55 protein-coding genes and 1 pseudogene (2 of these 56 cut by a window edge) are annotated in these 56,591 nt (G+C 57.9%); 22 read left to right on the forward strand and 34 right to left on the reverse strand.

Features of this window, described 5'->3' with window-relative positions; all coding sequences use genetic code 11:
* A protein-coding gene (gene recN, locus HZS81_RS06485; RefSeq protein WP_179929753.1) for a DNA repair protein RecN crosses the window boundary here: on the forward strand, nt 1-196 show its final stretch. It extends 1,478 nt beyond the left edge of the window; 196 of the gene's 1,674 nt are visible here — the last part of the coding sequence; its start codon lies beyond the left edge, outside the window; it ends in the stop codon at nt 194-196.
* Nucleotides 197-294: 98 nt separating this feature from the next.
* Here the strand turns inward: recN and ilvN are convergent, their stop codons facing one another.
* Both ilvN and HZS81_RS06495 read right to left on the reverse strand, forming a co-directional pair.
* Complete coding sequence (ilvN, locus tag HZS81_RS06490; protein ID WP_179929754.1) at nt 295-786, reverse strand: acetolactate synthase small subunit; 492 nt, start codon at nt 784-786, stop codon at nt 295-297.
* Entirely contained in the window at nt 786-2,510 is a 1,725-nt protein-coding gene (locus tag HZS81_RS06495; protein ID WP_179929755.1) for an acetolactate synthase 3 large subunit, read from the reverse strand. The genes ilvN and HZS81_RS06495 overlap by 1 nt, the downstream gene beginning before the upstream one ends.
* A 595-nt stretch (nt 2,511-3,105) precedes the next feature.
* On the opposite strand from HZS81_RS06495, the gene HZS81_RS06500 reads away from it, so the two are divergent.
* From HZS81_RS06500 to HZS81_RS06535, 8 genes are all read left to right on the forward strand, one after another.
* Nucleotides 3,106-4,299 (forward strand): E22 family MetX-like putative esterase, encoded by a 1,194-nt coding sequence (locus tag HZS81_RS06500; RefSeq protein ID WP_179929756.1) that lies wholly within the window; start codon nt 3,106-3,108, stop codon nt 4,297-4,299.
* A 232-nt stretch (nt 4,300-4,531) separates the two neighbouring features.
* Complete coding sequence (locus HZS81_RS06505; protein ID WP_179929757.1) at nt 4,532-5,536, forward strand: helix-turn-helix domain-containing protein; 1,005 nt, start codon at nt 4,532-4,534, stop codon at nt 5,534-5,536.
* On the forward strand, nt 5,527-6,690 hold the full coding sequence (locus HZS81_RS06510; protein WP_179929758.1) for an MFS transporter: 1,164 nt from the start codon (nt 5,527-5,529) through the stop codon (nt 6,688-6,690). Before HZS81_RS06505 ends, HZS81_RS06510 begins: the two co-directional genes overlap by 10 nt.
* Before the next feature lie 190 nt (nt 6,691-6,880).
* Nucleotides 6,881-7,159: a GTP-binding protein gene (locus tag HZS81_RS18010; RefSeq protein ID WP_241697407.1), complete on the forward strand. Its 279-nt coding sequence runs from the start codon at nt 6,881-6,883 to the stop codon at nt 7,157-7,159.
* Nucleotides 7,160-7,199: 40 nt separating this feature from the next.
* Nucleotides 7,200-7,565, forward strand: a complete 366-nt coding sequence (locus tag HZS81_RS06520; RefSeq protein WP_179929759.1) for a hypothetical protein — start codon at nt 7,200-7,202, stop codon at nt 7,563-7,565.
* Nucleotides 7,565-7,738: a DUF1289 domain-containing protein gene (locus HZS81_RS06525; protein ID WP_179929760.1), complete on the forward strand. Its 174-nt coding sequence runs from the start codon at nt 7,565-7,567 to the stop codon at nt 7,736-7,738. The genes HZS81_RS06520 and HZS81_RS06525 overlap by 1 nt, the downstream gene beginning before the upstream one ends.
* A gap of 278 nt (nt 7,739-8,016) precedes the next feature.
* Nucleotides 8,017-8,577: a YgjV family protein gene (locus HZS81_RS06530; protein WP_179929761.1), complete on the forward strand. Its 561-nt coding sequence runs from the start codon at nt 8,017-8,019 to the stop codon at nt 8,575-8,577.
* A gap of 49 nt (nt 8,578-8,626) precedes the next feature.
* Entirely contained in the window at nt 8,627-8,893 is a 267-nt protein-coding gene (locus tag HZS81_RS06535; RefSeq protein ID WP_179929762.1) for a DksA/TraR family C4-type zinc finger protein, read from the forward strand.
* A gap of 48 nt (nt 8,894-8,941) precedes the next feature.
* On the opposite strand, the gene HZS81_RS06540 is transcribed toward HZS81_RS06535, so the two are convergent.
* Nucleotides 8,942-9,226 carry a YrhK family protein gene (locus HZS81_RS06540; protein ID WP_179929763.1) on the reverse strand — a complete coding sequence of 95 codons (285 nt, stop codon included), beginning with the start codon at nt 9,224-9,226 and terminating at the stop codon, nt 8,942-8,944.
* A gap of 274 nt (nt 9,227-9,500) precedes the next feature.
* Here HZS81_RS06540 and HZS81_RS06545 point away from each other — a divergent pair, with 274 nt between their 5' ends.
* Complete coding sequence (locus HZS81_RS06545; protein ID WP_241697398.1) at nt 9,501-10,751, forward strand: GGDEF domain-containing protein; 1,251 nt, start codon at nt 9,501-9,503, stop codon at nt 10,749-10,751.
* Here HZS81_RS06545 and HZS81_RS06550 read toward each other — a convergent pair.
* On the reverse strand, nt 10,687-11,163 hold the full coding sequence (locus tag HZS81_RS06550; RefSeq protein ID WP_179929764.1) for a DMT family transporter: 477 nt from the start codon (nt 11,161-11,163) through the stop codon (nt 10,687-10,689). The two genes, HZS81_RS06545 and HZS81_RS06550, sit on opposite strands and share 65 nt — an antisense overlap.
* A gap of 28 nt (nt 11,164-11,191) precedes the next feature.
* Nucleotides 11,192-11,620 carry a DMT family transporter gene (locus tag HZS81_RS06555; RefSeq protein WP_089707979.1) on the reverse strand — a complete coding sequence of 143 codons (429 nt, stop codon included), beginning with the start codon at nt 11,618-11,620 and terminating at the stop codon, nt 11,192-11,194.
* A gap of 89 nt (nt 11,621-11,709) precedes the next feature.
* Here HZS81_RS06555 and HZS81_RS06560 point away from each other — a divergent pair, with 89 nt between their 5' ends.
* Nucleotides 11,710-12,639 carry a LysR family transcriptional regulator gene (locus HZS81_RS06560; RefSeq protein WP_179929765.1) on the forward strand — a complete coding sequence of 310 codons (930 nt, stop codon included), beginning with the start codon at nt 11,710-11,712 and terminating at the stop codon, nt 12,637-12,639.
* Between the two features lie 90 nt (nt 12,640-12,729).
* Here HZS81_RS06560 and recQ read toward each other — a convergent pair whose 3' ends face one another.
* From recQ to HZS81_RS06580, 4 genes and pseudogenes are all read right to left on the reverse strand, one after another.
* Nucleotides 12,730-14,568: a DNA helicase RecQ gene (recQ, locus tag HZS81_RS06565; protein ID WP_179929766.1), complete on the reverse strand. Its 1,839-nt coding sequence runs from the start codon at nt 14,566-14,568 to the stop codon at nt 12,730-12,732.
* Between the two features lie 64 nt (nt 14,569-14,632).
* Nucleotides 14,633-14,953, reverse strand: a pseudogene (locus HZS81_RS06570) (ABC transporter permease subunit); the annotation flags it as partial.
* 271 nt (nt 14,954-15,224) lie between these two features.
* The gene (locus HZS81_RS06575) at nt 15,225-15,518 is read right to left on the reverse strand and encodes an MBL fold metallo-hydrolase (protein WP_241697399.1); all 294 of its coding nucleotides are present in this window, start codon (nt 15,516-15,518) and stop codon (nt 15,225-15,227) included.
* Nucleotides 15,519-15,753: 235 nt separating this feature from the next.
* A complete protein-coding gene (locus HZS81_RS06580) occupies nt 15,754-16,407 on the reverse strand; it encodes a DsbA family oxidoreductase (protein ID WP_179929767.1) in 654 nt (217 codons plus the stop codon).
* 99 nt (nt 16,408-16,506) lie between these two features.
* Here HZS81_RS06580 and vapB point away from each other — a divergent pair, with 99 nt between their 5' ends.
* Nucleotides 16,507-16,737, forward strand: coding sequence for a type II toxin-antitoxin system VapB family antitoxin (vapB, locus tag HZS81_RS06585; protein ID WP_089704030.1), 231 nt, complete (start codon nt 16,507-16,509; stop codon nt 16,735-16,737).
* Complete coding sequence (vapC, locus tag HZS81_RS06590) at nt 16,737-17,135, forward strand: type II toxin-antitoxin system tRNA(fMet)-specific endonuclease VapC (RefSeq protein WP_089704033.1); 399 nt, start codon at nt 16,737-16,739, stop codon at nt 17,133-17,135. The genes vapB and vapC overlap by 1 nt, the downstream gene beginning before the upstream one ends.
* A 105-nt stretch (nt 17,136-17,240) precedes the next feature.
* Here vapC and HZS81_RS06595 read toward each other — a convergent pair whose 3' ends face one another.
* The 9 genes from HZS81_RS06595 to HZS81_RS06635 form a co-directional block, all read right to left on the reverse strand.
* Entirely contained in the window at nt 17,241-18,203 is a 963-nt protein-coding gene (locus tag HZS81_RS06595) for a ribonuclease Z (protein WP_179929768.1), read from the reverse strand.
* A gap of 232 nt (nt 18,204-18,435) precedes the next feature.
* Nucleotides 18,436-19,071, reverse strand: a complete 636-nt coding sequence (locus HZS81_RS06600) for a LysE family translocator (RefSeq protein ID WP_179929769.1) — start codon at nt 19,069-19,071, stop codon at nt 18,436-18,438.
* A 67-nt stretch (nt 19,072-19,138) separates the two neighbouring features.
* Nucleotides 19,139-19,873 (reverse strand): carbon-nitrogen hydrolase family protein, encoded by a 735-nt coding sequence (locus HZS81_RS06605; protein ID WP_179929770.1) that lies wholly within the window; start codon nt 19,871-19,873, stop codon nt 19,139-19,141.
* Nucleotides 19,874-20,215: 342 nt separating this feature from the next.
* Nucleotides 20,216-20,488 (reverse strand): antitoxin, encoded by a 273-nt coding sequence (locus HZS81_RS06610; protein WP_179929771.1) that lies wholly within the window; start codon nt 20,486-20,488, stop codon nt 20,216-20,218.
* Between the two features lie 393 nt (nt 20,489-20,881).
* Nucleotides 20,882-21,205, reverse strand: a complete 324-nt coding sequence (locus HZS81_RS06615) for a VOC family protein (RefSeq protein ID WP_089704053.1) — start codon at nt 21,203-21,205, stop codon at nt 20,882-20,884.
* Between the two features lie 191 nt (nt 21,206-21,396).
* On the reverse strand, nt 21,397-22,278 hold the full coding sequence (locus HZS81_RS06620) for a DUF7281 domain-containing protein (protein ID WP_179929772.1): 882 nt from the start codon (nt 22,276-22,278) through the stop codon (nt 21,397-21,399).
* A 2-nt stretch (nt 22,279-22,280) separates the two neighbouring features.
* Nucleotides 22,281-23,525: a DUF445 domain-containing protein gene (locus HZS81_RS06625; RefSeq protein ID WP_179929773.1), complete on the reverse strand. Its 1,245-nt coding sequence runs from the start codon at nt 23,523-23,525 to the stop codon at nt 22,281-22,283.
* Nucleotides 23,522-24,163, reverse strand: coding sequence for a condensin complex protein MksE (locus HZS81_RS06630; protein ID WP_241697400.1), 642 nt, complete (start codon nt 24,161-24,163; stop codon nt 23,522-23,524). Before HZS81_RS06630 ends, HZS81_RS06625 begins: the two co-directional genes overlap by 4 nt.
* Entirely contained in the window at nt 24,160-27,843 is a 3,684-nt protein-coding gene (locus tag HZS81_RS06635) for an ATP-binding protein (RefSeq protein ID WP_179929774.1), read from the reverse strand. Before HZS81_RS06635 ends, HZS81_RS06630 begins: the two co-directional genes overlap by 4 nt.
* A gap of 283 nt (nt 27,844-28,126) precedes the next feature.
* Between HZS81_RS06635 and HZS81_RS06640 the strand changes: the two genes are divergently transcribed.
* Both HZS81_RS06640 and HZS81_RS06645 read left to right on the forward strand, forming a co-directional pair.
* Nucleotides 28,127-28,501: a type II toxin-antitoxin system RelE/ParE family toxin gene (locus HZS81_RS06640; RefSeq protein ID WP_179929775.1), complete on the forward strand. Its 375-nt coding sequence runs from the start codon at nt 28,127-28,129 to the stop codon at nt 28,499-28,501.
* Nucleotides 28,494-28,799, forward strand: coding sequence for a helix-turn-helix domain-containing protein (locus HZS81_RS06645; RefSeq protein ID WP_179929776.1), 306 nt, complete (start codon nt 28,494-28,496; stop codon nt 28,797-28,799). The genes HZS81_RS06640 and HZS81_RS06645 overlap by 8 nt, the downstream gene beginning before the upstream one ends.
* On the opposite strand, the gene HZS81_RS06650 is transcribed toward HZS81_RS06645, so the two are convergent.
* The 10 genes from HZS81_RS06650 to HZS81_RS06695 form a co-directional block, all read right to left on the reverse strand.
* Nucleotides 28,796-29,833 (reverse strand): histone deacetylase family protein, encoded by a 1,038-nt coding sequence (locus HZS81_RS06650; protein WP_179929777.1) that lies wholly within the window; start codon nt 29,831-29,833, stop codon nt 28,796-28,798. The genes HZS81_RS06645 and HZS81_RS06650 overlap by 4 nt on opposite strands.
* Nucleotides 29,834-29,870: 37 nt before the next feature.
* Nucleotides 29,871-30,827 carry a branched-chain amino acid transaminase gene (locus HZS81_RS06655; protein ID WP_179929778.1) on the reverse strand — a complete coding sequence of 319 codons (957 nt, stop codon included), beginning with the start codon at nt 30,825-30,827 and terminating at the stop codon, nt 29,871-29,873.
* A complete protein-coding gene (locus HZS81_RS06660; protein WP_179929779.1) occupies nt 30,824-31,927 on the reverse strand; it encodes a class II histone deacetylase in 1,104 nt (367 codons plus the stop codon). The genes HZS81_RS06655 and HZS81_RS06660 overlap by 4 nt, the downstream gene beginning before the upstream one ends.
* Nucleotides 31,924-32,964 (reverse strand): histone deacetylase family protein, encoded by a 1,041-nt coding sequence (locus HZS81_RS06665; protein WP_179929780.1) that lies wholly within the window; start codon nt 32,962-32,964, stop codon nt 31,924-31,926. The genes HZS81_RS06660 and HZS81_RS06665 overlap by 4 nt, the downstream gene beginning before the upstream one ends.
* Nucleotides 32,965-32,984: 20 nt before the next feature.
* On the reverse strand, nt 32,985-34,259 hold the full coding sequence (locus tag HZS81_RS06670) for a TRAP transporter large permease (RefSeq protein ID WP_179929781.1): 1,275 nt from the start codon (nt 34,257-34,259) through the stop codon (nt 32,985-32,987).
* Complete coding sequence (locus HZS81_RS06675) at nt 34,256-34,801, reverse strand: TRAP transporter small permease (protein ID WP_089704113.1); 546 nt, start codon at nt 34,799-34,801, stop codon at nt 34,256-34,258. Before HZS81_RS06675 ends, HZS81_RS06670 begins: the two co-directional genes overlap by 4 nt.
* Nucleotides 34,802-34,894: 93 nt before the next feature.
* Nucleotides 34,895-35,968, reverse strand: a complete 1,074-nt coding sequence (gene dctP, locus HZS81_RS06680) for a TRAP transporter substrate-binding protein DctP (RefSeq protein ID WP_179929782.1) — start codon at nt 35,966-35,968, stop codon at nt 34,895-34,897.
* An 84-nt stretch (nt 35,969-36,052) separates the two neighbouring features.
* Complete coding sequence (gene lhpI / locus HZS81_RS06685) at nt 36,053-36,988, reverse strand: bifunctional Delta(1)-pyrroline-2-carboxylate/Delta(1)-piperideine-2-carboxylate reductase (protein ID WP_179929783.1); 936 nt, start codon at nt 36,986-36,988, stop codon at nt 36,053-36,055.
* Between the two features lies 1 nt (nt 36,989).
* Nucleotides 36,990-37,346: a RidA family protein gene (locus tag HZS81_RS06690; protein ID WP_179929784.1), complete on the reverse strand. Its 357-nt coding sequence runs from the start codon at nt 37,344-37,346 to the stop codon at nt 36,990-36,992.
* 125 nt (nt 37,347-37,471) lie between these two features.
* Nucleotides 37,472-38,239: a helix-turn-helix transcriptional regulator gene (locus HZS81_RS06695; protein ID WP_179929785.1), complete on the reverse strand. Its 768-nt coding sequence runs from the start codon at nt 38,237-38,239 to the stop codon at nt 37,472-37,474.
* Nucleotides 38,240-38,428: 189 nt separating this feature from the next.
* On the opposite strand from HZS81_RS06695, the gene HZS81_RS06700 reads away from it, so the two are divergent.
* Nucleotides 38,429-39,778, forward strand: coding sequence for a glycosyltransferase (locus HZS81_RS06700; protein WP_179929786.1), 1,350 nt, complete (start codon nt 38,429-38,431; stop codon nt 39,776-39,778).
* 154 nt (nt 39,779-39,932) lie between these two features.
* On the opposite strand, the gene clpB is transcribed toward HZS81_RS06700, so the two are convergent.
* The 3 genes from clpB to rluD form a co-directional block, all read right to left on the reverse strand.
* On the reverse strand, nt 39,933-42,515 hold the full coding sequence (gene clpB, locus HZS81_RS06705; protein ID WP_179929787.1) for an ATP-dependent chaperone ClpB: 2,583 nt from the start codon (nt 42,513-42,515) through the stop codon (nt 39,933-39,935).
* Between the two features lie 158 nt (nt 42,516-42,673).
* The gene (gene pgeF / locus HZS81_RS06710) at nt 42,674-43,429 is read right to left on the reverse strand and encodes a peptidoglycan editing factor PgeF (RefSeq protein WP_179929788.1); all 756 of its coding nucleotides are present in this window, start codon (nt 43,427-43,429) and stop codon (nt 42,674-42,676) included.
* A gap of 19 nt (nt 43,430-43,448) precedes the next feature.
* Nucleotides 43,449-44,408, reverse strand: coding sequence for a 23S rRNA pseudouridine(1911/1915/1917) synthase RluD (gene rluD, locus HZS81_RS06715; RefSeq protein WP_179929789.1), 960 nt, complete (start codon nt 44,406-44,408; stop codon nt 43,449-43,451).
* 175 nt (nt 44,409-44,583) lie between these two features.
* Here rluD and HZS81_RS06720 point away from each other — a divergent pair, with 175 nt between their 5' ends.
* The 3 genes from HZS81_RS06720 (at nt 44,584) to HZS81_RS06730 (ending at nt 49,512) form a co-directional block, all read left to right on the forward strand.
* Nucleotides 44,584-45,390, forward strand: a complete 807-nt coding sequence (locus HZS81_RS06720; protein ID WP_179929790.1) for an outer membrane protein assembly factor BamD — start codon at nt 44,584-44,586, stop codon at nt 45,388-45,390.
* A gap of 230 nt (nt 45,391-45,620) precedes the next feature.
* Nucleotides 45,621-47,315, forward strand: coding sequence for a methyl-accepting chemotaxis protein (locus HZS81_RS06725; protein WP_179929791.1), 1,695 nt, complete (start codon nt 45,621-45,623; stop codon nt 47,313-47,315).
* A 43-nt stretch (nt 47,316-47,358) separates the two neighbouring features.
* Entirely contained in the window at nt 47,359-49,512 is a 2,154-nt protein-coding gene (locus HZS81_RS06730; protein ID WP_179929792.1) for a putative bifunctional diguanylate cyclase/phosphodiesterase, read from the forward strand.
* Between the two features lie 15 nt (nt 49,513-49,527).
* On the opposite strand, the gene HZS81_RS06735 is transcribed toward HZS81_RS06730, so the two are convergent.
* On the reverse strand, nt 49,528-51,162 hold the full coding sequence (locus tag HZS81_RS06735) for an NAD+ synthase (RefSeq protein WP_179929793.1): 1,635 nt from the start codon (nt 51,160-51,162) through the stop codon (nt 49,528-49,530).
* A 116-nt stretch (nt 51,163-51,278) separates the two neighbouring features.
* Between HZS81_RS06735 and HZS81_RS06740 the strand changes: the two genes are divergently transcribed.
* The gene (locus tag HZS81_RS06740) at nt 51,279-51,581 is read left to right on the forward strand and encodes a PP0621 family protein (RefSeq protein ID WP_179929794.1); all 303 of its coding nucleotides are present in this window, start codon (nt 51,279-51,281) and stop codon (nt 51,579-51,581) included.
* Here HZS81_RS06740 and thiO read toward each other — a convergent pair.
* Nucleotides 51,578-52,669 carry a glycine oxidase ThiO gene (gene thiO / locus HZS81_RS06745; protein ID WP_179929795.1) on the reverse strand — a complete coding sequence of 364 codons (1,092 nt, stop codon included), beginning with the start codon at nt 52,667-52,669 and terminating at the stop codon, nt 51,578-51,580. The two genes, HZS81_RS06740 and thiO, sit on opposite strands and share 4 nt — an antisense overlap.
* A gap of 146 nt (nt 52,670-52,815) precedes the next feature.
* On the opposite strand from thiO, the gene HZS81_RS06750 reads away from it, so the two are divergent.
* A complete protein-coding gene (locus HZS81_RS06750) occupies nt 52,816-53,328 on the forward strand; it encodes a GspH/FimT family pseudopilin (protein ID WP_338401821.1) in 513 nt (170 codons plus the stop codon).
* 23 nt (nt 53,329-53,351) lie between these two features.
* Here HZS81_RS06750 and trxB read toward each other — a convergent pair whose 3' ends face one another.
* Complete coding sequence (gene trxB, locus HZS81_RS06755; RefSeq protein WP_179929796.1) at nt 53,352-54,302, reverse strand: thioredoxin-disulfide reductase; 951 nt, start codon at nt 54,300-54,302, stop codon at nt 53,352-53,354.
* Between the two features lie 280 nt (nt 54,303-54,582).
* Between trxB and acnA the strand changes: the two genes are divergently transcribed.
* Nucleotides 54,583-56,591, forward strand: the 5' portion of a protein-coding gene (gene acnA / locus HZS81_RS06760) for an aconitate hydratase AcnA (RefSeq protein ID WP_179929797.1). Its footprint extends 748 nt past the window's final position; the window shows 2,009 of its 2,757 coding nt (coding positions 1-2,009); its start codon is at nt 54,583-54,585; the stop codon falls past the right edge of the window.

The raw sequence follows: 56,591 nt of genomic DNA on the forward strand, positions 1-56,591 counted from the left end.
AGCAGCCCAGGCTCACCAGCACCTGCATATCGAAAAGCGCGCCAAGCGCAACACCACGCTCACCCATATGGCCCTGCTCGACGAAGGCGGCCGCGTGAGCGAGTTGGCGCGTATGCTCGGCGGGGTTAATCTCTCAGACCAGACGCTGGCCCACGCCCGCGAAATGCTCCACGCCAGCCAACGCCCACCGCACTGATTGCCAGCAAAGCCTGCAAAACAATGCCCGCCCCGTTTCCACGGCGCGGGCATTTTTCTTTTATAGCGCTAAAGCACGCTAACTCGGTCACTCACGCGTTACAGCGACAGCACCTTATCGCCGCGGGCAATGCCCGAAACGCCGGTACGCGCCACTTCAAGAATGCCCAGTGGCGCCATCGCGTTGAGAAACGCATCCAGCTTCGTCGCGTCACCGGTAATCTGCACGGTGTAGAGGCTCGGCGTGACGTCAACGACCTGCGCCCGAAAGATATCCGCCGTGCGCTTGACCTCATCACGCGCAGCACCCAGCGCTTTCACTTTCACCAGCATCAGTTCGCGCTCGATGTGGTTGCCCTCGGTGAGATCCACCAGTTTGACCACGTCAATCAGCTTGTTGAGATGCTTGGTGATCTGCTCAATCACGCGATCATCGCCTACCGTGGTGACGGTCAAACGCGATAGTGACGGGTCTTCCGTGGGTGCTACGTTAAGCGTTTCGATGTTGAAGTTACGCTGCGAAAACAGACCGACCACACGCGACAGAGCACCCGGTTCGTTTTCCATCAGAATCGAGATGATATGACGCATTAGGTACGCTCCGTTTTAGACAGCAGCATGTCACGCATGGAGCCTAACGGCACCTGCATTGGGTAGACGTGCTCAAAAGGGTCAACCTTCACATCGAGGAACACAAGCTCGTGCTTATCGGCGAAGGCTCGCTCCAGTGCCGGCTCCAGCTCGTCAATGGTGTTCACGGTAATCGCGGTAAAACCGTACGCTTCGATCAACATATGGAAGTCGGGCAACGACTCCATATAAGAGTGAGCGTGACGGGATTTGTAGTTCAAATCCTGCCATTGGCGCACCATGCCTAGCGAGGCGTTATTGAGATTGACGATTTTCACCCCCACACCGTACTGCTTACAGGTGGAGAGTTCCTGCATCATCATCTGGAAACTGCCCTCGCCGGTGACGCACACCACGTCGTCGTCAGGGTAGTTCTGCTTGATCCCCATCGCCGCCGGAAAACCAAACCCCATGGTGCCGAGCCCGCCGGAGGTAATCAGGCGGTTAGGCTTGTCGAACTTGTAGTACTGCGCCGCAAACATCTGGTGCTGGCCCACATCGGTGGTGACATATGCCTCGCCACGCGTCACGCGGCATAATGCTTCGACCACTTCCTGCGGTTTTAACACCTCACCCGGCTTGGAAGGCTCGTAGAGTTTGCCTTCGCGATCCGCGCGCCACGTATCGATCTGCTGCCACCAATCAGTGAGGGCCTCGGGGCTAGTGATCGATTTCCCCTGCACCAAGCTGATCATCTCGTTGATTACGCTGGAGGACGGACCGACAATCGGCACATCGGCTCGCACGGTCTTGGAAATCGAACTGGGGTCAACGTCGACGTGAATGATCTTGGCCGTGGGGCAGAACTTCGAGGTGTTATTGGTCACTCGGTCATCAAAGCGCGCCCCGATGGCAATGATCAAATCCGCGTGGTGCATGGCCATGTTTGACTCATAGGAGCCGTGCATACCCAGCCAGCCCAAGCACTGCTGGTCGCTTTGCGGATAGGCGCCAATGCCCATCAGCGTGGTGGTAATCGGGAAGCCCAGCTGCTTGACCAAATCGGTCAACCCTTCACTTGCCTTGCCGGTCACCACCCCGCCGCCGGTGTAAAACACTGGGCGTTTGGCCTTGAGCATCAACTCCACGGCTTTTTTGATCTGCCCAGTATGTCCACGCGTGACCGGGTTGTACGAACGCATCTTGACCTTTTTGGGGTAGACGTATTCGTAACGCTCGGTGGGGGCGGTCATATCTTTGGGGATATCGACCACGACCGGACCGGGGCGACCGGTCGCCGCGAGGTAGAACGCCTTTTTCAGCACCTCGGGGATTTCAGACGGGTGCCGAATCGAGAAGCTATGCTTCACGATTGGACGGGTCACGCCCACGATATCGGTCTCTTGGAAAGCATCATCGCCAATCAGGTGGCTCATGACCTGGCCGCACAGCACCACCAACGGAATCGAATCCATATAGGCGGTGGCAATGCCGGTGACCGCATTGGTCGCGCCGGGGCCGGAGGTAACCAGCACACAGCCGGGCTTGCCCGAGGCGCGAGCAAAGCCATCAGCAGCATGGGTGGCAGCCTGCTCATGACGCACCAAAATGTGCTTCACTTTGTCTTGGCGGAACAGCGCATCATAAATATGCAGCGCGGCACCGCCGGGATAACCATAAATGTACTCAACGCCCTCATCTTGCAAGAAGCGGGCGATCATATCTGCGCCGGAAAGCAGTTCCACAGTGTTTCTCCCCTGGAGGTCTCGAGTGCCATACACAGGCCGGATGCCTGTTTTCTTCGAGTGCGGCGGTATGCCGCTGCCGGTTACGCCGGCACCTGATGCCAAACCCTGGCATTAGACCCGGTTAGGGCCTGCACTCTCTCACGGCAGATCGCCGCGTCGGGGCGTTGGCCAGGTCGGGCGGTTAGCCCAAGCCCGGAAGTCCTTCGGCGGGTAAAGGCATTCGCCCACCCTTCGCGCGGGGATAGGGGATTGCCCGTTGGTTCCGCGCCCGCAAATCAGGAACTGACAAGATTCCATTAGCGCCCTTGGCATGTCAACCTCTCGCCGCCGTTACGTGACGAAATGACAGCCAAACCCATCAAACGGCGGCCTCTTAAGACCCAATAACGCCTGATACGTGGTCAATCAGGCGATGATCGCAGCCACCGACTGCTTGCCGCGCACTCTCCTCTCGTCAGCGCATAGTGATGCAACAAGCCAATGCGTTAAATGAGTTAAATCCGTTTCAAATGCGCTAAAAATAGCTAGGCTGAGAGGGTGGCCATTACAGGTGGCCAACAACAATCACAATGAACGTAATTAAGGAAAGCTAATGGCGCTTATTCAACGACACCCTCTGCTAACGTCCGCTTTTATCTGCATTGGCCTGGTTGCCTCTTCATCGCTAATGGCGTGGGACGGTCTGGTCGAAAAGCAGAACTTCGAGATAGATAACTTCACTACCCAAGGGGGAGAAACCATCCCCGAAGTAAACGTGGGCTGGGAGGCATACGGTGAACTCAACGACGCCCGCGATAACGTCATTTTGATTACCCACTTTTTCTCGGGTACCAGCCATGCGGCAGGCCGCTATGATCCTGACGGCGAGCCAACCGGATACTGGGATGCGATCATAGGCCCCGGTAAGCCACTGGATACCGATGAGTACTACATCATCTCCTCGGACACGCTGGTTAACCTGAATGCCAATGATCCCAACGTGACGACCACCGGGCCTGCTTCCATCAACCCCGAAACGGGCGAACCCTGGGGAATGGACTTTCCTGTCGTGACTATCCGTGACTTTGTCGAGGTGCAGCGCGAATTGTTAGAAAGCCAAGGCATTGAATCGCTGCACGCGGTCATGGGGGCATCGATGGGAGCGCTCCAGGCGATTGAGTGGGCCAGCGCCTACCCTGAACGGGTCGACCGCCTTATCTCCGTGATTGGCGCCGGTGTTGCCGACCCCTGGCTGCTGGCGACATTGAGCGCTTGGGCAGCGCCCATTCGGCTGGATGCCAACTGGAACGAAGGCGACTACTACGACGGCGAACCGCCCACCGATGGACTAAAAGAAGCGCTCAAGCTCGTCACACTCAATGCCAACCATTGGCAGTGGGCCAACGACACCTTTAACCGTGACTGGGCCGATGAAGAGCGCGACCCCGCTCAGGATATCAACGCCAACTACGCCATTGAGCAAACGTTGGATGACATTGCCGCTGCACGTGCGGAAACGTCCGACGCCAACCATTTCCTGTATCTGGTTCGCGCCAACCAAACTTTTATGGCGGGCTATGGCGACTCTCTAGAAACGGGGCTTGAAGCCATCGACGCCCCCACGCTGATGCTCTACAGCGAAAACGACCTCGTCTTCGCCCCTGAAGGCGTACTCCATACCGCTGAACTTATTGAGGAAGGCGGCAGCGAGGTGACGCTTGAAACCCTGGAAGGCAATCGAGGCCACCTCGATGGTGTCGTTTCCATCGACCAGGCTAGCGATACGTTGCAGGAGTTTTTGCAGTAAGAAAGCGAGGCAGCTCAGTGAGCAGATAGCTTACAGAAGGCTTTCACGACTGTATTACACGGCGAGCCACGACACCTTTGTGGCCAGCGTGCGCAGGATGGAAGGCGCGCCCATCAGCCAAACGGGCAGAGCGACCTATGTCCGAATCGGTGGGGTAATCGTCCTTGCCGACATAAGCCGCAGCGCTGACACTCTCTCTAATGCTTCGATGCCCCGTTAGCGGAGAGAGACTGTGACTCGCCATGTTGCCCTATTTGCCTACCCCGACTGCCAACTGCTGGATGTCAGCGGCCCCTGGCAGGTGTTTGCCAGCGCCAATGCGCTAAGCCCCCAGCCGCTCTATCAGTTGACCCTGGTCGCCGATGCCGTCGGCCCGGTAGTCACCAACGGCGGCCTAGCCGTGCATGCTACGCACACCTACCACCAACTTACCCATTTGCTGCCCCTGGATACGCTGTTGGTAACGGGCGGCAGTGGCGTGATGCGGCAGTGTGAAAAAGCCGCCGTTAAACAGGCGCTTTGTGAGGCTGCCCCACGGGTTCGGCGGCTTGGGTCGATCTGTTCCGGGGCGTTTTTGTTAGCCGCTGCGGGGTTGCTGGATGGTTGTCACGCGACGACTCATTGGCGGCATGTGGCTCAATTGGCCGATGAGTACCCCGCGCTAAGCGTCGAGCCCGATGCGTTGTATGTCGAAAGCAACGGTCGCTATACCAGCGCAGGCGTAACGGCGGGAATTGACTTGGCGCTTTCGCTGGTAGAGGCAGATCACGGTGCTGATCTAGCCGGTCGAGTGGCACGTGAGCTGGTGGTGTTTTTGCAACGCCCAGGTGGACAGTCGCAGTTCAGCGAGATACTGCGACACCAACAAGAGGCGGGCCCGCTGCGCCGCTTGCTGGATCAACTCCACGCCGACCCCAGTGGGGATCACGGGCTTGAGAGCATGGCTGACTTGATGGCGGTCTCCCCGCGCCATTTAACCCGGCTGTTTAAGCGTTACTTAAATACGACCCCCGGCGCCTACTTAACCCAGCTGCGCCTTGAACAAGCGCGCCTGACGCTGCTCAACGAGCGCGAAAATGTATCCCTTGAGCGCCTTGCCCAGCGCTGGCGGCTGGGAGGTGCCGAGCAACTGCGCCGCCAGTTTCAGCGCTACTACGGCGTATCACCCTCGGTCTATCGCCAACGCTTTGCGTCTTCCCACACTGGCTCACTTCAGGAGAGCACCCCATGCCGTTAACCGTCACCCTGTTATCGTTCTGTCAGGCGCTGCTGGTCACCGGCAATGTCTTGCTGATTGCCGTCTCGCCGCTAATTGGAGCCTCGTTAGCGCCCAGTGCGTCATGGTCCACCGCGCCGGTCGCTACCCAGTGGCTGGGGCTGATGTGCGCGACGATTCCGGCCTCGCTGATCATGGCCCGGCTGGGTCGCAAGCGCGGCTTTATACTGGGCAACATAGTAGGCTTGGTGGGCGCGCTGGTGGCCGTTCAGGCGCTGATGAGCGAACGCTTTGTGCTGTTTCTGCTCGCTACCTGGTTGATCGGTATCGGCATCGGTTTTGGCCAGCTGTATCGTTTTGCTGCGGTGGAGGCCGCGCCCGCGCCGATGCGCGACCGGGCGATTGGTTGGGTAATGGGCGGCGGTGTGCTGGCTGCCTTTGCCGGGCCGTGGCTTGCCAGAGTCAGCCGTGAGCTGGGCGAGGTACCTTTTTTGGGCAGCTTTGTGGGGTTGGCTGCGCTCTACGCGCTGGCGTTAGTCGTGCTGATGCTGACGCGATTACCGCCGGCCGCGCGCACTCATGGCGACGGCATTGCCTTGCCGCTGGGTAAAATACTCCGCCAGCCTGGGTTTATCGTGGCGGCCAGTGCGGCGATGGTCGGTTACGGCGTGATGAACCTGGCCATGACCGCCACGCCGCTGGCCATGGCGGGGACTGGCCAGCCCTTTAATCATGTGTCCATGACCATCCAATGGCACATGGTGGCGATGTTTTTACCCTCCTTCTTTACCGGCCATTTGGCCACTCGCTTCGGTGCCAAGCGGGTTATCGTGGCAGGTTGCCTGCTGCTGGTGGCGAGTGCCTTGGCTGCTCAAGGGGGCGTCGGCTTGGCAGGTTTCAACGTGGCGCTGATTCTGTTGGGCCTGGGCTGGAACTTCACCTTTCTGCCCGCCACCGGGCTGCTCACCGAGAGCTACCGCCCGGTGGATAAAGCCCGCACCCAGGCCGCCAACGAGTTTTTAGTGTTTGGCACCGCCGCCACGACCGCCCTGCTCGCCGGGCCCTTGGTCACCCATTTGGGCTGGGCGACGCTGAACCTGGTGTTGATTCCCGTGGCGCTGGTGCCGGTGGCGGTGCTGGTTTGGCAGCGTCGGATGCGTCTAGCCAGTGCTTAAACATTCCCCAGTGCACGCACTTTGGTGCGCGCTATCAACTAATGTCTTTCGTTCGACTATCCAGCGACTCTTTTGTTGGTTCCCAGGGGCTTCTGCTCAGATGGTTCTTTAACGTTTTCAGAAATGTTATAACATAGAATAAATATCGAGTAGGTAGGAGCTCATCATAGGACAGGTCCCCGTTACCGTACTGACAGGTTATTTAGGGTCGGGCAAAACGACGCTCCTCAACCGCATTCTTTCTGAGAAACCGCCGTTGCCGGAGATCCCAAGCACGCCATCCTCGCGATCAGTTACGATGACGGTCACATCACCATCGCAGAGCCCCTGCGCGATCGCGACGTCGTCGTTAAACCACCCGGCAATGGGGCCATTAGCACCATGTGCTGGTCGTCGGATGGCAACTGGCTGGCGTTTGGCGCGGAGACAGGTGTTGCCGGGTGTCTCCCGGTCGCGGGCTAGTGCTTAGCCACACCACCTTTCAGTCACACCCTTTATCAGGAAAATTTATGATTGCCAAACGGGAACGCGGCAAGTTGGAGCGACAGCTCGTCGCTTCGCTGACCGACGCCTGCGAGCAGGCCAAAGCGGAAGTGGTTGGGTTTGTGTGGCTCACCCACTGCGTCGACTACCAGCATTTTCCCGAAAGCCTTGTCGTTACCTGGGTATTTGATACCGATGCGCAACTGTCCTCAGCGCTGAAGGGTAACACCAAGCAGCGTCTGCATGATTTGACAGCCAACGCCCTGGTTGATGCGGGCGTAGCGCTCGATAGCGTTACCCAGCATATCGACTTTGATAGCGAGCAGGCGTGCCAGCGCACCCACGGTGGCGACTGGCAGCGCCGCTTGCGCGCACGCGCCGCGAGGCACTGATGGCCAAGAAAATCGACAGCCCGTGTGTATCCACTTGCCAGCTCAAAGGCGGCATGTGCACCAGCTGTGGGCGCAGCATTGATGAGATCCGTCACTGGAAATCCATGAAGCGGCCCGAAAAAGTCTCTACCCTTAAGCGCGCCGAACAGCGGCGCAAGAAGCTCAATAAATAGCGTTTAGGTCCAGACTACCTGGCATAGGGGCCCCGCTCAGCGCACGGCGATACCCATGGATGCCGCGCTTCAAGCTCGGGGCGTTTGTTGGGTCGGCGTCAACGGTCTGTTGGGGAGTGAATCAACCCATCCACGCTACTTTCATCTGTTTTACAATCAGGTGTCTCCATTTTGTTGTTTATTTAAAGATTTAAAAACGTCAAATTTCTGGGACAGGATTAATGCTAACGTAGTGGGCATTAAACAATGCCAAGACTTAATAAACAGGGGAGCGTTCCATGCTGGAGAATGTGGGTTACAGCGCAGTAGCGGGCCAGCTCTGTGGCTTGGTAGCCCTGGCGATATGCGTCGTCGCCTTTGCCAGCAAAAATGACGATCGCCTTCTCGTGTTGCTGATTTCTGCCAATGTGGCCTTTGCGCTGCAGTTTGTGTTTTTCGAGAGCTGGACAGCGGCTGCGTTAACGGTGCTGGTGATAGTGCGGATCGTGCTGGCGCGCCGTTACCTGGGCAGTAAAGCCGTGATGGCGGGTGTCTTGCTGGCCAGCGGTATCGCCGCAGCCGTCACGTGGCAAAGCTGGGTGGATATTCTGCCAGTGGCGGCCATGGTGCTGGGCACCGTTGGCATGTTTCTCATGCGTGGCATTGCCATGCGGGTTTTTCTGGGCCTGGCTGCCTTGGCATGGATGCTGAACAACCTGCTGATCGGCACGATTGGCGGCACGCTCGCCGAAGCCCTGATCGTGATCACCAATATCATTACCATCATTCGGCTGGTGCGTGCCAAGCGCAAATACCCCGAGGTGTTCGAGGACGTCGAGCAAAACGATCCACTTGCCTAGCTGCTATGCTAAGAGATCGTGATTAGCTGAGCGAGCGAGGAACGCGACTATGGCAGGCGGATGGGCAAAAGACGGCGCTGAACAAGAGCAGATTGAAAGCACGCTGGACGATGCAGTTCAGCGTGCCCGCCATCAACTGCCCCGTGGCGAAAGCCTAGCTGAGTGTGAGGAGTGCGGTGAGCCGATTCCCGAAGCGCGCCGTAAGGCGATGCCAGGGGTTCGGCTTTGCGTCGTTTGTCAGAGTGAGTTAGACAAAAAGCAGTCGGCCTACAGTGGCTATAACCGACGCGGCAGTAAAGATAGCCAACTGCGTTGAACTTACGCGAATGGATCCGCATTAGTCGCGAAGGTTAACGCCTTCCCACTAGGCGTCATGGTTGGTATCCGGAAGCCGCTGGAAATAGATATAGCGATGCAGACGAATAGCGGGACGAATCAGCAGCTGTATGCTGCCAATGACGAATAACCACACGCCAGCAGTTTGTATCTCACCGTCGTAAAAGAAACAGACGCTGCCGATGGTAAACCAGATTCCCAACATAAAATCATTGAGTATGCTCAGCACTTCATAGCGTTGATGCACGACTAGTTCACGGTGTCCCAGCGTGAAGATCCAATCGTGTGTTTGTGGGTTCTGTTCGCGCTGCATCGTTTCACTCCGTATCGAATGGCTGAGGTTATAAGGTTGCCAACTAGCTATTTTGTTATTGCGATTAATACCCCTATCGCGGTGTTTGTGCGATTTTTAAATGCTCGGTTAATTAAAAAACGTGGGTGCTTCCGTTTCAATTAGCTAGCAATCTTTATTTTAACTAAACGCTGTTATACCTCACTATCCCGCTAATCAAATGTGGTAGTTGACCTCTTGAGTTGCGGCCCATGATGCCGATGTTCATACGTAATGGAATAGGCGCACGGGGCGCATGATGGTTAATGATACGTTGCTGAAAGCAGTGGAAAGGGAGTTAAAATTTCGTCCTTTGCGATTACGCTTTGTCAACGAGGTGGAGACTCGTTTTGAAGCAGATACGCAACGCCAGCGTAGTCGTCATATGGTAGTGGGGGGACTGATATCGGCGATCATCTACTGTCTTTTTTTGATCAATGATTACAGCTTTCGGCCTGACACTTTTCTCACTGCTGTGTTGTTGCGAGCGGGTGTAATGCTACCCATAGGCCTGCTCATTCTCTGGTGGGTTTATCGAGGCCTCTCCCCTCTGCTTCGTGAAACATTAATGGCAAGCACGGTTGTCATTGCCACGATGATCTCGTGTGTCATTTTTTCGCAATCCACTGCGCCTTACTCATACCTGGATGTTTTCTCCTTCGGGCTCATCCTGTTGGTGGGCAATATTGTTTATTCACTACGCTTTGGCTATGCCTGCGCGTCATCTGCCATTAGCCTTTTAATCGTTCTGGCATTTGTTCTGCCTTATGATCCAATGCCGCCAGAAGCGAAGCGGCTGGCCATGTGTACCCTTATCGCTACGGCGCTGTTTACCCTGGCAGCGAACCACCGTTTTGAGCGTAGCGAGCGAACCGCCTACCTGCATGTACTGAGAGAAAAAATCCGCGCCGGCTATTATTTAAAGGACAATGAAAAGCTGTCTCAACTATCGCAAACCGACGCATTGACGAACCTTGCGAATCGGCGTCAGTTCGATGATATGTTCCTTATTCGTTGGCAAGAAGCCGTTGAGAAAAAAGCTCACGTAGGATTAATAGTGATCGATATCGACCATTTCAAAGCCTATAACGATCATTACGGCCACCTTCAGGGAGACCAATGCTTGCGCAAGGTTGCTATGGCAATGCGGGCCAATAGCCGCGATGCAGATTTAGTAGTGCGCTTTGGTGGCGAAGAGTTTGTGGTGCTAATAGCGAATGCATCGCCTGAGTCGGCAACATCAGCGGCAGAACGCATCCGGTGCAGTGTTCAAGCCTTACAGATTCCCAATCACGGTGTTTCAGCGCAGAGTGTTGTCACGGTCAGTGTGGGGGTTGCCGTGTTATACCCATCAGTCGACCTTACCCCCACCGAGCTGTTATCCCAAGCGGACGAAGCACTTTATGAAGCCAAACGGCAAGGCCGCAACCGTATCTGGATGGCTAACCAGGCTGATTTACCATCCGGCGGTGGCGCTGTTGGTGGCTTAAGTAGATCAGCCCAATAGCGCCTATTAGCAGAACCATGGCGAGATAGCGTGAGCCATCTAATGGACGTACAGTGTTGTCTAGCCAACCGAAGTGATCAATCAATAGACTCATCAACAACTGGCCCGAAATCACTGCCACCGTGGCTGCTGCGGTGCCTACCCGCGGGACAGCAAACACAATCGCCAGCATATACACCACGCCGAACAACGCACCTGTGAGCTGCCACTTGGGTACGCTGAAGAGGGTCGCTTCATGCGCTGGCTCAAAAAAGAACATCAGCAAAAAGGTCAGCACGGCCCCCATAATAAACGTCAGCCAGGCGCTTTCGATAACGCCCGTTTTGGCGCCCAAGCGGCCATTGATAGAGGATTGGGCCGCCAGAACCGCGCCGCCCGCTAGCAAAATCAAAAAGATAAAGGGAAGTAGCATGGTTGAGCTCCTTAAATAGCCTTTTTCGTTACATTAGCCACAGGGCGGCAAGTATCATCGCCAAGGCGCCGACGCGATAACCGTCGACCCTACGTTGCTCGCTCCCTAGCCAACCGAAGTGGTCAATAGCGACGCTGGCCGCTACCTGGCCGCATAAAATGCCCACCATGGTCATGCCCACGCCCACTAGCGGTGTGGCAAGGGTCAAGACAATGACGTAGACCGGGCCCAGGATGCCGCCCGTTAGTAACCAGCGCGGCTGCTTGAATAGCGTTCCTAGCTGGCGGTTAGGGGTAAACACCAGTGCTAGCGAGAGCAGCAGCGCCCCCACCATAAAAATCGACAGAGTGGCCGATAAATGGCCGACCTGCTCGCCGAGTGGCCCCAGCAAGCCGGCTTCGACTGATAACCCCATACCGGCGATAAGCACACCGATCAGGATAAGTGCGTGTTGCATAGGTAACTCCGCTGAGAAAGAGGAGCCAGCACTGTAGTGAGTTCGTGTTGTTGCTACAATGCGTTAAAAGAGCAAAGGACTATTGCATTTTGGACAACTCGATTCGTTTGTTGGCGCTGCGTCTGTTTGCTCGCGTTGCCTCAACCGGCAGCTTCGCCGAAGCAGCGCGCTACTTTGACCTACCGGCATCCTCGGTTTCGCGACATATCGCGGGGCTTGAGCGCACGCTTGGTCAGCGGTTGCTCTACCGCCATACACGGGCGGTACGGCTGACCGATGCCGGTGAGCGGTATTATCAGGATATTCATCACGTTCTTGAGAGTTTGGATGTAGCCACCGAGCAGGTTATTGGCGGGGCAACGCATCCACAGGGGGTGTTGAGAATCAATGCGCCGGTGGCGTTTGGGCGGCGGCACCTCGCGCCTTTATTAGCTCGCTTTCAGGACGCAAACCCCGCCGTTGAGGTAGAGCTGGCGCTGAGCGATGCGTTTATCGACCCGGTACATGAGGGCGCAGACGTGGTGATTCGAGTAGGGGCGCTTGACGATTCCAGCCTGGTGGCTCGCCAATTGGCAACGCAGTGCTTTGTGGCTTGCGCTGCGCCCGAATATCTCTCGCGACACGGAGAGCCCCGTCATCCGGAGGAATTAAAGACGCATAACTGCTTGGTCTATAAAGGGACACGGGGCGTGCAGCCGTGGTATTTCCGTGATTCTGACGATGCCCCAGCAAAGCGTTACCCGGTAAAAGGCAATCTCCACAGCAACAATGCAGAAAGCCTGGTTGAAGCGGCGTTGCAGGGCCAAGGCATTGTGCTATTTCCTACCTGGCTGCTGTTTGATGCCCTGCGCGGCGGTGGCTTGGTACCGATACTTGAGCACTATTACCCCATGGGCGAAGCGACCCGCGAAGGTATCCATGCGATTTATCCTGAAAACCGCCTGCGCTCGCAAAAGGTAGCCACATTTTTGGCTTATTTGGTGGCGCAGATTGGCGATCCGCCATACTGGGATCGTTAACGAACCCCGGCCTAAAAACGACTGTACGAACGAGGGCTGGAAGAGCAGGGCGACGGACGTCACAGCGCTACTGCCCCTGGGCGCGCTGGTTCAGCTGCTTTGCTCGGTTTCCTGATGCGCCAGAATGACGTCCAGAAAGCCCTCTCCGTAATCCGCCAGCTTGCGCGCACCGATGCCCGAGATCGCGCCCAATGCCGCTAGGTTTTGGGGGTTCTGCTCGACCAGTTCGGCCAGAGTTGCGTCGTGGAAGATCACATAGGCAGGCACGCCCTGTGCTTCGGCCAGATCCCTGCGGTGTTGACGCAGGGCTTCCCACAGCGGGCCGTGGCCCTGCGGAGCAGAGGCTCTTTTGCTTCCCCGTCGGGCGGTTTTGGCTTTGCTGGGTTTGTTGCTTGGCTTGCGCAGAGTGAGGGTCTGCTCGCCGCGCAGCACCGGCTTGGCATTGGCAGTGAGCTTGATGCCGCCGTGGCCCTCCATATCCACGCTCAAAAAGCCGCTGGCAATCAGCTGGCGAAAGAGCGCCTTCCATTCGCTGGCCGCGAGGTCTTTACCAATACCGTAGGTGCTGAGACGGTCGTGGCCAAAGCGGGTGATGCGCTCGTTGCTTTTGCCTAACAGCACGTCCACAAGGTAGGTCACGCCGAAGCGCTGTTCGGTGCGGTAGACACAGGAGAGCGCCTTTTGCGCCGCCACGGTCGCCTCCCAGGTCTCGGGTGGGGTCAGGCAGTTGTCGCAGTTGCCGCAGGGGGTGTCCAGATGATCGCCAAAGTAATGGAGAAGCGCCTGGCGGCGGCAACTGATGATTTCGCAGAGCCCCAGCATGGCGTCGAGCTTCTGCTGTTCGATGCGCTTTTGATGGTCAGCGGCGCTGGAGTCCTGCTGCATCTGGCGCAGCGTGATCACGTCCTGAAGCCCGTAGGCCATCCAGGCATTGGCGGGCAGGCCGTCACGCCCGGCGCGGCCGGTCTCCTGGTAGTAGGCTTCGATACTCTTGGGCAGGTTGAGGTGGGCGACAAACCGCACGTCCGGCTTGTCGATGCCCATGCCAAAGGCAATGGTCGCCACGACGACCACGCCATCTTCACGCAGAAAACGGGACTGGTGGTGCTGGCGCTGCTCGGGGGGAAGCCCCGCGTGGTAGGGCAGTGCCGTCAGCCCCTGGCGTTCCAGCCAGGCGGCGGTCTCCTCCACCTTGCGCCGGGAAAGGCAGTAGACGATACCCGCCTCGCCGTCGTGGTGCTCGCGAATAAAGCGCAGCAGCTGTTCCTTGGCGTTACCCTGATTCTCGGCGATATGGTAGCGAATGTTGGGCCGGTCAAAGCCGCTGTTGTAAAGCGCCGCCTCCTGGAGCTGCAGATGCTCCATGATATCGCCCCGGGTGGGCACATCGGCAGTGGCGGTCAGGGCAATACGCGGCACCTGGGGAAAGCGCTGGTGAAGCTGGGAAAGCTGGCGATACTCCGGGCGAAAATCGTGGCCCCACTGGGAGACGCAGTGGGCTTCATCAATGGCGAACAGCGCAATCTGGGTCTGCTCCAGCAGCATTTGCATACGCGCCGTGGCCAGCCGCTCGGGCGCGACATACAAAAGATCCAGCTCCCCCGCTCGCAGGCGGTTCTCCACCTCGACTGCCTCGTGATAATCGAGGCTGGAGTTCAGGTAAGCCGCCCTGACCCCGTTCTGCTCAAGCGCCGCCACCTGATCCTGCATCAGCGCGATCAGCGGCGAGACCACAATCGCGGTGCCTTCGCGCAGTAGTGCCGGGATCTGATAGCACAGCGACTTGCCACCGCCGGTGGGCATCAGCACCAGCGCATCGCCGCCGGCCATCACATGCTCAATGATGGCCTGTTGCGGGCCGCGAAAGCTGTCGTAGCCAAATACCTCCTGCAGCACCTTAAGGGCTGCCGGGTGAGGGTCGCCGTGCATCAATGCTCTCCTTGTCTCTTGCCTGAGGGAGAATTGTCGCACGAAAACCCTGAGGGGCGTCTGCCTAGCGAATCCCTGCCCGTAAAAACGACTGCACGAACTGGCGCTGGAACAGCAGGAAGGCGACCAGTAGGGGGGCGATACTTAACAGCGTGGCGGCGCTGACGGTGGCCCAGTTAACCCCAGTTTCTGGCGCAGAGAAAACGCCTAACCCGACGGTTAAAGGACGGCTTTCTACCGAGTTGGTGACCACTAACGGCCAAATAAAATTGTTCCAGTGGTGGCTGATCGAGACTAGGCCATAAGCCAAATAGGTTGGCTTGGCTAGCGGTACATAAACCTTCCAAAGGATTTCCAGCCAGTTGCAGCCTTCGATGCGGGCGGCACGATCATTGTTATTTTTAGGCTCATATCACCGTATTCTTGAGCGGCAGGATGCTACGTTACGAAAACTAGCTTTCCCAACATAGCCCAAATTCATATGCACGCATGCTTTACTACTTCCATCCTCACACCACCCAAACTATCTCCCCAGCAAACCGCTGCTGTTTTAGCCCAGCAATAGCGTTAGGTAGGCCGCGCAGGGGGTGAGCGGAGGTAGCGTGAGGCGCTTTAAGTAAGCCGTTCGATGACGGGTAGGAGCAATTGAAATTGCGCTATACATTTTCGGCCACTTCAGAAAAATGGCCCGACTTGCTCAGGGTGAATTCGTCAAAATCCCGCGCCAAATAAAGCGAGCTCGAATAGACGCTCTGGGCTTCTTTACGGATGTCCTCAATGGAAGGCGATGCATGGGGGTTAAGCTGATAACGAGGGCTGAAGTGCGTCAGCAACAGGTTAGGTAGCGGCACCGATTCGGCAAACGTGGCGACCTCCTTGGCGTAGCTATGCCCCACGTCACCGGTCTTCTGGGCCATCTCTTTGGTGTAGGTGGCTTTATGCACCAGCACCTGAGCCCTCGCACACGCCTCAAGACAGTAAGTTCATATCGCGACCATGCTCTCTCTTTAACACCCCGAACCTGGGTTGCAGGCATATAGAGTTCCAATAAATACTCTCCCATACTCTCCCGATCTAACGACCACCATCACCGGTTACAAAACCCGCGTGAAGCGGAGATTATGCACCCAGTGCTGGGTGATGAGCCGCTAGTAATATCCTCATTTCAGATCGGCGCCTGCAGAACTAAAGGTTAGCGTTTTCGTCAGCCACCTGACGAAGCGCATCAACAAGCACGTCGGCAGGCTGGGCGCCAGAAATCAGGTAACGTCCATCGAGTATAAAGCCCGGCACGGCGCTAACCCCTGCCTCCATGAACCGCTGTTCTGCCGCTCGAACTTCGTCCGCGTACTGATCAGACCGGGCGATGGCCTCGGCAGCGTCACCATCAAGCCCAACCTCAATGGCCTTCTCTCGCAGGACCTCTGGATCTGAAGGGTTTTTCGCCTCACCGAAGTAGGCATCAAATAATGCCAATTGCAGGGGTGTCTCTCGGTTTTGCGTTGCAGCCCACGCAAGCACGCGGTGGGCATCAAACGTATTGTTCGCTCGACGCTCCTGGGCGCCACTAAAATTCAGCCCAAGCTCTTCGGCCACCGCTATAATCTCGCGCTGGGCCTGCTCCATGCTGGCAGCACCCTTGCCGTACTTGCGGCATAAGTGCTCCAGGATCGGCTCGCCCTCGGGTGGCATATCCCGGTTGAGCTCGAAGGGCTGCCAGAAGAGCTCAACGTCGATCTCGCCATCAAGCATTTCCAGCGCTTGTTCCAAGCGCCGATAGCCGATTGCGCACCACGGGCATGCGACATCAGACACTAGGTCAATTCTCAACTTCTGCATTTTGTATATCCCATTGACATATCCCAAAATTCGATCAAACTCATTAAAGCATGTTACGTGTATATAGCGAGCAACGGCAGTACTGATAAGGAGACAGCCATGGAAAAAGCAGCAGTGTTTAAAAGTAACCGTAGCCAAGCGGTGCGCATGCCTAAATCCCTCGCGCTGCCCGAAGACGTTACACGCGTTGATGTTATTGCCTTGGGTCGCGCGCGCTTAATTACCCCCGCAGGTGAAACCTGGGACAGCTGGTTTGAGGGTCAAAGTGTCACCGCAGACTTTATGAGTGAACGCGAGCAGCCAAACGAACAGGAGCGCGAGGCGTTTTGATGCTTAAGTACATGCTTGACACCAATATCTGTATTTTCACCATCAAACATAAACCTCCCCATGTTCGTGAGACCTTTAACCAGCATAGCGACCAGCTTTGCATCAGCACCGTGACACTCATGGAGCTGGTTTATGGTGCTGAAAAGTCCGCTTCTCCCGAGAAAAACTTAAGTGTTATAGAAGGGTTTGCAGCCCGGCTGGAAGTGCTCGACTACGACCCCGACGCCGCCTATCACAGTGGGCAGCTACGTACTGAACTGGCCAAAGCTGGCACACCAATAGGCCCATACGATCAGATGATTGCCGGGCATGCTCGTTCAAGGGGGCTGATTCTGGTCACCAATAATCTAGGTGAGTTTAGTCGCGTACCAGGGCTTAGAGTAGAAGACTGGATTTAAACCAACCCCACGCACACCATTTCACGACTAAATCATTGCTTTAGCACCCATTGCTTTTCTAGCAGCAACGCTAGTTAGCCGCATCGGTCGCGAAACACAAAAAAACTATTCGCCCGCCACTTCAGAAAAGTGACCCGATTTATCCAGGGTTAATTCGAGAAAATCCCGCGCCAGGTATAGCGAGCCCGAATAGACGCACTGAGCCTCTTTGCGGATGTCCTCAATGGACGGCGACACATGGGGGTTGAGCTGGTAACGCGGGCTAAAGTGCGTCAGCACCAGGTTGGGGAGCGCTACCGATTCGGCAAACGCATCGACCTGACTGGCGTAGCTATGCCCTACATCACCGGCCTTCTCGGCCATTGCTTCAGTGTAGGTGGCTTCATGCACCAGCACCTGCGCCCCCGCACACGCCTCAGACAACAAGTCGGGTTGGTCATTGTCCCCGGCGATCACGACTTTTCTGGGTTTGTGTTTGGAGATCAGGAAGTCACGGCTATTTAACCGCTCGCCCGCAAACTCAATATCAGCGCCTTGCTTCAACTGCCCCCACAACGGCCCTCTGGGAATCCCCTTTTGCGTTAACTTATCCACATCCAGGGAAGACTCGACCTTTCGCTCCGTAAACCCATACGCATAGGACGGCGCCCGGTGTGAAAGCCTGAAGGTGGTAACCGCGATACGCTCAAACTCGACACTTGGGAGTTCATCAGAGCAGACAAACTCCACATCGAAGGATAACGATAGCTGGGTGGCTGCACAGGTGGCGTCCAACCATGCCTTGATGCCCGCAGGTGCCACAATGGTCAGCGGCGCTTCCCGACCGTTCATGGCCGCACTCGCCAGTAGGCCCGGCAGCCCATAGCAGTGGTCGCCGTGCACATGGGTAATCAAGATGGCTTTCAATGCATTCAGCGATAGTTTCGTGTGCAACACCTGATGCTGTGAGCCCTCACCACAATCGATCAGGTACCAGCCCTTCCCCTTACTCTCACGCAACGCGACCCCGGCGACGTTTCTTTGCTTGGTGGGCACACCGGCAGAGGTACCGAGGAAGAGTAAGTTCATAGTTTGATCGTTATCTCTTGTGCATCCACTCTAGAAACAAGGGGCCTGGCTGTAGCAAGCTGAGGGGGCTGATGATGAAAGGCTCAAGGTAACTCTCCCGAATGAATTCACCAGGATGCGGCGGAGTATGCATCGTCATTAATTTAAAAACCTCAGCGAAGCGAAAGATTTGGCACCTAGTGCATAGCTTGCTGCTGTAGCTGAAAACAAATGGAGTTCATGCTCACCTACATTATCGGGTACTGGCTGCCAGGCGCGCGCCCAAGGTGACGAACAAAGCTCCAAGGCCGCGGTCCATCCATATGCCAACTCGCCGATTTTGTCTCAAGAAAACGCCTAACTTTGACCCCAGCATCACTAAAGGTGGCTCTATGCAAGCCGCAACAACAATGATCAGGCTTCCGTGCAACAGCAACTGAGCACTGGGAGGGCCAGCACCTTCCACGACGAACTGAGGCAGGAAAGCCAGGAAAAATACGGCCACTTTAGGGTTAAGGGCGGAAACCAGTGCTCCCTGCCAATAGATTGAATGCATTCGTTGCTGGCTGACGCTCCCGCTGGGCTCGAAAGCGTCACCACGCGATAGGAGCATTTTGATACCCAGCCATATCAAATATGCGGCACCGACCCACTTAACAATAGAAAACGCCAGGGCAGACGTGGCAAGGATTGCGGAAAGCCCCACCGCCGCCATCACGACATGCAACGCTGCCCCTGTCCAAATGCCAAACATCGCAGCGAATCCATGCTGACGTCCGTTACGCAACGTTTGCCCCAAAATGAAAGCGATATCTGGGCCTGGGGAAAGGTTTAGCAGGATCGCCGCACCAAGAAATGTCACCCAGTGAATTATTGTGTAATCAAACATTTTGACACTCCTATGTCCTTAACCAAGGCCAGCTCTATCGTGCTACTGATGACATCGACTGGGTCGCTTAATGATCAAGCGTCTTTACGCTAGCACTTCCGTTTCTGGTGTCCAGTACCACCACGCCCTCTGCTTCAGCATCCATCTGGGCAAGCAGTTCGCCACGGCCATTCCAGGCAGCCGACTGCCCAACGCTGATAAAGTCGTCGCTAGGCCCGACACAATTCGCCATGATCACAAGCATATTATGTTTGCTTGCGACCGCAGGATAATGCGTCATTGCCTTGGCGATACCACCAACCGGTTTGGCAACACTGGCTAGATACATATCGGCAGACAAGGTGGCTGCACTATCACCATGATCCATTTGAAGCGACTCGTAGCAAATAGCAGGCACAAGCCTAGAGCCGTTTCTCTCCAATACAAGCTGTTTGCCGCCCGCTACAAAGTAAGGAAGTTCATCGGCGTGCAGCTGTTGTTTCGCGTATAGGCGGCGAGCATCACCAGGCGAGAACCACACCATGCCGATAAACACGCCAGAGCCAGTGGAGATTGGCATCCCGACGCCGATCAGCATGTCAGTTTTGTCGCTGTGTTCCTGGAACACATCAAGCCGCTGGTCCGCTATATCGATGGCAAAAGAATCCGCGAGTCGGGGCTCGAACCCCGTGAGCGACAGCTCAGGAAAAAATACCACATCAGCCTGCTGCGAAACGGCAAGCTCGATGAGCTCAAGATGCTTAGCAACGTTGGCTGCCAAATCACCAGCTATTGGACGCAACTGAGCGGCACACGCCTTCATGAAAGGACTCCTGACAAATTGCTAACACTCATCCTACGCTTATGGTGCTTATCATGCGCCTGACTTACGTGAACTAGTAGCCGTTGTACTCATGAACAATAAGTCATCCGTGGACGCTGATTCGACGATGGAGAAGCCAAGGCTTGAATATAAAGAACGAGCGGCGTGATTGTCTCGATAGACGCGCAGCGTCACCGTCGACACACCTGTTGCTTCTCTGGCCTTTGCTATCAGCTTTTCTGGTGTTCGTAGAGCTGTTTGCATATGTCTAACGCTCGCCATCACCGGTGATAAAACCAGAGTAAAGCCCAGGTTTTGGCATCCGTTGGATAGCTGGATTAGCTACCGATCCTCATGCAAACGACCTTCGACATATTTATGGAGAATGCTAGCAACAAGTGTTTGGTAGGGGATGCCCTCCGCCAGAGCTTTCTTCTGAAGACCACGAAGATCCTTGGAAGAAAGCCTGATGTTGATACGGGCATCCTTCTTAAACATCGCCTCGGCATACTCTTGATGCCGTGCTTTCCTTTTCTCACTATCTGGCGACCGCTGCAGCTCTCCTGCATCAAATGCATCCAGAATTTCCTGCTCTTCTTTATTCAGCCTGCTCATTTCGGACCTCCCAAATAGGTTTTGGTCGCTTTCCTGCTAGGGATGATCGTTTTCAGAAAAACCTCATCCTCTGACTCCACAAAGGGCACCAAATACGCATCCCCTTCTATCTTAATCACATGAATTTTTTGACCCGGATACCGCTCCTGATTCGGGTGTTCGAACGTATCCAGGATACCTCCAACCGAGATGTGCAAAACCACATCCTCGAAAGATATGTTTCTTTCTGTTTGGAGAAGCTTGTTCTTCTCTGGGTTCCATGTGATAGGTTTCATGAATCAAAGGCTAGCACGTTGTGTGCTCTTTGTACTCACTAGCTAACGCCAAGCGCACCGGTGGCCTTGACGCAGCGAAGCGGAAACAAGGGCATCCGTGTGCCGCGCATTGTTATGGTCATTGCCCACTAAGCTCAACCTTTCGTCCATCAGGGTCTCGAACAATGTAGATCTGCCTACCGTTGAATTCATGCTGGCTGGCAGTTGCCACTTGGGAGAGAACCTGATGTATATCTTTTAACGAGAAACCGATCCTGGAATTGCCCACAGCTTCGTTTTCCGACAACGGATAAAGCTCAAACACAAAACTGGCATCTTGCGAGGAGTAGTGCATAGGCCCGTCACCATGCCTCTCCTTAACGAAGTTAAACCCTAGCAGTTCATAAAACTGCTTACTCGTTTCCAATTCTTTGCATCGCAAGACGAGCAAGTTAATTTCCATTGTTCACCCTGAAGGCCATAACAGTGATTCTACGCCCAACTGCAAAACCTCAATGAACGCGACGGCGCATTGATTGAGATTTTGCAGCCAACCATTTTGACTCTACCCCATTGATTCTTCTTAGAGCAAAGCCACAATTTTGGCAGCATAGACAGAATTCGCGTGCCTGCGCGTTTTGCCGGTTTCAATCATTACACCAGCGTCACGCGCTCCAATCGCTCACCCAACCACTGCTGCCTTAGCCCGCGCTGCTGGTCGAGTAGTAGCGTTAGATACGGCTGTAGCGGATGTGCGGCGGGTAATTGATCGCGGTGGCGTAGCAGACGTGGGCGGTGTTCGAGTTGATTGGCAGGGTCGTGGAAGGTGGTGGCCTGCTCGGTGAGCCATGCGAGCGGCGGGAGTAGAAGGTGAGAGGCGCTGCTGGAAAGCGCGATACCGAGGCCTTCGACATCAAAGTCGCCTGCGTAGAAGTGTGGCTTTTGGGTCGCGTTCCAGGCGTCGGCGAGTTGCTTGAAAGCGCCGCCGTAGTGGCTGTCACCACGGTAGACGATCAGCGGATTAGCGTAACCGCTTAGCGCGGGAATTTGCGGTAAAAAGGCGTAAAAGCTGTCCAGGTTTTCAACCTGGATAAGCACGTCGCACTGGTCAAGGTTTATATCTCGCCAGTCGACATCGTGCATTGAGCGCGGTTGTCCCGAGAGCCAAGCGGGTGTTCTGGCGGGTGTGTTCACCAACACTCGCTGGGCACGCGGGCCTTCGCGGTTGGTTTTATCTTCATTGACGCCCTGCTCCGCTTGCTCAGCACTGGTCAAGCCACTTTGCCATTGCTCAATAGTAGTCAGTCGCTGGCTTCTGAGCGCTTCGTTCACCTCCTGGATGAGGGCGCGATCAAAGCGCAGGGATTGATGACGTAGCCTGGGGCCAAGCTCAATGTGTTGCTCATCACACCAATGAATGAAGTCCGCTACCCACTGCTGGCTGCGCTTCTTGTCGACCCACGACTGCTTGCGCAGTTGGCGGTCGACGTCGCCTAGCTTGCTGTAGACCTTGGCCGTGAGCGTCTGGTCATTCATCGTTACACCGCCAAGCCTAACGAAACGTCGCGGATCAGCTTCACATCATTGTAGGCGCTCGCCCGTTCTTCCTGCTGATGAAGGTGAAACGCGCGTTGCTCGCTGTGCGGTAGGCCCTGGTGCTCGGCGATGACCTGGAACAGCCAGATTTCTGGGGGCCATTGCAGCTCGCTTTGGTTCAGATAGTCCAGGGCGCTGATGGGGGCTTTCTCGGCGCGATCTACCACGTTGAGGTAGAAGGTTTCGACGTCATCCTTGAGGGCCTGCTGGCGGGCAGCGATGAGCGTGTCTTCGACGTGTTCCGCCGGGCGTGCCGCGGTGACCGACTGGGCGGCACGTGACGGCGTGGGCACATTTTGCAGCAGTGCGCTGAGGGTGGGCATGTCCTGGGCGCGGTCCAGCGCCACGGCCCCGGCGGCGGTGAGGGGGGCGGCGTGATTGAACAGCGCGGGCACCTCGCTGCGGCGGGCGTAGTTGCCGGGGGTAAAACCGGGGTGTTCGCGCAGGAAGGCAGCCATGCCGGAGACCAGGCGGCTGCGTGCCTGCATGCGGCGAAAACGTGCCATCAGCTCGATCAGGCGGTGCTGCACTTCACGCAGGCTGGTGTAGTGCTGGCTGAGCTGCTGCTGCAGCTGGCTGATCAACACCTTGCGCAGCGTGCCGTCGCTGCCCACCAGTTCGATTAACTCGTCAAAGTCGATCAGCGCCAGCCCGTCGAGCAGGCGGACGACCTGCTTCTGCGCACGGTCGTTTTCGCGCACCTTGTCGTTGAGCTGGCTGACAAAGCCAAAGTCGCTGTTGAGCCGCTGCCACAGGCTGTCGATGGCGTCGGCAAAGCGGCCGTTCATGTCATCCACCGCCTGGCGCAGGCGCAACAGTTGCTGCTCCTGCTGCCAGTAGTCGCCGCGGCTGCTGGAATCGCGATAGCTCTGGATCAGGCTGCGGATCAGCTCCAGCGCCTCGGCCACGTCGGCGTTGACGTGGCGCCGGGCTTCATCGGCCACCATCTCAGCGATCAGCTCGCGTACCTTGGGGGTCAACTTCAAACCGCCCTGCTCGTCAGGCCGCCAGACAATCCGCGCGCTTAATAGCTTGCGCAGCGCGGTGTGGCTCAGCCCTTCCAGGGGGACTTGGTCGTTGGTGTAGCCCTGCATCAGCGCCTCGGCGTGGCGGCCCAACAGGGCCAGGCGCTCTACCCCGGTAGTGATCAGGCGGCTTTCCAGCCCCGGCGTTTCCGCGTCGTTCACAGCAGCGCCTCCTGGGTATCCTCGCCCTCGTCGTCCACCGGCAGGTGCTCTTCGTCGCGAATAAAGCGCACTAGTTCGAGCAGGTAGTCGACCTTGCCAGTGACCAGGAATACCTGGCGGTCGCCGTGAGGCTGCAGCAGGTAGCCGTGCTCTCTTAACCGCTTGAACACCTGCTTGACCTGGGCGTCCAACTGGTCGCTCTGGGAACCGAAGAAGCTGTCGGTAGCCAGGCGTTCAATACGTTCGCGCAGGCTGGGGTTATCTTCGCTTTTGGCCTGTAGCTCGCCGGGTTTGAGCACATCGCCGGGGGACAGCACACTGTCGCGGCCCAGGGTTTCCTGCACCAGCTGTAGCCATTCCAGCAGCGGCAGCAGGCTGTTGACGGTGTCGCCCAACTGGCGGGCGAGCTGATCCCGCGCGCTGTCATCCAACTGACGCCAGGCGAGAAAATACACGCCTTCCTCCTGGCTGCTGGCCACGCGGCGGTTGAGCGGGCGCAGGTAGCTGTCGATGGCCTCGCGCGTGGCGTCATCCTGGAGGCGCTTGAAGGCACTTTCATCGCTCACCGCGCAGATAAACTCGCCCGCCAGCAGCCGCTCCAGCAGCGGGCCATGGGGTAGAAGACTCATATCGCTCATACCGGCACCTCCTCATGGCGGGCTTTGAGCCGTTCGGCCAGGCGACTTTGGCGGGGCTCGATGCGTTTCAACCGTCGTTTGGCGGGGTCGTCGGCGTCGCGGTCGATCAGGTAACGGTTGTGGAACAGCAGCAGCACGTCGGATTCAGGGTTGGGGAAGGCGCCGACAATATGAATCTGGTTGCTGTCGCAGGCGTCAAACAGCTTTTCGACGTTGTGGTAAGCCAGCGTGCCGATTTCGTCGATGGGCCAGTGGATGGCGATCTCGGCCCGGCCGCGCAGCAGGCGGGTAAAGGCCAGCAGGAACTTGCACAGAATCAGATACGCCATGCCGTGGCTGGACGATTCGAGCAGCTGGCGGTCGTTCTTGATGATCAGGTCGGTGCCGCCTTCGTTGAGGTGCAGCTCCAGGCGCAGCAGGCTTTCAAAGCTGTATTGCTGGTCGCTGCGCAGCAAATCGACCACGTCCGCCAGGGCGTTCAGGTAGTCGTCGCTGGGCAAGGTCTGCTCGGAGTCGCGCCACGCCTTGTAGCGCTGGGCGAACAGCTTGAGCGGCTCCCAGAAGCCGAGTTCGTCGATGGTCGACTGAATGCGCACCTCGGCCTTGCTGATGCCATCCAGGCGCAGGTCGTCGGCCACTTCATCCGAGAGGCGCTTGCTCTGGGCGCTGATGCGACGGTTGAGGTCGCGGAACACGGTGAAGAACTTGTCCAGGTCGTCGCTGAGGTTGCGCCCCTGCTGAATCAGCTGTTGCTGCTGGTCTTCCAGCAACTTGAGCATGCCGCCGAGCAGTGGCAGCAGCGCCCGCGGGTCGTCGGGGTCGGCAAGCTGGGCGCGCTCGTTTTCCAGCGCATCGACAAAGCTGGTGCTGGCCCCTTTGATCAGTTGGCTCTCCGCTTCCTGGCAGCCTTTGCGCAGCGTGTCGCGCTCCTGGGCCCGGCGCGAGAGTGCCTGGCGGGTGCGCGACAGCCGCTCGGCGACATCGCCTGGGGCCTCCTGCTGGGGCGTGGCGTCCGAGGTCAGCGTGAGTTCATCGAGCTGCTTGAGCAGCGGCTTGAGGTCGTTGAGCACCTCGTGGCTTTCGCGGCGCTTGGTTTCAAACGCGGCGACGTGCTGCTGGTGGGCCGCCTTGGTGGCTTTAAAGGCCTGCTGATGCGCCTCGCGCTTACGCTGGGCGGCGTCTATCTCACGGCTTAAACGTCCTTCCTGTTCGACCAGCTCTGGCTTGCGCTGCCCCCAGCTCACCCGCATAAAGCGTTTGTAGGCGTCCAGCTCGTCCTGACGGGCGGCGGTGCGGCGGATGTGTTCGTCCAATTGCTGCAGCCGGGTGCGGGTATCCCGCAGTTTTTCCGGGTCGACGCCCTGAGCCTTTAATTCCTCGTCGAACGCCTGCTCCAGCTCTTCGCATTGACGCTTGTGCTCAGCCTTCTGCTCGGTGAGCTGGGCCTTGTACTGCTGAACCTGTCGGTCGATGCTATCCAATTGGCTTTGCGCATCGGCTTTTAGCTCCAGCAGTTCGGCCTGATGGGCGGCGTTGAGCTTGTCCAGCGCGGTCTGGCGTTCGTCGCGCAGGGCTTGCTGCTGCGCTTGTTGCTCCTCTAGGGCGGCTTCGTGGTCGGCCTTGCGCTGGCGTTGCGCTTGGGCATGGCGCGCCTGGCACTGGCGGCGGGCCTCCTGGGCGTATTCGACTTCCTCATCGGCGCGCTTCACCGCCAACTGGGCTTGGCTTAGCGCTTCCTCGGCGGCCTGGACACGCTCGTTATGCCGCTTGAGCTGCTTTTCGCAGTTGCCGAGTTCGGCCTCGGCGCGCACCACAGCGTCGTCCGCCGCTTCAATGGCGGCCAGCAGGCTGGCTTCATCCTGGGCGTAGTCCGGCGGCTCAATCAGGTGGGTATCCAGCACCAGGCCGTAAAGGTCGTCGCTGGGTTGCTCCGTCAAGGTCGGCGAAAGATCCCGCCGCTCCAGCAGCTCGGGGGCAATCACCTTGCCCAGCCGCTGCTCCCATTCGGGCAGGTGGTAGCGCAGGAAATGCCGCAGCGAGCCTTGCGCGGGGTCGCGCTGGCGGTGCAACGCCTGGCTGGTTTGCTGGGCGCGGGTAAGCGTTCGGCGTGCATCCGCGTGGGCCTGTTCGGCGCTATCGCGTTCGCGCTTCAGGCTATCCAGCTCGCGGCGCTGGCTTTCCCGCTGGCTGCTGGCGGCGTTGTGGTCGCTTTGCGCCTGGTCGATCCGCGCCTGAACCAGGGTGGCTTCTTCGCTTTCCTCCGCCGTCGGGCCACTGTGGCTAAGCGCGGCTTTCAGCGCTGCCAGTCGTTCAACCCCCTGGTTGAGGCGTTCCTGAAAATCGGCTTCTGCCTCTTCACGCTGGGTCTGGTAGCGGGCGTCCAGGTGGCGCTGGGCCTCCCAGTTGGCTTCCTGATGCGCGGCTTTTTCTTCGTTGAGGGCATCGACCAGCCCCTGAATTTCTTCGCCCTGGCGGGCCAGCGCTTCGCCCAGCTCGCGCAGCCGCTCTTCCTTGCGGGCCTGACTTGCCTGCACGGCCTCTTGCAGTGCGGTCAGGTGGGTTTTTAGCTGCTCGAACTGCTCGCGTTGTTGGGGCAGCGCGTTGAGGTCGCGCTCAAGGGCGGGCATGTCCGCCGCCTCATAGGCTTCATACTGATCCTGCAGGTCGCTCAGGTCGCGCTGGGTTTGCTTGAGGCCGCTTTCCAGCTCGCTAAGTTGCTCATTCAGGTCATCACGGGCCGCCTCGTAGGCATTTTTCTCGGCGTCGAATGCCTCTTGCCGCGTGCCCATCTCGGCTTCGGCATCGGCCAGGGTGCGCTCGATGTGGTGGCGGTCGGCTTCCAGTTGCGGTTTCAGCTGCCAGAGTGCGGCTTCCACATCCGCCAACTCGCGGTCAACATCGTGCAGCTTGGCAAGCGAACGCTGCAGCGGTTCGAGACGCATGGACTGGCGCATCTGGTCAATCCACTCCCGCGCCTTGGCGCTGCGGATGCGCGTCACCGGCAGCTCGACGCCGTCCTCTTCGAAAATCGCCGCCAGCATGGTCTTGAGGGTGTCCATCTTGCCCTCTTTGGCGTGCACCGCCGAGACCAGCTTTTCGATATGGCGAATGCGATGCTCGGACTTGACCAGGCTGAACTGCGCGGCCATCTGGCGCAGCTTGAGGGCATCCTTGCGATTGCCGTGGGGCATGATGCCGGGCGTGGGGGTAAAGTCGTTCTGGATCACCGCGCGGTATTCAGAGGTGGCCGTGAGCTTGGATGAGAAAGAGATATTTTCGCGGCGTAAAACACCCAACCACTGGGCGTACTCCAGCGCCACGGCGCCGTCTTCCCCCTCCACCAGATAATCTTCTGGCCGGTAAGGCGCGGCGACGAAGCGATACTCCACCCCGCCTTCTGATTTGCGGGTCAGCACCACCTGGCAGATATTGCCCGCTTCGCGGCGGTATTCGTAGACCAGATAACTGTTGCGGTGGGGCAGGTAAAACGCATCGAACTTCATGCGCGTCTTGGGTACGACTTTATTGGGTAACTCGCCGTAAAACACCGGCACCAGGCGCTGAAGCGTGGTTTTACCCGAGGCGTTGGTACCGCAAATATTGGTGTGGCCGTCCACACTCAGTTCGACCACCCCTTCCAGGTGGCCGTGAATCATCACGATGCGTAGCAGGTGGGCCATGCCGTGTCCTTTCAATGACTATACGGATCGTTTGCTGATCGCTGAAAGTGGCTATAGTGCCAGACACAGACCAAGGTGGCATCCGTTGAGTCCACAACACCAAAATACCGCCTGTGCCTTGCCAAGGCTCTGCTCGACCAGCCATACGCCTAGGCATATTTTACTATGCTGATAATATGAGTAATTATTAATATTTGAGTCGCGCGAGTCTAGAACGACTGAAAAAAGACTGGTTAAATATAGCACCAAGTGCTATATATTAGAATGATCGCAAAGGCATAAGATGCGGGTATTTAAAAACAAAGTGTTCAGTAAGTGGGCAGCAAAGGTAGGACTGGATGATGCGGCCATGCTAGCCGCAGTTGCGGAAATGGAGCGCGGTCTGGTTGATGCCGACCTGGGTGGTCATGTAGTGAAAAAGCGCGTGGCGGTCGGTGGTCGAGGTAAGAGTGGCGGGGGCAGAACCCTGTTGGCTTACAGGGTCGGCAATAAGGCGTTCTTTGTTTATGGTTTTGCTAAAAATTCTCGCGCTAATATCAGCGCCGATGAACTGAAAGCGTTGAAACATTTAGCAAAAGAATTGCTGGGCTACGGTGAGAAAGCATTAGCCGAAGCCATTAAGCATGGCGCATTGATTGAGGTAAAAAACGATGGATAAATCAATCTTAGATATGGTGCATGAAACGGCTCAAGACCTGCACACTGCTGGTGTGATGAAAGAAACCACGCTCCGCGAGTTCGATGCGCTCTGTCTGCCGCCAGTAAAAGAGTACACAGCGATACAGATCAAGCGCATCCGCACCAAGAACCATGCCAGCCAGGGTGTGTTCGCGGCATATCTGAATACCAGTGTCTCCACGGTTCAGAAGTGGGAACAAGGCCAGAAGAAACCTAATGGCCCTTCGCTTAAGCTGCTGAACCTGGTGGCCGAAAAGGGGTTGGAAATACTGGCTTAATCGTTATTACTTTCTACTCTGCCCAGCAGCCCCTCGAAGAAACTCACCGCATTGGCTTCCAGTCCTTCCAGGTAGTAACCGCCTTCCTGCACCACCAGCGTGGGCAGGTTCAAGCCCGCTACTGTGCGGCCAAGCTGACCAAACCCCGCCGTGGAGACAGCGACTTTCGCCTGGGGGTCGCGCTCGTCGATATCAAAGCCCAGCGCCAGCACGATCGCGTCCGGCTCAAATAGGCGAATGGCCTGGCAGGCCTGTTCGAGACGGTCAAAAAACACCGACTCTTCTGACCCGTGGGGCATCGGCAGGTTGATGTTGTAACCCAGCCCCGCTCCCCGTCCGCGCTCGTCTTCGAAGCCAGTGACCGCCGGGTAGAAGTTGGTGGTATCGCCGTGGATCGAGATATACAGCACATCGTCGCGCTGGTAGAAAATTTCCTGAACACCCTGCCCATGGTGCATGTCGGGGTCCAGCACGACCACGCGGGGGTAGCGCGTGGTAAGGTGCTGCGCGGCAATCGCCGTATTATTGAGAAAGCAGAAGCCACCGGCGGAGTCGATGCCCGCATGGTGGCCCGGCGGGCGGGTTAACGCATAGGCAAAGCGCTCACCGGCCAGCAGCGTTTCGGCAGCGGCCACCGCGCTTTGCGCGGACCAATAGGCCGCTTGCCAAGTGTGCTTGCCCACCGGTGCGCTACCGTCTGCCAGGTAGCATGCGGCTTCCGCCAGTATGCCCCGCAGGGCGTTGGGCGAACGCACGAAGATGTTGGAGATAACTTCTTCGCCCCAGTCTTCCTCAAGCGCATGCCAGCGCTGGTAAGCACTTTCAAGAAAGCGTAGATAGGCCAGCGAATGCACCGCCCTCAGCGGCGCCACGCCGTAATCGGCGGGTGTCTGAAGCTCAAAGCCCAGCTGTTTCGCGGCCGCCTGCAAGTGCTGGGAACGCTCGGACACTTCCAACGGCGTGCGCATTTTCCCGCGGGAGAAGTAGGTTTGCGGCTGGTGAAGCATTTGGTCAGCGTGAAAGAACGTCTTCATCGGCAAACTCTCCGATTTCACTGATGGGGATAAGCGCTTAAGCCGGCGTTAACCAGTGGCGAAAATCATCCAGCTCGCCGCGTACTACCTGGCGATATAAGTGCTGTAATTGAGCCGTCACACTGTCTCGGCTGATCGGCTCATTGACAGGCGGTGCGCCTGCGCGCCCGCCAATGCGCCGCCCATCAAGCTCGCGCAGCGGCAGTATTTCGGCGGCGGTGCCGGTTAAGAACGCCTCATCGGCCGTGTACAGTTCGTCGCGGGTCATCCGCCGCTCGCGCACTTCGATACCCAGCACTTTTTGCGCTAGCTGAATCACGCTATCCCGGGTGATGCCTTGCAGGCAGGAGGTCACTTCTGGCGTGTGCAGCACACCATCGCGTAGCAAAAAGACATTCGCCGCCGAGGCCTCGGCTACATAGCCCTCCGGGTCGAGCATAATGGTTTCATCAAACCCGGCTTTAAGCGCCGTATTCAGCGCCAGTATGGAGTTGACGTAGTGGCCGTTGGTTTTCGCCCGGCAGAGGCTGATATTGACGTGGTGGCGCGCCCAGGAAGAGGTTAGCGCCCGCAAGCCGTGGGTCGCGGCCTGGGGCGAAATGTAGGGGCCTAGATCCCAGGCGGCGACCATTACCTGGGTGGTCAGCCCCTTGGCACGCAGCCCTAAACCTTCCGCACCGAAAAACACCGTGGGCTTCAGGTACGCGCTGTTCAGGTTGTTTTTGGCCAGACACTCACGCTGAACGTCGATCAGTTCCGCTTCGCTAAACGGCAGCGGCATATCCAGCGAATGAGCGCTTTCTGCCAAACGCCGGGTGTGCTCTGCCACGCGAAATAGATGCGTGCCGTTGGGCCCAGCGTAGGCCCGCACGCCCTCAAAACAGCCCATGCCGTAGTGCAGAGTATGGGTAAACAGGTGCACCTTGGCGTCGCGCCACTCTCGCCATTCGCCGTCCTGCCAAATCCAGCCGTCGCGATCATAAAGCGGTGTCATCGGTTTGTTTGCTCCCACTGTTGGCACCAGCTATCAATTAGCGTCTGCTGGTGCGGCTGCAGGGCCTGATAGCCCCAAGCAGCAATTTCATCGTTTTGCGGGTCGGGCACGGCAATCGTACTGCCCGCCAGGGTTTGGATCACCGCGTGGCCGCATAGCGGCGCGTAACCTTCCGAGTAACCCCCTTCGTGAACAAACACCAGCCTGCCTTCACTAAAGCGCTCAGCGAGGGCCGTCAGCTGGGCGGTCATATTGGCAAACGCCTGGCTATTGAGCAGCATTTTGCCTAATGGGTCTTTGGCACAGGCATCAAAACCACAAGCCACCACAATTAGCTCGGGATTAAAGGACTCCAGTGCGGGCAACACCAGCTTCTCCATGGCGTACGCATAGGCGCCCAGGCCACAGCCTGGCGGCAACGGCAGGTTGAGGTTGGCACCCACGCCGTCACCTTCGCCCTGCTCGTCAAAGCCGCCGGTATCCAGCGGGTAGTTGCCCGACTGATGGATTGAAACGGTAAACACATCAGGCTCGGCGTAAAACGCCGCCTGCTGGCCGTTGCCGTGGTGCACGTCCCAGTCGAGTATCGCCACGCGGTTAACCTGCCCCAAAGCGCGAGCGCGCATCACCGCCACGGGAATATTGCCCAACAGGCAGAACCCGCGGCCTTGATCGGCTTCGGCATGGTGGCCGGGCGGGCGACACAGGGCATAGGCGTTGCTGAGTTCACCCAGCGCCACGGCTTCGACGGCGGCGATGGCTAACCCGGCGGACTGAGTGGCCGCCGCCCAACTGCCGGGCATATAGGGCGCGCAGTCGCCGCCGTTGCCGCCTCGCGCTTTATCCCCTGCCTGCAGTTTGTCTAGGTAGCGCGGGGTGTGAAAGCGCAGCAGATCTTCTAGCGACGCGGCAGACGGCTTCACCACCTGAAGCTCATCGATCAGCCCGCTGACTTCGAGAATGTTCTTCAGCCGCCGCTTGCTTTCCGGGCTTTCCGAGGCGGCTTGGGGCTGCAAAAATTCACCGGGCGCAGAAAACACGCCAATCGCGCCCTGGTCGTGCCAAAAGCAGCGTTCGTGCCAGTAAAAGCCCGTACTCATGGCTTAGCCTGCTGAAAGCCCTGCATAAAGGCGGTCAGGTTGGCGCTTAGATGCTCGGTGGGGTAGCCACCTTCCTGAACAATTACCATGGGTTGCGAAAGCGCCGCCAGGCGTTTGCCTACCTCGACAAACGCCTCGGTTTCCACCCTGAGCCCTGCTAGCGGGTCATCTTTGTGGGCGTCTAAGCCCAGCGCCACCACCACGGCGTCCGGTTTAAAGCGGTGCAGATGGTCAATCAACATCGCCAGGGCATCGAGATACACCTCTCCGTCAGCACCCAACGGCAGGGGCAAATTGACATTGGCCTCCTCGCCTTCGCCGCTGCCGATCTCATCAGCACCGCCCCAAAAGAAGGGGTAGAAGTCACTGGGGTCGACGTGCAGCGATCCCGTCCAGACGTCACCACGATCATAGAAAATATCCTGGGTGCCGTTGCCGTGGTGCAGATCCACATCGATGATCGCGACTTTGGCAAAGCGCTCGCGCAGTACCGTGGCAGCCAGCGCTGAATTATTCAGCAGGCAAAAGCCTCCGGCGCGCTCAGGCCCGGCGTGGTGCCCCGGCGGGCGGCACAATGCATAGGCCGCCGGCTCGCCGTCAAGCACCGCTTCTGCGGCGGCCTCAGCGCTAGCCGCCGAGGCCAGCGCGCCTTGAAAGCTGGTGGCACTCAGTGGGCAGGCCATATCGTGCAGGTGCCACCCCGCCTGACCAATCGGATGACGCGGGTAGTGATGACCACCGCCGCAGGGGTGAATGTTGGGTGCCACAAACTCCGCTGCATCCGGCAGCGCCTGCCAACGCTCATAAATCGTTTCCAGAAAGCGTAAATAGCGCGGCGTGTGAATCTGTTCCAAGCGCTTGCGAAGCGTAGGCGAATCGGCCTCGGCAGGTGCGGTCAGCGTAAGCCCTGCGCTTGCCAAGCCTTGGGTAAGCAGCTCGGCGCGCACTGGGCCTTCCGGCGACGGTACGGGCTGGCCGCGCAACAGGAAGGTCGGCGGCGCGTGGTACGCCTGGTCGGGGTGGTAAAAGCATTTCATGATTGAGTTTTGGCAGCCCGTTAGAGTAATGAAGGAATCCAGGTGGAGAGCGCTGGGAACGCCGCTAGCAGCACAATCACCACTAAAAACGACACGTAAAACGGCAGCGAAGCCACAATCGCCCGTTCGTAAGGCACCTCGGCTATTCGCGCGGCGGTCATCAGCGTCATCCCCACCGGCGGTGTCACGTTGGAGATATTGAGCACCACAATCATCAAAATGGCGAAGTGCAGCGGATCAAAGCCCAACTGAATCATCGCGGGTACCAATACCGGGGCAATCACCACCAGGGCGGGCAGCACGTCCATCACCGTACCAATCACTATCAGTAGCAGGCAGACCAGCATCAATTGCACAAAGGCCGCGTCGCTAACGGTGGTGATCATGCTGGCTGCATCACGGGCAATGCCCGAACGGGTAACAAACCAGCCCAGCACCGCTGACGTTGCCAGCAAGAAAAACACCACGCCGGAAAAACGCACCGTGGTAACCAGGGAGTCCCATATTTTGCGCCAGGTCAGGTTACGGTAGAACACCACGCCAATCACGATGGCGTAAACCGCAGCAAAGCCGGAGGCCTCGGTGATCGTGGTTAATCCTGAGAGAATACCGCCGAGAATAATCAGCGGCACCACCATGGCGGGCAGCGCGACTAAAAATGCGAAAATCGCCGCTTTAAAGGGTGTCGGCGCCGCCTTAGGATAGTTACGTTTCCAGGCCAGAAAGAAGCTAACGCCCAGCAGCGCCAGCGCCATTATTAAACCGGGGATAATCCCGCCCGCGAACAGGTCAATCACCGAAATATCCCGCAGCAGCGTGGCGTAAACCACCATCACGACGCTGGGGGGAATAATCGGCCCAATGATCGATGAACAGGCGGTGACCGCGGCCGCATACTCGGCGTGGTAGCCCTGCTTTTTCATCTCGGGGATCATGATTTTGCCGATGGCGACGGTGTCGGTCACTGCGGCACCGGTCAGCCCGGCAAAAAACACCGAGACCGAGATATTCACGTGGGAAAGCGACCCGCGCACCCGGCCAAACAGTGCATTGTTAAACGCGATCAGCTTATGGGTCAGCCCGCCCTGGTTCATCAGCTCAGCGGTGAAAATAAAATAGGGTACGGCGATCAGCAAAAAGCCCGAAACGCCGGAGAACATTCGGTCGGCGATGATCCCCAGCATACGCTCGCCGCCCATGGCAAAACCGCCCGCCAAGCCCGACATGGCCATCACCACGGCCACCGGCGCACCAATAAAAAGCAACAGAACAAATACCACAATCGCAGGTGTCATGAGCGGCGCTCCCCATCGGTGGTATCAATGAGCTCACCAATCGCGTCTTGCTCATCAATAAAATGCTCAAGCAGTGCAAAACCATGAACCAAGTGCAGCAGCATCATGACGCCGCTGATGGGCACGACGATGGCGGTAAACTTGCTGGGAATGCTGATTTGTGCGGAGACCAAATAGACCTGGGTCGCGGTGCTGAAGTAGTTCCAGCCGTACCAGGTCAGCATTAGCGCAAACAGACCAATCACCGCCAGACAGAGCCCGGCAGCCACATACACCATGACCCTGGGCAAGCTGCGTACCAGCAGCGTCATGGCCACGTGTTCGCCGTAGCGCAGCGAAATGGTCATGGAGAGAAAGCCGATCCACGGTAAAAACAGCCGCGCCAGCGAATAGGTCCAACTTAGCGTGCTGCCGGTCACCAGCTTGTAAATAAACGCGGTAAATGAGATGCCGAGCATCGTCAGGACACAGCCCACACAAATTACGATGGCCACCTGATTGACGCTATCGCTCAGGCGGCGCAACGGTTGCAATATACCCATAAGCAAACCTCATCACTACACCTCACAGGCCGGGGCGAGCCATGTCGCCCCGACGCTGATTAGCAGCTAGCCCTGATGTAACTAACCAAGCTGTTATTGGCCATATATGCGGTAGTCGTCTTCTGCCAACTGCTCGCCGACGCTTTCGACTTCGTCAAGCAGCCCCTGTACGCGAGCTTCGTCCATGCCAAAGTCATCGACGATCCACTCTTGCCAGGCGGGACGGGCAATCTCTGCCATGCGCTCACGCTCGGCATCGGGCATCAGGTAGCATTCTTCAAAGCGTTCGCAGGACTCCACCCAACTGGTGGTGGCCAGAGCACCGGACATGCCGTGGCTCATCTGAATCGCTTCCCGCGCAGACGTAATCAGCACCTGCTGCTGGTCTTCGGGTAACGATTGGTACCACGTTTCGCTGACCACCCAAGGGGCGCTGTTATACACATGCCCGGTGAGGGTGGTGTAGTCGGTCACCGCGTCAAAGTTAAAGGTGGTGTTGAGTACCGGCGCATTGAACTGACCATCGGCCAGGCCGGTTTCCAGCGCGGTGATCAGCTCGCCCCAGGGCAGCGGCGTCGCGGAAGCGCCCAGTGATTGCATGATGGCCACGTGGGCAGGGTTTTCCTCGGTGCGAATGTTGAGCCCTTCCAGATCCTCGACGGTCTCGATCAGGCGCACGTTATTGGTAAACGCCACAAAGCCGCCACCGTCGTCGAAGGTGCCCAGATAGCGCATATCGGCGTCTTCGATGGTGCCGGACATGAAGTCAGCGAACCACTCGCTGTCGAAGAAGGTCCACGCCTGGCGCCAGTTGGTAAACAGGAAGGGGGCGGTAACCACCTGGTAGTCCTCGTAGAACGACGACATCGCCCCCGCCGACATGATCGTCGACTGCAGCGTACGCCCGCCCTGCACCTCCGAGCCGTTCTCTACCTCGGAACCTAACTGGCCGCCGCCGAAGATGGAGACTTCCAGCTCCCCGTCGGTGCGCGCTTCCACCAGATTCTTGAAGTGCACCAGCGCCGGATAAATGGCGTTGTTGCTCATATCCTCGGGCAACTGCGTGGCAATCACCATTTCGTTGGATTGCGCTTGGGCATTGGCACTCGCAATGGCTAGCGGAAGTGCCGCCAGAGCGGCGATAAGTAAGGATTGGTTAGCGTTCATAACACACCTCGTTTTGGTTATTGGTCGGTCTTCGTTATGAGTGGCGTTGCCACCTATTTGGGGTCAATATCGTTTTTGTGCTGGTTATTCGGGTAGCGACTCCCATACCTCAATGGCAGCGGCTAAATCTTCCAACGAAGCGCCTACCGATTTGAATAGCGTGATGGCCTCCGGTGAAGAGCGTCCCAATTGAGTACTGTTTAGTACCTCGGCAAGCTCCGCCTGGATCTGGTCAAAGTCGAACTCATCCTCCTCAATGGCTTGCAAAATGTCGCCCGCTTCCCCCTTGGCGCCGGCGTAGGTATCGACAAACACTTCCGCACGACGCAGGCACAGCGCATCGGTTTCACGCATTTGCGGACGAAACGCGCCAATCAAATCCAGATGCGTGCCGGGAGTGAGCCACTCGCCCTTAATCAGCGGCTGGGTGGAGAGCGTCACGCAGCTGATGATGTCAGCTTCAGCCACGGCATCGGCTAGTTCTTCCACCACCTGCGTCTCGAAGCGCTCGGCGTAGTCGTCGGCAATTGCTGCCGCTTTGCTGGGGTTACGCCCCCAAATCAGCACCCGCTTGATAGGCCGCACACTGGCGTGGGCTTCAATCACCATGGGGGCCAGCTTGCCGGTGCCCACCACCAGCAGCGTTTCTGCCGCCTCGTTCGCCAACGCTTGGGCGGCCAGTGCAGAAGCGGCCGCCGTGCGACGCCGGGTTAGCTCGCTGCCGTCGATACACGCCAGCGGCTGGCCGTGCTTGCCTTCGCTGAGCAGATAGAGCCCCGAGATGGCAGGAACACCATGGTCAGCATTTTGCGGAAATACGTTGACCATTTTGACGCCGATATACCCCGCCGTTTCCCAGGCGGGCATTAGCAGCATAGTGGCCTCGCCATCCGGACGATGCATGGCATGGTGATGGCGTGGAGGGGACTCAACGCCGTTGACAAAGGTAGTGTGTAGTCGCTTGATCAAACCGTCCCAGCTAAGCGTCTGAGCGACCTCTTCGGCAGATACAACCCGCATATCAGGCCTCCGGCAGCGCGGCAATGACCATGATTTCAACCTTCCACTCGGGCTTGGCGAGCTTGGCCTCTACCGCGGCGCGCACCGGTGGACGACCCGGCACGACCCAGGCATCCCAGGCGGCGTTCATCTGATCGAACTCCGCCATGCTGGTCACCCAGATTTGCGCTGAGATCAGGTGCTCTTTGCTGGTTCCTGCCTGGGTCAGCAGTTGATCGATGCGTGCCAGCACCTGCTCAGTTTGGCCGCGCATCTCCGCGGTGGCATCAGTCGGTACTTGGCCAGCGAGGTAGACGGTGCCGTTGTGAACCGCGACTTGGCTCATCCGCGCATTGCTGTCTTGATGGGTAACGCTCATTGGGTCTCTCCTTGAAAGGGTCTCTTCAAAGAGTAGAACGCTCAGCAAAAATTACTTGCCCGACACTGCGGCAGATTTGCCCGTAAGTCATGCAGGCAGACAGAACCTAGCGGTCGCAGGTGGGACTAACGGTCTGAAGAAGGGGAAAGCTCAAAATAGCGCCGATAGGCGCGGGAAAAACTGCCTTGATCGCGAAAGCCCACCAGCATGGCGATATGCCCCAGGCTGAGCGCGCTGTGGCGCACTAAGGTTCGCGCATGCTCTAAGCGCCTGCGCTGCACATACGCCAGCGGCGTCACGCCGGTCAGTTCCCGAAAGCAGCTATGAAAATGCCCTGGGCTTAATGCACATAGAGCCGCTAGCTGTTCCACACGAATCTCATCCGCCAGGTGCTGATCCAACCAAGCATCCAAGCGGGCAAGGTCGAGGCGTTCACTGATGCAATGTTGGCCCAGTTGGGTGACCGTGGCCGGGGTGGCATCGTGCAGATACATGGTCAGCGCGCGTAGCAGCAGAATAGCGATTTCATTCTGTAGCGCGGGGCACTGCTCAAGCTGGTTGGCCAGGGCGTGGGTGAGCTGGTTTAACGCAGGGGGAACGCTGAAAAAGCGCGGCTTATCGAAAAGACGCTCAATCTCGTCACCTTTTTCAAGCGTTGCCAACTGGGCGACAGGGATGTCGAGCACCAAGGTGCGGTTGCTGCCGTCGCCCTGAAACTCGTGATGCCGCGAGGAGGGAATCAGGCAGCCGCGACGCGCGGTCACCCTTTCCCCTTGCCCTTCCATCGAAAGCTCCGTCACGCCACAGGTGGCCAGAATAAGCTGATGAAAATCGTGGGTATGGGCCACCTGCTCTTGGGCTAAATTGCGATTATGCAGCTCAAAAAGTGCCATAACGAGATACCGTCTTACGTCGAAGACTATCTAATCACTATAAAACGGCTAGACAACAAAAAGCGAGGGAACAGCCAACTGTGCGCTAACGCTCTCTGCGTGAGGGGCGCGATGTAAGCGCTGGCTGTCATCCACCAGTCATGGACTCAGGTTAGCGTGGCAGCAAGCTGCCCAAAGAGTCCAAACACAATGCCACAGCGCCGACGCCCCCCTCTCAGTGACCAGGAAGTCGCACCACTCGTAAAATTGGCTAACGGCAATGCCTTGACGCTGCAGCGCGAAGCTGACCGCGAGGCACGAATGACCTCGGCTTTGGCGCTTTTCCACTCGACGGCGTCAACCCACGAGATTCAGCCGCAAAGCATGAAAATACTCATGGTTTCGGATGTCTACTTTCCCCGCGTTAACGGCGTGTCTACCTCCATCGCTGGCTTTCGCGGTGCCCTTGAACGCATGGGCCACTCGGTCACGCTGATTTGCCCTGGTTACCCCGTGGGCCAGGTGGACGAACCGGGCGTGATACGCATTCGTTCGCGCCAAGTGCCCGGCGACCCGGAAGACCGGATGGTTTACTACCGGGATCTGCTCGCCCTGGCACCGAAGCTTGCCGACGAGGCCTTTGACCTTATTCATATCCACACGCCCTTTACCGCCCACTATGCCGGTATTGCGCTGGGGCGTCGGCTCGGCCTTCCGCTAGTGGCTACCTACCACACACTTTTCGAAGAGTACCTGCATCACTATATTCGCTGGTTACCGCAGCGCTGGCTGCGCCTTGCCGCGCGTCGGCTTTCGGTGCATCAGTGTCAGCAGGTTGATGCTCTCGTGGCTCCCTCGCGGGCAATGCAGGAAACACTGACCCGCTATGGAGTGACCACTCACACCCAGGTGATTCCCACCGGCCTGGGGCTGGACACGTTTTGCCACCCTCAAGGAGATAGCGACTTCCGCGCCTATTACCACTTGCCACAGGAGGCGCGACTGCTGCTCTACGTGGGGCGCGCCGCCTTTGAGAAAAACATCGACTTTCTGATCGATATGCTGCCCAAGGTGCTGACCGAACACCCGACCACCCGGCTAATCATCACTGGCGAAGGCCCTGCTCACGACTCGCTTGTGCGACGCGCCCAGGACGTTGGCGTGGCGGACGCTGTGCTGTTTCTCGGCTATCTCGATCGCAGCGGCCCACTGCAGGCGGCCTACCGCGCCGCCGACGTCTTTGTATTTGCGTCACGCACGGAAACCCAGGGTCTGGTTTTGTTGGAAGCCATGGCACTGGGCACACCAGTGGTATCCACGGCGATGATGGGCACACTTGATGTGCTGAAAGAAGGGGAAGGCTGTCTTATCGCCGAGGAGAATCTTGACGACTTCTCCGCCAAGGTCAAACGGCTATTAAGTGATGACGCTCTGCGCCGGCAACTCGCCGAGCGCGCCCTGACCTACGCCGCCAGCTGGCACGAAGACGCCAAGAGCGCAGAACTTGTCGCTCTTTATCGCCAACTCACAGCCGATTACCAAGCAAAAGCGAGTAAGTAAGCGCTAACACTCGATTGACACTATGTTGGTACCTTTGCGAAAGGGTCACGGACTAAAAAAGCCCCACCAGCAATGCCAGTAGGGCTTTATTGCGCGTTGCATCTCGACAACAGCTGAGCGATTAGGCGCAAGGCGCTGCGCCCTAGGCCGTGATTTAGCTATTGAATACCAGCTTGCCCTCTTCTGCGCTGACGCGAATGATGCTGCCAGGGGCAAACTTGCCAGCGAGCAGGTCTTGGGCCAGCGGGTTTTCAATCCGGCTTTGGATCGCCCGCTTGAGCGGCCGTGCGCCAAAGACCGGATCAAAGCCCACCACGGCCAGCTGCGCCATGGCGTCGTCACTAACCTCAAGCCCCAAGTCGTGCTCGGCTAAGCGCGCTTTCAAGCGCTCCAGCTGAATCGCGGCGATGGCCTGAATTTGCTCTTGGCCGAGGGCGTGGAACACCACCACCTCGTCGATACGGTTAATCAGCTCCGGACGGAAGTGGTTGCCCACGACTTCCATCACGGCACTTTTCATGCCTTCGTAGTCGCTGTCGTCGCCGCCCATGCGCTGAATAATGTCCGAGCCCATGTTCGAAGTCATGACAATCACGGTGTTACGAAAGTCCACCGTGCGGCCTTGCCCGTCGGTTAAGCGACCATCTTCAAGCACTTGCAAGAGGATATTGAACACATCCGAATGGGCTTTTTCCACCTCGTCCAAAAGCAGCACGGAGTATGGTTTGCGCCGCACCGCTTCGGTCAGGTAGCCGCCCTCTTCGTAACCCACGTAACCGGGAGGCGCCCCGATCAAGCGCGCCACGGAGTGCTTCTCCATGAACTCCGACATATCGATGCGCACCATCGACTCTTCGGTATCGAACAAAAAGTTCGCCAGCGACTTACACAGCTCGGTTTTGCCGACCCCGGTCGGGCCGAGGAATAAAAACGAGCCGTTGGGGCGGTTCGGGTCGGCAAGCCCCGCGCGCGAACGACGCACGGCATTCGCCACGGCTTCGACCGCTTCTTCCTGGCCGATCACCCGTTCGTGCAGCGCTTCTTCCATACGCAGAAGCTTGTCTCGCTCGCCTTCCAGCATTTTCGCCACCGGAATGCCGGTCCAACGCGAGACCACCTCGGCGATTTCCTCTTCGGTGACGTTGGAACGCAGCAACTGATGGCTTGCGGTATCGGCGGCCTCGCCCTCATTGCTCTCGGCGATTTTCTTCTCAATTTCGGGTATCTTGCCGTACTGAATCTCCGACATGCGCCCGAGATCGCCCTGGCGACGCGCTTGTTCAAGGTCAATGCGCGCTTGCTCAAGCTCGGCCTTGAACTGCGCGGCGCCCTGGATGCTGGCTTTCTCCGCTTTCCAGATTTCATCCAGGTCAGCGTATTCGCGATCCAGCTCGTGGATCTGATTATTCAGCGCTTCCAACCGCTTTCTCGACGCGTCGTCGGTCTCTTTCTTCAGCGCCTCACGCTCCATCTTGAGCTGAATCAGGCGGCGGTCGAGCTTATCCATTTCCTCCGGCTTGGAGTCGAGCTCCATGCGGATACGCGAGGCCGCCTCGTCGATCAGGTCAATCGCCTTGTCGGGCAGCTGGCGGTCGGTGATATAGCGTGTGGAGAGCTTAGCCGCAGCAATGATCGCCGAGTCGGTGATATCCACGCCGTGGTGGACTTCGTAGCGCTCTTTCAGCCCGCGCAGAATCGCTACGGTATCTTCTTCGGTGGGCTCGTCCACCAACACTTTCTGGAAACGCCGTTCAAGCGCCGCGTCTTTTTCGATGTACTTGCGGTACTCGTCCAGCGTGGTCGCCCCGACGCAGTGCAGCTCGCCGCGCGCCAGCGCCGGCTTGAGCATATTGCCTGCGTCCATGGAGCCTTCGGCTTTGCCCGCGCCGACCATGGTGTGCAGCTCGTCGATAAACAGAATCACGCGGCCCTCTTCCTGAGAGAGCTCTTTCAACACCGCTTTGAGGCGCTCTTCGAACTCGCCACGGAACTTGGCTCCCGCCAGCAGCGCGCCCATATCCAACGACAATACACGCTTATCCTTGAGCCCCTCCGGCACCTCGCCGTCGACAATGCGCTGGGCCAAGCCTTCGACAATGGCGGTCTTACCCACGCCCGGCTCGCCAATCAATACCGGGTTGTTTTTCGTCCGGCGCTGCAGCACCTGAATGGTGCGGCGGATCTCGTCATCGCGGCCGATCACCGGGTCGATCTTACCGCTGGCGGCGCGTTCATTAAGATCCAGGGTGTACTTATTGAGCGCCTCGCGTTGATCTTCAGCGTTGGGGTCGTCGACCTTCTCGCCGCCGCGCACGCCTTCAATGGTGGTTTCCAGTGCCTTACGCGTGATACCGGCGCCTTTAAAAACCTTGGCGACTTGGCCCATTTCGAGGGCTGCCAGCAGCACAAGCTCTGAGGCGATGAACTGGTCACCGCGCTTTTGCGCTTCGCGGTCGGTCAGGTTGAAGAGCTTGAGCAAATCTCTTGAGGGCTGCACTTCACCATCGAACTGGCTGACTTTGGGCAAGTCGTCTAGCTGTTGGTTAAGACCATCGCGCAGCCGCGCGCTATCGCCGCCGGCTTTTTGCACCAGCGCTTTGATGCCGGTATCTTGATTGTCGAATAGCGAAAGCAGCAGGTGAACGGGTTCTAGCTGGTTGTGCCCATGGCCAACGGCCAGCGACTGCGCATCGGCAATCGCATTTTGCAGCTTGGCGGTAAACTTATCGAATCGCATAAAAATCTCCTCCGGGATGACGGCGCGTTTGGACGCACCGTTTCGACCCTTGACGGTACTTCTTGGCTGTACTTGCAGCTGTCATTAATGCTGCACTTGACAGAAAAGATGGTGCCAGTTCTAGGTACTTTCAAGAGGAGACCTTAAAGAAGGGAGCGCTACTTGAGCCAGATCACGCTGGCCATGCGCCCGGTGCGGCCATTGTCACGACGATAAGAATAAAAGCGCGATTCACAAGCCGTGCAAAAGTGGCCACCGCTGACATGATGGATGCCCAGCGCTTCAAGCCGCAGCCGCGCCAGGCGATACAAATCGGCCATTTGGTGCCCTAACCGGTAGGGGCTGTGATCGAATGCTTCTTCCGCTCCGGGATTCACGGCAATAAAGGCGTCGTACACTTCCGGCCCCACCTCGAACTGGGCGTTAGAGATGGCTGGCCCCAGCCACACCAGCACATCGTCCGGCGGCGTGTTGAGCGCGGCCACGGTCGCTTCTAACACACCGCCCGCTAACCCGCGCCAACCTGCATGGGCAACCGCCACACGGGTGCCAGCGCGGTCGCAAAACAACACCGGCAAGCAGTCAGCGGTCAGCACCACGCAAGCGTAGTCGCGGGTCTTGGCAAGCGCCGCATCCGCGTCGGGCGAGGATTTCTGGAAATGTTGCTGCACCCGCGCCCCATGGGTTTGGTTAAGCCACATCAGAGGACGCTCGTCGCTTAACTCTTTTTGCAACTGACGCCGACACAGGTCAACGTGGTCTGAGTTATCACCGACATTATGCGCCAAGTTAAAGGCAGCAAAATCGCCCTGACTGGGGCCGGTCTCACGCGTGGTGACGAAAGCCCCTACGTTAGGCGGCGCCGCCCAATCGGGCGTAATTAACGTAGGTCGAAGGTCAATAGCGTCGCTCATGACAGCTCCTTAAGGCGCTTTAGCGCATGGTCGCGTGATCTTCGCGCAGGTAATCCAGCAACATTAGCAGATCATCCGGCAGCGGCGCGCGGAAGGTCATGGTCTGTTCGGTGTGCGGGTGAACAAAGGAGAGCTTGCGCGCGTGCAGCGCCTGACGCGGGAATTCGCGCAGGATCTCTTTTAGCGGCTCGGCAGCCCCCGGCGGCAGTTTTGGCCGCCCGCCGTAGATCGGGTCGCCAATCAGCGGGTAGCGCGCATGCGCCATATGGACGCGGATCTGGTGAGTACGCCCGGTTTCTAGCTTGCAGCGCACGTGCGTGTGGGCACGAAAGCGCTCCACCACACGAAAGTGCGTCACCGCCGGTTTACCCGAGGCATTCACGGCTTGGCGCTTGCGGTCTTTCGGGTGGCGGCCAATCGGCGCATCAACGGTGCCGCCCGCCACCGGGGTGCCAATCACCACGGCGTCATACTGCCGCGACACCGTGCGCGCTTGCAGCTGCTCGACCAGCGCGGTTTGCGCCGGCAGCGTTTTCGCCACCATCATCAGCCCGGTGGTGTCTTTGTCCAGGCGGTGAACGATACCGGCTCGCGGCAGCTGGGCGATTTCGGGGTGGTAGTGCAACAGTGCGTTGAGCAGCGTGCCATCGGGATTGCCCGCCGCCGGGTGAACGACCATGCCAGCAGGCTTATTGATCACCATCACGGCGTCATCTTCAAACACCACGTCCAGTGCAATCGCCTGCGGCTCAAAGCGCCCCTCTTCTTCCAGCGTGGCGCATAGGTCTAACGTTTCATCGCCGTGAAGCTTGGTTTTGGGCTTAACACGGGCTCCATCGACGGTGAGGTCGCCAGCGTTGATCCACGCTTTCAAACGCTCACGCGAATAGTCGCTGAACAGCTCAGCCGCCGCTTGGTCTAAACGCGCGCCGGCAAGGGTTGCCGGTACCCGCTGCGTGGCTTCAACAGTGCGGGGCATAAAGGTTCCTTTAACGCACCTCAGTTTTACGCAACGTTTTTAACGACGTTTTTAACAACAATGGCTTTACGCCTGCGTTTTGCGCTGAGGTGATTTATAGTGGGCCATCAACGACTCATTCTAACATGGCCGCTATCGCTTTTCGGCGATTGGCTGGATTGTCACGAGGATCACCATGCGCGTTTTTTCTGCTGCGACCCGTTTTGGCGCACTTGCCTTAAGCTTGGCCCTATTGGCCGGCTGTGCCAGTAACGGCTCAACCGACTCCTTTGACGAGGGTAAATACGCTGATGTCGCAGAACGGGAGCTGTATGAGAGCGCCCGCGCTGCGCTAGACAGCAGCCTTTACTCGACCGCCATTGAGCGCCTGGAAGCGCTCGATACCCGCTTCCCCTTTGGCGTTCACGCCGAACAGGCACAGCTCGAACTGATTTACGCTTACTACGAAAACAACAACTGGGAAGAAGCCCGAGCAGCGGCGAGCCGCTTTATTCGCTTGCACCCCGATCACCCGCAGGTGGATTACGCCTACTACCTGCGCGGTCTCGCTGCTTGGCAGGCGGGTCGTTTTAGCCTTGAGCGCCTGCGTTTAATCGATATTTCCAAACGCGATTTGGGCGCCACCCGCGATGCTTACAACGATTTCCGCGAGCTCATCCAGCGCTATCCCAGTAGCGAATATGCCGCCGATGCCCAGCAACGTATTATCTACTTGCGCGAAATTCTCGCCCGCCACGAGCTGCACGTCGCTGATTACTACCTGCGCCGCGGGGCCTTTGTCGCGGCGGTGGAGCGCGGCCGCTGGGTGATTGAGAACTACCCTGAGTCCAACGCCTCCCACGATGCCCTCGCTACCATGGTAGAAGGCTATATGGGCCTTGGGATGGAAGACCGAGTGCAGGAGGTACTGGCGGTATTGCGTGAAAATGCCCCCAACCACGAACAGCTGGACGGCAGCGAGTTTCAACCCAAACACCTTTAGAAAGCCACATTCCTGTACAACCAGGTCATTACTTAACACCACGCTTCAGCGTGGTGTTTTTTATCATGTCAAAAAAACAGCCAACCTTTTGATAAAGCTTAATTTCAACTGCATCCATAATAAGCACAGAGAAAAATAAAACGCCTCAATAGTTGTACAAACCATATACCCGAGTTAGAGTTTGGGGACACACATTATCAAGCACCTTCACGGTGCCTTAAGGAGAATGCATGTCCTCAATGTATGCCCGCCTCGCGAAAGCCCGGATTGGCACCCGCCTAACCATTGGCTTCGCCACTCTGCTCGTACTGCTTGTGATCATTGCTGCCGAAGGTATCTACGAAGTCAATGAGATTGATCGTGACCTGACCACCATCAATGATAACAATGGGCAAAAACAAACTTATGCAGTCAACTGGCGCGGCAGCGTCCATGACCGTGCCATCGCCCTGCGCGATATTGTCCTAACTCAAGACGAAAGCGAGATCCGCTCGCTCAAGAACTTGATGCAAAGCCTGCGTAATAATTACGTCGAAGCGACGTCGGGTATGCAGGGTGTCATCTCCGAATATGCCGCGAGTGACCAAGGACAACGCATCCTCGATAGCATCAACGCACAGCAAGAAACCACATTAGCGCTTACTCAAGACGTCCTTAACGCGCGCGAATCCGGCAATATCGAACGCGCACAGACCCTGCTTCTCAACCAAGCAGGTCCTGCTTATGCTGAGTGGCTAGACCGCATCAACCAGTACATTGATTTACAAGAAGAGGTTAATAATGCGACCACCGCTAGTGCGCGCGACACGGCATCCGGTTTCCAGATAAAAATGCTGCTTTCGACGCTGGCCGCTCTCCTGATCGGCGTCATGATTGCGTGGTTTTTGTCACGCCAACTCCTGCGTGAGTTGGGTGCCGAACCCTATGAAGTGAAAGCCTTTGCCGAGGCCATTGGCCGTGGTGAGCTAACCACTCAAGGGCATCTTAAGAAGGGCGACAAGAGCAGCATCATGGCCGCTCAGGTCGAGATGGCCCGTGAGCTGCAAGGCATTGTGGCCCAAGTACGTGCTTCTGCTGAAGCGGTGGCAAGTAACAGCGAGCAGATCGCCGAAGGCAACAACGACCTCTCCTCGCGCACCGAGCAGCAAGCCAGTGCCCTGGCGGAAACCGCCTCAGCGATGGAGCAGCTCAACAGCACCGTTAAGCTCAACGCCGATAACTCCGCCCAGGCAAGTCAGGAAGCCTCTAGCGCCTCCAACACAGCCAAGCAAGGCGGTGAGGCGGTACACCAAGTCGTGACGACCATGAACGAGCTGAATCAGAGCTCACAGGAAATCGCCGGTATCATTTCCACCATTGACTCCATCGCTTTCCAGACCAACATCCTGGCGCTGAACGCTTCCGTGGAAGCGGCTCGTGCCGGCGAGCACGGCCGTGGTTTTGCGGTGGTTGCCGAAGAAGTGCGCAAGCTCGCGCAGCGCAGTGCCGACGCCGCCCGAGAAATCAACACGCTGATTTCCAGCAATCTCGACCGCGTTAACCACGGCAATGCCCGCGCCGAAGAGGCGAGCAAATCGACCGAAGAAATTGTCGCGGCGATTTCACGTGTGACGAGCATCATGCAGGAAATCAGCAACGCCAGCGCCGAGCAAAGTGCCGGGGTGCAAGAAGTCGGCCAGGCGGTCACCGAGATGGACCAGGTTACCCAGCAAAATGCCGGCTTAGTGCAAGAAAGCGCCAAATCCGCCAATAACCTGCGTGAAAACGCTCACCGCCTAATTGGTGCCATGTCACAGTTCAAGCTCCCTCACACGGGTAGCGAACACGCCCAGGCCGCGATTGCCAGCGCACCGCGCAGCGAACGCTCAGCTCCCGTCCCCGCGCGCACAACTCAGCAGGCACAACCCGAGTGGGAAAGCTTCTAACCGCCGCATAGAGCCCAGCCCTTAGCTGATAAGTGAGGCGACGATGAAACCCACACAGAGCCTGCTGATGGTGTTTTTACTGCCCATGCTGATCATCATAGTGCCCACGGCGGCACTGGGGCTTGCCGCCCTGCATGGGTTTAAACACCAATCAGCGGAAAACCACGCGATGCAGCGCGCAGACTTGCAAACCCTCACGCAGATGGCCACTTTCGAGCGTGAACTCAGCGAGCTGCATCAACGTGTCAGCAGCGTGCTCAATGATGCCAACCAAGGAGAGCTAAACAGCAGGGAACGCTACGTTGAGTACGGCACGATCACCGAGCAACTCTCCGCGCTCAGCCATCGTGTCGACACCCTGACCCAGTCGCCGCTTATTACCGACTTATACCCGCAAAACGCCGCCGCGCTGAAGGCGGCATTTCAGGAGTATCAGCGCTTTATTGAAATGGCCAATGAAGCCACCACACTCAACCAGAAAGAGGTGATGGTCTATTTACGCGAAGCGCAGAGCAACTTTAACCGCTTCGTGATGCTCACACAGCATGTCTTAACCGGGCTTACCCAACGCGCCAGCGAGCGAAACGACCTGGCGTTTGGCAACCTCGGCCGCTCGCTCTCTTCCAGTGTTTTTGCCAGTATCGGCATCTTGTCGTTGCTTATCATCGCCGCCGTTTTTGCCGCGTGGCGTATGAACAAACGCCTGATGCTCGTGGGCGATGCGATTTTAGAGCTCTCTAACCCGCGCCAAACCCTGCCGGCGCTAAGTGCCATCGAGCGCATAAGCCACCGCCAAAGCGGGCCCCTCAAACGGTTGGCTGATGCACTTTTGACCTTTCGCGATAACGAGCGTCAACGCCGCGACGCCGAGAAAAAAGTGCACCAACTCGCCTATTACGACACCCTGACCGACCTACCCAACTGGCGCCTGCTGCGCGAACATTTGCAACACTCCATCGAAACCAACCACAAAACCCAAACCTTTGGCGCGCTGATTTATATCGATGTCGATATGTTCAAACGCATCAACGACAGTAGCGGCCATCGCGCTGGCGATAGCATTTTGCGTCAGATTGCCGAGCGTTTAACCCAGCTCGCGGAAGAGTGCTTCACCCTCGGGCGCTTAGGAGGGGATGAGTTCGCGGTGATTATCGACGGCTTGGCCGAAGAGCATGTGCCAGCGGCGGAGAAAGCCGAGCAAGTCGCCGAGCAAATCCGTCAAGCGCTGGGCGAGCCTTACCGCCTGGATGACAACGTCGAATTTATCAGTGCAAGTCAGGGAATTGCCCTGTTTCACCGCGGCGATGAGGATATCAACGCGCTTTTTCAGTACGCCAACGCTGCCGCTCACGTGGCAAAGAAAAGCGGCCCTGGCAGCATTCGTTTTTACGACCCGGCGATTCAAGCCGAAATCGAGGAGCGCACGGTACTCGAGCGCGACTTACGCTTTGCGATTGAGCGTGAGGAATTTGTCCTGGTGTATCAAATGCAGGTCGATAACCACGGCCACCCTATCGGGGCCGAAGCGCTGATCCGCTGGCAGCACCCGCGTAACGGCTTTGTCTCGCCGGGTAAATTCATTCCGCTGGCCGAAGAGAGCGGCATGATCATCCCCATCGGTGGCTGGGTGCTCAAAGCCGCTTGCAAACAGCTGGTGGCCTGGCAGGCGGACGCCCATACCGCCGAACTGGTGCTGGCGGTGAACGTCAGCGCCAAGCAGTTTCAACAACCGGGTTTTGTTGAGGAAGTAGCCACGGTGCTTACGCAAACCGGGGCCCCGGCGCATAAGCTCAAACTGGAACTCACAGAAAGCACCGTTTTAGGGAAAGTCGAAGAGACCATCGCGCGCATGCACAAGCTCAAAGCCCTTGGCGTTAGCTTCGCAATGGACGATTTCGGCACCGGCTACTCTTCGCTGCAATACTTAAAACGCCTGCCGCTCGATCAACTCAAGATTGACCAATCCTTCGTGCGCGATTTGCACCAAGATCCGGAAGACAAAGCGATTGTGCAGACCATTATTGCCATGGGGCGGGCGCTACACCTGAATATCATCGCCGAAGGGGTCGAAACCCAGGCACACTGGCGTTATTTGAGCGAACACCAGTGCCACGCCTATCAGGGCTACTACTTTTGCAAACCCGTCAGCGCCGTCGAAATGGCCCAGACGTGCCTGGCGCCGCCGGCGTTAGCCTGACGGCGGTGTCCCCGGCTATTCGCCGGGCTGCCAGCCGTTGACGATGGGGTAGCGGCGATCACGCCCAAAGCCACGCGGGGTGACGCGCACGCCAACCGGCGCCTGGCGACGTTTGTACTCGCAACGATCAACCAGCTTGACGATCTGATACACGTCGTCGCGCTTAAAGCCCGCGTCGATCATCGCTTCCGCGCTCATATCGCCCTCGATATAGCGCACCAGGATGGCATCCAGCGTGTCGTAGTCGGGCAGCGAGTCACTATCCTGCTGACCAGGCGCCAACTCGGCGCTCGGCGGGCGCTCGATCACGCGTTCGGGGATGGCAGGCGACTCGCTATTACGCCAGCGAGCCAACCGGTATACCCAGGTTTTATACACGTCTTTAATGGCGTTGTAGCCGCCAACCATATCGCCGTAGAGCGTGGCATAGCCGACGGCCATCTCACTTTTGTTACCGGTGGTCAGCACCATCAGGCCCTTCTTGTTGGAGATGGCCATCAGCAGCACGCCGCGGCATCGTGACTGCAGGTTTTCCTCGGTGGTGTCGCGCTCGGTGCCGGCAAAGCTTTCTGCCAACGTGCTCATAAAGGCTTCAACCATCGGCTCGATGGGCATGATCTCGTACTCGACCCCGAGCATTTTGGCCTGTTCGGCGGCATCCTGTTTGGAAATATCGGCGGTGTAGTGATAAGGCATCATCACCGCTTGCACGCGCTGCGGGCCAAGAGCATCGACCGCAATCGCCAGCGACAGGGCCGAATCGATCCCGCCGGAAAGCCCGAGCACCACGCCTTTAAAGCCGCTTTTATTGACGTAATCCCTAAGGCCCGTCACCAGCGCGCAGTAAAGGCTCTCCTCCGGCTCAACCTCAGGCTCAATCTCGCCGGGCTCTGGCACCCAGGCCGAAGCGCTTTGCTGGCGCAATTGCACCGGCATCAACCCCGCCTGCCAATACGGCGCCAGCACGCTGAGTTCGCCCTGAGCATCCACGCAGCACGAGCCGCCGTCAAACACCAGCTCGTCCTGGCCGCCAATGGTGTTGACGTAGATAATCGGTTTTCCCACATCTAAGGCACGCGCCTCCAATAGGCGCAGCCGCTCGGCGGGTTTGTCGTGATGATAGGGTGAGGCGTGAAGGCTAACCAGCACCTCGGCCCCCGCCTTGCAGGTAGAACGGACCGGCTCGCCGTCCCACAGATCTTCACAAATCAAAATCCCCAGCTTCGCGCCCTTGTGCTCGTAAACCAGCGGCTCAGTGCCCGGCGTGAAGTAGCGCTGCTCATCGAAGACTTGGTAGTTAGGCAGCGCGTGCTTGGCGTACTCCGCCTCCCACCGGCCGTTATACAACACACCGGCGAGGTTATAACAGCGCCCTTCGCGCACCCCGGGGTAACCGATAATCACCAGCACATCGCGGGCGACTTTTTCCGCCATCGTCGCACGGGCTTCGCGCAAACGCGTCTCCATCGACGGGCGTAGCAGTAAATCCTCTGGCGGGTAGCCAGAAAGAAACAGCTCAGGGAAGACAACAATATCGGCGCCATGCTCGATGCGCGCTTCGCGCACCGCTTCAATCGCGCGGGCGGCGTTGCCGGGAATATCCCCCACCAGGGGGTCGAGTTGGGCCATGACCAGCGTTAAGTCTTGCATGGGCGTTCAAATCTCTTGAGAATCGTGAAATCGCAGTGACGCTTTACTCGCCCCATTGTCCCGCAAGGGCAAGCGGCTGGCAAAGGTCGCACTGACACCCCTGGGAGTTTTAAAGGATGAACCTGTTGATCATTCGTTTAATCATTTTCGCCGTGCTGTTTTTTGCCGGCCTCAAACTTTACGGCATGTACCGCGAATGGAAACTTGACCGCGAAACGCTGGAGCAAAACCCCGAACGCCGCGATGGCGGCCAGATGGTGCGCTGCCAATGGTGCAACGTTCACGTGCCGGAACAAGACGCCCTGCGCGAACAACAGCAGTGGTTCTGCTCAAGCGCCCACCGCGACCGCTTTCTCCAAGAACAGCGCGAAGAAGCACCGACCCAACATCAGCATGAGGACCCTGATAAACGCGACTAGGCCAAGCGCCCTTCCAGACGGTACGGCACCGGGTCAATCAACGCCTCGCGCCCCAGTAGTTGATCCACCAGCAAGTGCGTGGAGGCCGGCGCCAACACCAAACCATTGCGGAAATGCCCCGCGTTGACGTAGAGCCGCTCCCAACCCGGCACCGCGCCGATAAACGGCGTGCCATCGGGCGATCCGGGGCGCAGCCCGGCCCAGTGGTGCGCCACCGGGTAACCTGCCAAGGCGGGCACAATGGCTTCCGCGCTCTGCTTCAGCAGCGCCAGCGCCTCGGCGTCGGTGGTTTTATCAAAGCCGATATCTTCCAGCGTTGAGCCGGCCAGTACCAGACCATCGGCGCGGGGAATCACGTAGCGCCCGTCTTTTAATATCACCCGGCTGACCAGCCCCGGCGGCGTTTGAAAGGCAATCATCTGTCCTTTGATGGGCCTAACCGGCAGTGCTACCTCCAACGTCGCCAGAAGCCCCGCCACCCAGGCGCCGCCGCAGACGATCACGCGCTCACCGTGTAGCGGACCTTGGGCGGTTTCGACGCCGGTGATCGTGCTGCCTTGGCGAATAAAGCGCTGTACTTCGCGCCCCTCACGCAGCGTAACCTCAGGCATCGCACTCAAGCGCGCTTTCAGCGCCTGCGCTAAGCGCGGATTGCGGATACTGCCGAGGGTCGGCATCCATAGAGCTCGTTCGCTGGGCGCTGCTTGCGGCTCCTTCTCGGCCACGAAGTCGCTATCGACGCGCTTAAGTGGCTTACCCATCGTGCGTGCCCAAGCAAGGGCTTTCGCCTCGTCGTCGACGTTGAGGTACAAAAGACCCTTCTGGCGATACTCCGGGTCAATGCCCGTCTCTTCCCACAAGCGAAGAGAAAGCGTGGGGTAAGCGCCTTCTGACCAGCGCGACAGCTGTGAAATTGGCGTGGCGTAGCGCCACGGATAAAGCGGCGACACAATGCCACCGCCGGCCCAGGAAGCCTCTTGCCCGCACTCACCACGTTCCACCAGCGTCACCCGTTGACCGGCATCCGCCAACTGCAGCGCGGTCATCATACCGATGACCCCGCCACCAATAATTAAGAAATCGCTCACACGTTTTGTCCGTTTTGGCTTACAGAACTTTGGCCAGCACCGTCTAGCTTGATGGGTAGAACACCACCGCCTGGCCGCCGACCTTGAGCATAACCGCGCAGCCGAGCGGGTCAAGCGGCATTCATCACGGCCAGGGAGGCTTTCCTGTGAAATCCCCATCCCGAGGATTTACCCTGCTGGAGTTGTTGGTCGTCATATTGCTAATGGGCATCATGGCCACGTTAGCCACGCCCAGCTTTATCGCCTTTGGCGAACGCAATGCCCAAAGTGCAGCCGTCAATCAGCTACAGAGCACGCTAGCGTTTGCGCGCAATACCGCAATTACGCAGCGCGTGGAGGTCACGGTCTGCCCGACGGACGCTGAGCGAGAAGCGTGTATTAACCAATGGAGTGGCCCGATTCTTGTGGTCGCGGGAGATAAACAGGAAAACTTCGATACCGATGATATCGTGCGAGTTTTTCCAGCGACGCAAAGGGCCAAAATCGCCTATAGCAGGAATTGGAAGCGCATCAAATTCACGCCGCTAGGGCATAGCAGCGGCTATAATGGACGCTTTTTTGTTTGCCCGGACAAGGCTGAGAGGGGAAGTGAGCTCGTACTTAGCCAACTTGGCCGTTTACGAACCAAGGAGCAGCCCTATGACTGCTCCTCGTCGTGAGCACTTTATGGGTGACGGCGCGCCTAGCTCAGCCCATCGAGATACCGCTCGGCATCGAGTGCGGCCATGCAGCCGCTGCCAGCGGAGGTAATCGCTTGGCGGTAAACGTGATCCATCACATCACCGGCGGCAAACACACCCGGAACGCTAGTCGCCGTGGCGTTGCCGTCAAGGCCCGATTTCACCTTGATATAGCCGCCGCCCATTTCCAGCTGTCCTTCGAACATACCCGTATTCGGGCTGTGGCCAATGGCGATGAAAAGCCCCGGCGCGTGCAACTCTTTGCTGCTGCCGTCTTGGGTCGACTTCAGCCGCACCCCGGTCACGCCGGTGTTATCACCCAGCACCTCGTCGACTTCTTGGAACCATTCAACGGCCATATTGCCGCTTTCCACTTTCTCAAACAGCTTATCCTGAAGGATTTTCTCCGCACGCAGCGTATCGCGGCGGTGTACCAACGTCACCTTGGAGGCGATATTGGACAGATACAGTGCCTCTTCCACGGCGGTATTGCCGCCGCCCACCACGATCACTTCCTGTTGGCGGTAGAAAAAACCATCGCAGGTCGCACAAGCCGACACGCCTTGGCCCATAAATTTTTGCTCGGACTCGAGGCCGAGATAACGCGCGCTGGCACCGGTGGCGATAATCAGCGCATCGCAGGTATAGGTGCCGCTATCGCCTTTCAGGGTGAAAGGTTTTTCGCCTAGCGTGACCTCGTGAATATGATCAAACAGCACCTCGGTGTTAAAACGCTCAGCATGCTGTTTCATCCGCTCCATTAACTCAGGCCCTTGCACGCCCTCGGCATCCCCCGGCCAGTTATCCACGTCAGTAGTGGTGGTGAGCTGACCACCCGCCTGGATACCGGTAATCAGCAACGGGTTGAGGTTGGCGCGCGCGGCGTAAACGGCGGCCGTATAACCGGCGGGGCCGGAGCCGAGAATGATCAAGCGTTCGTGACGTGTTTCCATGCAAGCACCTTGATGAGATGAAATGTGATCGCCCTTCAATAAGCTCAGGGCGATCAGAAGAAATTTGCGTTAATAAATGGTACCAGCTCAGTGCGATTACAAGGGTTTATCTTAGCGATTAGGCGAATATTGCCTTGAAATCATTTATCCACACACCCATGTGCTATTAGTGTATTGAGAAAACGATTGTTGAGGCATTAAAAGAACAAACCGTAAAGAAGACACAGATCGTCGCTCTGCGAAACGGCTGCTAAGCTGTATCGCTGAAAAGGAGAAACCTATGAGCAAGAGTCCCGAATCGCTACAAACCGAGTCGCTACAGACTCTCGAGGTGGGTAGCCAGACCTATCACTACTACAGCCTTCCTCACGCCGCCAGCGCGCTAGGCAACATCGACCGCCTGCCCAAGACCCTCAAAACGCTACTCGAAAACCAGCTACGCTTCGCCGATGACGAAAGCGTCGATGTTGAAGACATGCAAGCGCTGGTCGATTGGCAGAAGGAAGGCAAATCGAGCCGCGAGATCGGCTACCGCCCGGCTCGCGTGCTGATGCAAGATTTTACCGGTGTACCCGGTGTGGTGGACCTTGCCTCTATGCGCGCCGCCGTTGCCAAGCTCGGCGAAGACCCATCGCGCATCAATCCGCTCTCACCGGTGGATTTGGTTATCGACCACTCGGTAATGGTGGATAACTTCGGCAACGCCGCAGCGTTTCAGGATAACGTCGATATCGAAATGCAGCGTAACCGCGAGCGCTACGAATTTCTGCGCTGGGGACAGGAAGCGTTTGATAACTTCCGCGTAGTCCCGCCCGGCACCGGTATCTGTCACCAGGTCAACCTGGAGTATCTTGGCCAAACGGTGTGGACGAAACAGGAAGACGGCAAGACCTTTGCCTACCCCGACACGCTCGTCGGCACCGACTCCCACACCACCATGATCAACGGTTTGGGCGTGCTCGGCTGGGGCGTTGGCGGTATCGAAGCGGAAGCCGCCATGCTCGGCCAGCCGGTCTCCATGCTGATTCCTGAAGTGGTCGGCTTTAAGCTTACCGGTAAGCTTCGCGAAGGCATCACCGCCACCGACCTGGTATTGACGGTCACCGAAATGCTGCGCAAAAAGGGCGTGGTCGGTAAGTTCGTTGAGTTTTACGGCGACGGCCTGAAAGATCTGCCGCTGGCCGACCGCGCCACCATCGCCAACATGGCACCCGAATACGGCGCCACCTGTGGTTTCTTCCCGGTTGACGATGAAACGCTCAACTACATGCGTTTAACCGGCCGCGACGACGAGCAGGTTGCGCTGGTGGAAGCTTACAGCAAGACCCAAGGCCTATGGCGCGAACCGGGTGACGAGCCGGTCTTCACCGACTCGCTTCACCTGGATATGAACGAGGTCGAAGCCAGCCTTGCCGGTCCGAAACGTCCGCAGGACCGTGTCGAGCTGAAAGACATGCCAACGGCCTTCGCCCAAGTCATGAAAGACGACGGTAAAGCGCTCGCCCCTCAGTCATCGCCGGATAAGCTCGCCTCTGAAGGCGGCCAAACCGCCGTGGGCGTTGAACGTAGCTTTGATCACGACGACAGCCAAAACGTCAATTTCAAAGACCAGGATTTCAAGCTCAACCCGGGCGCAGTGGTGATTGCGGCAATCACCTCTTGCACCAACACCTCCAACCCCAGTGTGATGATGGCGGCCGGTCTTGTGGCTCGAAATGCCCGCAAGAAAGGCTTAACGACCAAACCATGGGTCAAAACTTCGCTCGCGCCAGGCTCCAAGGTGGTAACCGACTACCTTAAAGCCGCTAACCTGAACGACGATTTAGACGCGCTCGGGTTTAATCTCGTCGGCTACGGCTGCACCACGTGCATCGGTAACTCCGGCCCGTTACCGGAAGAAATCGAGAAAGCCGTCTCGGATGGCGATTTGACCGTTGCCTCCGTGCTCTCGGGTAACCGTAACTTTGAAGGCCGCGTTCACCCGCTGGTGAAGACCAACTGGCTCGCTTCACCGCCCCTGGTGGTTGCCTATGCGCTCGCTGGCAACGTGCAGTGCGACCTCACCCAAGACGCGCTGGGCCAAGATAGCGATGGCAACCCGGTATATCTGAAAGACGTTTGGCCGTCGCAAGCGGAAATTGCCGAAGCCGTAGAGCAGGTAAATACTGAGATGTTCCGCAAGGAGTACGGCGAGGTATTTGAAGGGGACGATATCTGGAAATCCATTGATGTGCCGCAGAGCAAGGTCTACCAGTGGCCGGAATCGACCTACATCCAACACCCGCCGTT

Origin of the sequence: Vreelandella salicampi, assembly GCF_013415105.1 — a bacterium.
Taxonomy (GTDB): domain Bacteria; phylum Pseudomonadota; class Gammaproteobacteria; order Pseudomonadales; family Halomonadaceae; genus Vreelandella; species Vreelandella salicampi.

Coding starts and splice junctions, on each gene's coding strand:
- HZS81_RS06660 (WP_179929779.1), bottom strand. CDS start 31,927: ATGAGTACGGGCTTTTACTGGCACGAACGCTGCTTTTGGCACGACCAG.
- HZS81_RS06725 (WP_179929791.1), top strand. CDS start 45,621: ATGTCCTCAATGTATGCCCGCCTCGCGAAAGCCCGGATTGGCACCCGC.
- HZS81_RS06700 (WP_179929786.1), top strand. CDS start 38,429: ATGCCACAGCGCCGACGCCCCCCTCTCAGTGACCAGGAAGTCGCACCA.
- HZS81_RS06740 (WP_179929794.1), top strand. CDS start 51,279: ATGAACCTGTTGATCATTCGTTTAATCATTTTCGCCGTGCTGTTTTTT.
- dctP (WP_179929782.1), bottom strand. CDS start 35,968: ATGAACGCTAACCAATCCTTACTTATCGCCGCTCTGGCGGCACTTCCG.
- recQ (WP_179929766.1), bottom strand. CDS start 14,568: ATGCACGGCGACCCTCACCCGGCAGCCCTTAAGGTGCTGCAGGAGGTA.
- HZS81_RS06545 (WP_241697398.1), top strand. CDS start 9,501: ATGATGGTTAATGATACGTTGCTGAAAGCAGTGGAAAGGGAGTTAAAA.
- HZS81_RS06695 (WP_179929785.1), bottom strand. CDS start 38,239: ATGGCACTTTTTGAGCTGCATAATCGCAATTTAGCCCAAGAGCAGGTG.
- HZS81_RS06620 (WP_179929772.1), bottom strand. CDS start 22,278: ATGAATGACCAGACGCTCACGGCCAAGGTCTACAGCAAGCTAGGCGAC.
- HZS81_RS06510 (WP_179929758.1), top strand. CDS start 5,527: ATGCCGTTAACCGTCACCCTGTTATCGTTCTGTCAGGCGCTGCTGGTC.
- HZS81_RS06520 (WP_179929759.1), top strand. CDS start 7,200: ATGATTGCCAAACGGGAACGCGGCAAGTTGGAGCGACAGCTCGTCGCT.
- HZS81_RS06580 (WP_179929767.1), bottom strand. CDS start 16,407: ATGCAGAAGTTGAGAATTGACCTAGTGTCTGATGTCGCATGCCCGTGG.
- HZS81_RS06605 (WP_179929770.1), bottom strand. CDS start 19,873: ATGAAGGCGTGTGCCGCTCAGTTGCGTCCAATAGCTGGTGATTTGGCA.
- HZS81_RS06640 (WP_179929775.1), top strand. CDS start 28,127: ATGCGGGTATTTAAAAACAAAGTGTTCAGTAAGTGGGCAGCAAAGGTA.
- vapC (WP_089704033.1), top strand. CDS start 16,737: ATGCTTAAGTACATGCTTGACACCAATATCTGTATTTTCACCATCAAA.
- HZS81_RS06635 (WP_179929774.1), bottom strand. CDS start 27,843: ATGGCCCACCTGCTACGCATCGTGATGATTCACGGCCACCTGGAAGGG.
- HZS81_RS06530 (WP_179929761.1), top strand. CDS start 8,017: ATGCTGGAGAATGTGGGTTACAGCGCAGTAGCGGGCCAGCTCTGTGGC.
- HZS81_RS06535 (WP_179929762.1), top strand. CDS start 8,627: ATGGCAGGCGGATGGGCAAAAGACGGCGCTGAACAAGAGCAGATTGAA.
- HZS81_RS06645 (WP_179929776.1), top strand. CDS start 28,494: ATGGATAAATCAATCTTAGATATGGTGCATGAAACGGCTCAAGACCTG.
- vapB (WP_089704030.1), top strand. CDS start 16,507: ATGGAAAAAGCAGCAGTGTTTAAAAGTAACCGTAGCCAAGCGGTGCGC.
- HZS81_RS06555 (WP_089707979.1), bottom strand. CDS start 11,620: ATGCAACACGCACTTATCCTGATCGGTGTGCTTATCGCCGGTATGGGG.
- HZS81_RS06550 (WP_179929764.1), bottom strand. CDS start 11,163: ATGCTACTTCCCTTTATCTTTTTGATTTTGCTAGCGGGCGGCGCGGTT.
- ilvN (WP_179929754.1), bottom strand. CDS start 786: ATGCGTCATATCATCTCGATTCTGATGGAAAACGAACCGGGTGCTCTG.
- pgeF (WP_179929788.1), bottom strand. CDS start 43,429: ATGAGCGACGCTATTGACCTTCGACCTACGTTAATTACGCCCGATTGG.
- HZS81_RS06600 (WP_179929769.1), bottom strand. CDS start 19,071: ATGTTTGATTACACAATAATTCACTGGGTGACATTTCTTGGTGCGGCG.
- HZS81_RS06720 (WP_179929790.1), top strand. CDS start 44,584: ATGCGCGTTTTTTCTGCTGCGACCCGTTTTGGCGCACTTGCCTTAAGC.
- HZS81_RS06610 (WP_179929771.1), bottom strand. CDS start 20,488: ATGAGCAGGCTGAATAAAGAAGAGCAGGAAATTCTGGATGCATTTGAT.
- rluD (WP_179929789.1), bottom strand. CDS start 44,408: ATGCCCCGCACTGTTGAAGCCACGCAGCGGGTACCGGCAACCCTTGCC.
- HZS81_RS06595 (WP_179929768.1), bottom strand. CDS start 18,203: ATGAACTTACTCTTCCTCGGTACCTCTGCCGGTGTGCCCACCAAGCAA.
- HZS81_RS06630 (WP_241697400.1), bottom strand. CDS start 24,163: ATGAGCGATATGAGTCTTCTACCCCATGGCCCGCTGCTGGAGCGGCTG.
- HZS81_RS06540 (WP_179929763.1), bottom strand. CDS start 9,226: ATGCAGCGCGAACAGAACCCACAAACACACGATTGGATCTTCACGCTG.
- HZS81_RS06730 (WP_179929792.1), top strand. CDS start 47,359: ATGAAACCCACACAGAGCCTGCTGATGGTGTTTTTACTGCCCATGCTG.
- trxB (WP_179929796.1), bottom strand. CDS start 54,302: ATGGAAACACGTCACGAACGCTTGATCATTCTCGGCTCCGGCCCCGCC.
- HZS81_RS06665 (WP_179929780.1), bottom strand. CDS start 32,964: ATGAAATGCTTTTACCACCCCGACCAGGCGTACCACGCGCCGCCGACC.
- clpB (WP_179929787.1), bottom strand. CDS start 42,515: ATGCGATTCGATAAGTTTACCGCCAAGCTGCAAAATGCGATTGCCGAT.
- HZS81_RS06500 (WP_179929756.1), top strand. CDS start 3,106: ATGGCGCTTATTCAACGACACCCTCTGCTAACGTCCGCTTTTATCTGC.
- HZS81_RS06615 (WP_089704053.1), bottom strand. CDS start 21,205: ATGGAAATTAACTTGCTCGTCTTGCGATGCAAAGAATTGGAAACGAGT.
- HZS81_RS06690 (WP_179929784.1), bottom strand. CDS start 37,346: ATGAGCGTTACCCATCAAGACAGCAATGCGCGGATGAGCCAAGTCGCG.
- HZS81_RS06650 (WP_179929777.1), bottom strand. CDS start 29,833: ATGAAGACGTTCTTTCACGCTGACCAAATGCTTCACCAGCCGCAAACC.
- HZS81_RS06525 (WP_179929760.1), top strand. CDS start 7,565: ATGGCCAAGAAAATCGACAGCCCGTGTGTATCCACTTGCCAGCTCAAA.
- HZS81_RS06670 (WP_179929781.1), bottom strand. CDS start 34,259: ATGACACCTGCGATTGTGGTATTTGTTCTGTTGCTTTTTATTGGTGCG.
- HZS81_RS06655 (WP_179929778.1), bottom strand. CDS start 30,827: ATGACACCGCTTTATGATCGCGACGGCTGGATTTGGCAGGACGGCGAA.
- lhpI (WP_179929783.1), bottom strand. CDS start 36,988: ATGCGGGTTGTATCTGCCGAAGAGGTCGCTCAGACGCTTAGCTGGGAC.
- HZS81_RS06675 (WP_089704113.1), bottom strand. CDS start 34,801: ATGGGTATATTGCAACCGTTGCGCCGCCTGAGCGATAGCGTCAATCAG.
- HZS81_RS06735 (WP_179929793.1), bottom strand. CDS start 51,162: ATGCAAGACTTAACGCTGGTCATGGCCCAACTCGACCCCCTGGTGGGG.